At 37.4% G+C, this 57,671-nt stretch carries 42 protein-coding genes (2 of these 42 only partly in view); 13 read left to right on the top strand and 29 right to left on the bottom strand.

The window, feature by feature from the left end:
• The 3 genes from ACQ334_RS09345 to ACQ334_RS09335 form a co-directional block, all read right to left on the bottom strand.
• Positions 1–1,758, bottom strand: partial view of a SusC/RagA family TonB-linked outer membrane protein gene (locus tag ACQ334_RS09345; RefSeq protein WP_430987931.1) — the 5' portion only. 1,653 nt of this gene lie to the left of the window's left edge; 1,758 of the gene's 3,411 nt are visible here — the first part of the coding sequence; the start codon lies at positions 1,756–1,758; its stop codon lies off the left edge, out of view.
• 159 nt (positions 1,759–1,917) lie between these two features.
• A complete protein-coding gene (locus tag ACQ334_RS09340) occupies positions 1,918–2,802 on the bottom strand; it encodes a hypothetical protein (protein WP_430987930.1) in 885 nt (294 codons plus the stop codon).
• 93 nt (positions 2,803–2,895) lie between these two features.
• Entirely contained in the window at positions 2,896–4,200 is a 1,305-nt protein-coding gene (locus ACQ334_RS09335) for a YdcF family protein (RefSeq protein WP_430987929.1), read from the bottom strand.
• 176 nt (positions 4,201–4,376) lie between these two features.
• On the opposite strand from ACQ334_RS09335, the gene ACQ334_RS09330 reads away from it, so the two are divergent.
• Positions 4,377–5,207, top strand: coding sequence for a glycerophosphodiester phosphodiesterase family protein (locus ACQ334_RS09330; protein WP_430987928.1), 831 nt, complete (start codon positions 4,377–4,379; stop codon positions 5,205–5,207).
• A 41-nt stretch (positions 5,208–5,248) separates the two neighbouring features.
• On the opposite strand, the gene ACQ334_RS09325 is transcribed toward ACQ334_RS09330, so the two are convergent.
• The 7 genes from ACQ334_RS09325 to ACQ334_RS09295 all read right to left on the bottom strand — a co-directional run bounded on the left by ACQ334_RS09325 (position 5,249) and on the right by ACQ334_RS09295 (position 17,830).
• On the bottom strand, positions 5,249–6,589 hold the full coding sequence (locus tag ACQ334_RS09325; protein WP_430987927.1) for a histidine-type phosphatase: 1,341 nt from the start codon (positions 6,587–6,589) through the stop codon (positions 5,249–5,251).
• Positions 6,590–6,621: 32 nt separating this feature from the next.
• Positions 6,622–8,061, bottom strand: a complete 1,440-nt coding sequence (locus tag ACQ334_RS09320; protein WP_430987926.1) for a hypothetical protein — start codon at positions 8,059–8,061, stop codon at positions 6,622–6,624.
• 40 nt (positions 8,062–8,101) lie between these two features.
• Positions 8,102–10,927, bottom strand: a complete 2,826-nt coding sequence (locus ACQ334_RS09315; protein ID WP_430987925.1) for a TonB-dependent receptor domain-containing protein — start codon at positions 10,925–10,927, stop codon at positions 8,102–8,104.
• A gap of 142 nt (positions 10,928–11,069) precedes the next feature.
• A complete protein-coding gene (locus ACQ334_RS09310) occupies positions 11,070–12,053 on the bottom strand; it encodes a YncE family protein (protein ID WP_430987924.1) in 984 nt (327 codons plus the stop codon).
• Positions 12,054–12,086: 33 nt separating this feature from the next.
• The gene (locus tag ACQ334_RS09305; RefSeq protein WP_430987923.1) at positions 12,087–13,508 is read right to left on the bottom strand and encodes a metallophosphoesterase; all 1,422 of its coding nucleotides are present in this window, start codon (positions 13,506–13,508) and stop codon (positions 12,087–12,089) included.
• A gap of 88 nt (positions 13,509–13,596) precedes the next feature.
• Positions 13,597–15,015, bottom strand: a complete 1,419-nt coding sequence (locus ACQ334_RS09300) for a hypothetical protein (RefSeq protein ID WP_430987922.1) — start codon at positions 15,013–15,015, stop codon at positions 13,597–13,599.
• A 28-nt stretch (positions 15,016–15,043) separates the two neighbouring features.
• Positions 15,044–17,830 carry a TonB-dependent receptor domain-containing protein gene (locus ACQ334_RS09295; protein ID WP_430987921.1) on the bottom strand — a complete coding sequence of 929 codons (2,787 nt, stop codon included), beginning with the start codon at positions 17,828–17,830 and terminating at the stop codon, positions 15,044–15,046.
• 348 nt (positions 17,831–18,178) lie between these two features.
• Here ACQ334_RS09295 and ACQ334_RS09290 point away from each other — a divergent pair, with 348 nt between their 5' ends.
• The 6 genes from ACQ334_RS09290 to ACQ334_RS09265 all read left to right on the top strand — a co-directional run bounded on the left by ACQ334_RS09290 (position 18,179) and on the right by ACQ334_RS09265 (position 26,228).
• Positions 18,179–18,856, top strand: a complete 678-nt coding sequence (locus ACQ334_RS09290; protein WP_430987920.1) for a response regulator transcription factor — start codon at positions 18,179–18,181, stop codon at positions 18,854–18,856.
• A gap of 9 nt (positions 18,857–18,865) precedes the next feature.
• Entirely contained in the window at positions 18,866–20,119 is a 1,254-nt protein-coding gene (locus ACQ334_RS09285) for a sensor histidine kinase (protein ID WP_430987919.1), read from the top strand.
• A gap of 74 nt (positions 20,120–20,193) precedes the next feature.
• Positions 20,194–22,674, top strand: a complete 2,481-nt coding sequence (locus ACQ334_RS09280) for an outer membrane beta-barrel protein (RefSeq protein WP_430987918.1) — start codon at positions 20,194–20,196, stop codon at positions 22,672–22,674.
• 217 nt (positions 22,675–22,891) lie between these two features.
• Positions 22,892–23,743: a UDP-2,3-diacylglucosamine diphosphatase gene (locus tag ACQ334_RS09275; protein ID WP_430987917.1), complete on the top strand. Its 852-nt coding sequence runs from the start codon at positions 22,892–22,894 to the stop codon at positions 23,741–23,743.
• On the top strand, positions 23,743–24,831 hold the full coding sequence (locus ACQ334_RS09270; protein ID WP_430987916.1) for a glycosyltransferase family protein: 1,089 nt from the start codon (positions 23,743–23,745) through the stop codon (positions 24,829–24,831). The genes ACQ334_RS09275 and ACQ334_RS09270 overlap by 1 nt, the downstream gene beginning before the upstream one ends.
• Before the next feature lie 5 nt (positions 24,832–24,836).
• Positions 24,837–26,228, top strand: coding sequence for a GH1 family beta-glucosidase (locus tag ACQ334_RS09265; RefSeq protein WP_430987915.1), 1,392 nt, complete (start codon positions 24,837–24,839; stop codon positions 26,226–26,228).
• Between the two features lie 126 nt (positions 26,229–26,354).
• On the opposite strand, the gene ACQ334_RS09260 is transcribed toward ACQ334_RS09265, so the two are convergent.
• From ACQ334_RS09260 to ACQ334_RS09250, 3 genes are read right to left on the bottom strand one after another with little or no spacing between them, the layout of a single operon-like run.
• Complete coding sequence (locus ACQ334_RS09260) at positions 26,355–27,875, bottom strand: ArnT family glycosyltransferase (protein ID WP_430987914.1); 1,521 nt, start codon at positions 27,873–27,875, stop codon at positions 26,355–26,357.
• A gap of 26 nt (positions 27,876–27,901) precedes the next feature.
• Positions 27,902–28,285 carry a GtrA family protein gene (locus tag ACQ334_RS09255; protein WP_430987913.1) on the bottom strand — a complete coding sequence of 128 codons (384 nt, stop codon included), beginning with the start codon at positions 28,283–28,285 and terminating at the stop codon, positions 27,902–27,904.
• Positions 28,282–28,974, bottom strand: a complete 693-nt coding sequence (locus ACQ334_RS09250) for a phosphatase PAP2 family protein (protein WP_430987912.1) — start codon at positions 28,972–28,974, stop codon at positions 28,282–28,284. The genes ACQ334_RS09255 and ACQ334_RS09250 overlap by 4 nt, the downstream gene beginning before the upstream one ends.
• A gap of 166 nt (positions 28,975–29,140) precedes the next feature.
• Here ACQ334_RS09250 and ACQ334_RS09245 point away from each other — a divergent pair, with 166 nt between their 5' ends.
• Both ACQ334_RS09245 and ACQ334_RS09240 read left to right on the top strand, forming a co-directional pair.
• Entirely contained in the window at positions 29,141–29,311 is a 171-nt protein-coding gene (locus ACQ334_RS09245) for a FeoB-associated Cys-rich membrane protein (protein ID WP_430987911.1), read from the top strand.
• A gap of 127 nt (positions 29,312–29,438) precedes the next feature.
• Positions 29,439–29,714 carry a hypothetical protein gene (locus ACQ334_RS09240; RefSeq protein ID WP_430987910.1) on the top strand — a complete coding sequence of 92 codons (276 nt, stop codon included), beginning with the start codon at positions 29,439–29,441 and terminating at the stop codon, positions 29,712–29,714.
• 36 nt (positions 29,715–29,750) lie between these two features.
• On the opposite strand, the gene ACQ334_RS09235 is transcribed toward ACQ334_RS09240, so the two are convergent.
• The 6 genes from ACQ334_RS09235 to ACQ334_RS09210 all read right to left on the bottom strand — a co-directional run bounded on the left by ACQ334_RS09235 (position 29,751) and on the right by ACQ334_RS09210 (position 39,956).
• Positions 29,751–30,842: an alkaline phosphatase family protein gene (locus ACQ334_RS09235; protein WP_430987909.1), complete on the bottom strand. Its 1,092-nt coding sequence runs from the start codon at positions 30,840–30,842 to the stop codon at positions 29,751–29,753.
• Positions 30,843–30,918: 76 nt separating this feature from the next.
• Positions 30,919–31,407 carry a hypothetical protein gene (locus tag ACQ334_RS09230; protein ID WP_430987908.1) on the bottom strand — a complete coding sequence of 163 codons (489 nt, stop codon included), beginning with the start codon at positions 31,405–31,407 and terminating at the stop codon, positions 30,919–30,921.
• Between the two features lie 289 nt (positions 31,408–31,696).
• Entirely contained in the window at positions 31,697–34,999 is a 3,303-nt protein-coding gene (locus ACQ334_RS09225) for a carboxypeptidase regulatory-like domain-containing protein (protein ID WP_430987907.1), read from the bottom strand.
• Positions 35,000–35,103: 104 nt separating this feature from the next.
• Positions 35,104–35,616: a toxin-antitoxin system YwqK family antitoxin gene (locus ACQ334_RS09220; protein ID WP_430987906.1), complete on the bottom strand. Its 513-nt coding sequence runs from the start codon at positions 35,614–35,616 to the stop codon at positions 35,104–35,106.
• Positions 35,617–35,691: 75 nt separating this feature from the next.
• Positions 35,692–37,152, bottom strand: coding sequence for a hypothetical protein (locus tag ACQ334_RS09215; RefSeq protein WP_430987905.1), 1,461 nt, complete (start codon positions 37,150–37,152; stop codon positions 35,692–35,694).
• A 26-nt stretch (positions 37,153–37,178) separates the two neighbouring features.
• Positions 37,179–39,956: a TonB-dependent receptor domain-containing protein gene (locus ACQ334_RS09210; protein WP_430987904.1), complete on the bottom strand. Its 2,778-nt coding sequence runs from the start codon at positions 39,954–39,956 to the stop codon at positions 37,179–37,181.
• A 117-nt stretch (positions 39,957–40,073) separates the two neighbouring features.
• On the opposite strand from ACQ334_RS09210, the gene ACQ334_RS09205 reads away from it, so the two are divergent.
• A complete protein-coding gene (locus tag ACQ334_RS09205) occupies positions 40,074–40,394 on the top strand; it encodes a cupin domain-containing protein (protein ID WP_430987903.1) in 321 nt (106 codons plus the stop codon).
• A 165-nt stretch (positions 40,395–40,559) separates the two neighbouring features.
• Here the strand turns inward: ACQ334_RS09205 and cydB are convergent, their stop codons facing one another.
• From cydB to ACQ334_RS09155, 10 genes are all read right to left on the bottom strand, one after another.
• A complete protein-coding gene (gene cydB / locus ACQ334_RS09200; protein ID WP_430987902.1) occupies positions 40,560–41,594 on the bottom strand; it encodes a cytochrome d ubiquinol oxidase subunit II in 1,035 nt (344 codons plus the stop codon).
• A 172-nt stretch (positions 41,595–41,766) separates the two neighbouring features.
• On the bottom strand, positions 41,767–43,155 hold the full coding sequence (locus ACQ334_RS09195) for a cytochrome ubiquinol oxidase subunit I (RefSeq protein WP_430987901.1): 1,389 nt from the start codon (positions 43,153–43,155) through the stop codon (positions 41,767–41,769).
• Positions 43,156–43,319: 164 nt separating this feature from the next.
• The gene (locus tag ACQ334_RS09190; RefSeq protein WP_430987900.1) at positions 43,320–44,462 is read right to left on the bottom strand and encodes a TIGR03364 family FAD-dependent oxidoreductase; all 1,143 of its coding nucleotides are present in this window, start codon (positions 44,460–44,462) and stop codon (positions 43,320–43,322) included.
• Complete coding sequence (locus tag ACQ334_RS09185) at positions 44,438–45,751, bottom strand: DUF5690 family protein (RefSeq protein WP_430987899.1); 1,314 nt, start codon at positions 45,749–45,751, stop codon at positions 44,438–44,440. Before ACQ334_RS09185 ends, ACQ334_RS09190 begins: the two co-directional genes overlap by 25 nt.
• A gap of 10 nt (positions 45,752–45,761) precedes the next feature.
• Positions 45,762–46,430, bottom strand: coding sequence for a phosphonatase-like hydrolase (locus ACQ334_RS09180; protein ID WP_430987898.1), 669 nt, complete (start codon positions 46,428–46,430; stop codon positions 45,762–45,764).
• Positions 46,431–46,440: 10 nt separating this feature from the next.
• Entirely contained in the window at positions 46,441–47,028 is a 588-nt protein-coding gene (locus tag ACQ334_RS09175) for an HD domain-containing protein (protein WP_430987897.1), read from the bottom strand.
• 4 nt (positions 47,029–47,032) lie between these two features.
• Positions 47,033–48,118, bottom strand: coding sequence for an alkaline phosphatase family protein (locus ACQ334_RS09170; RefSeq protein WP_430987896.1), 1,086 nt, complete (start codon positions 48,116–48,118; stop codon positions 47,033–47,035).
• A gap of 85 nt (positions 48,119–48,203) precedes the next feature.
• The gene (locus ACQ334_RS09165) at positions 48,204–49,781 is read right to left on the bottom strand and encodes a SusD/RagB family nutrient-binding outer membrane lipoprotein (protein ID WP_430987895.1); all 1,578 of its coding nucleotides are present in this window, start codon (positions 49,779–49,781) and stop codon (positions 48,204–48,206) included.
• Between the two features lie 25 nt (positions 49,782–49,806).
• Entirely contained in the window at positions 49,807–53,064 is a 3,258-nt protein-coding gene (locus tag ACQ334_RS09160; protein WP_430987894.1) for a SusC/RagA family TonB-linked outer membrane protein, read from the bottom strand.
• A 425-nt stretch (positions 53,065–53,489) separates the two neighbouring features.
• The gene (locus ACQ334_RS09155) at positions 53,490–54,794 is read right to left on the bottom strand and encodes a porin (protein ID WP_430987893.1); all 1,305 of its coding nucleotides are present in this window, start codon (positions 54,792–54,794) and stop codon (positions 53,490–53,492) included.
• A 124-nt stretch (positions 54,795–54,918) separates the two neighbouring features.
• On the opposite strand from ACQ334_RS09155, the gene ACQ334_RS09150 reads away from it, so the two are divergent.
• The 3 genes from ACQ334_RS09150 to galE all read left to right on the top strand — a co-directional run.
• Complete coding sequence (locus tag ACQ334_RS09150; RefSeq protein WP_430987892.1) at positions 54,919–55,569, top strand: DUF47 domain-containing protein; 651 nt, start codon at positions 54,919–54,921, stop codon at positions 55,567–55,569.
• Positions 55,570–55,609: 40 nt separating this feature from the next.
• Entirely contained in the window at positions 55,610–56,761 is a 1,152-nt protein-coding gene (locus tag ACQ334_RS09145) for an inorganic phosphate transporter (protein WP_430987891.1), read from the top strand.
• A gap of 67 nt (positions 56,762–56,828) precedes the next feature.
• On the top strand, positions 56,829–57,671 hold the 5' portion of the coding sequence (gene galE, locus ACQ334_RS09140) for a UDP-glucose 4-epimerase GalE (protein ID WP_430987890.1). Its footprint extends 213 nt past the window's final position; the window shows 843 of its 1,056 coding nt (coding positions 1–843); it begins with the start codon at positions 56,829–56,831; its stop codon lies beyond the right edge, outside the window.

Genomic DNA, 57,671 nt, shown 5'->3' with positions numbered 1-57,671 from the left:
TAAAGTAAACTCTCCCAATATATCCTGGATAGTCATAAACTGTGCAGAGGCATTTGCTGCAAGAACAGATTGTGACGAGCCGGCAGGATTAATACCATTGCTTAAATTTGTTGGATAATAATACTCATATTTTTCAGTATACGTTTCGCCTCCTAAATTTACTTTAGCCGAAAAGTTTTTTACGATTTCATACGTGGCATTCACGTTATAGGTAGCCCTTGTTCCTTTCCTGGTAATTTTTACCCGCTGTGCTAAAGCTAAAGGATTTTCTATACCCTGGAAAGCGTATGCAAAACCATCTGTTTGTGCACCGGCACCTACATTGGCCAATGCTAAACTACCATCGGGATTGTAAGCAGGAAAAATGGGCATATAAACTAACGCACCTAAAATAGGACCCTGGTTAAAGCGGCCTTCCTGCACTTCCCGGTTATTAGTATTGGTAACAAAAATACTTGACGATGCTTTTAATTTTTTAGAAAGATCGGCATCAATATTTGCTCTCAGGTTTATTCTTTTTTGATAGGTACTGTTTAAAATACCGGGCTGATCTAAATACCCGCCACTAATAAGATACTTTGTACCTGCAGTGCCGCCGGAGAATGAAAGATTATGTCTTTGTACCAAAGCATTATCATACAATACATCCTGCCAGTCGGTATTATACTTAGGGGCAATTATTTTTTGAGATGCAAAATCATAAAGGTCTTTAATAATACTTACCGAACTGGCAGTTGCAGTTTGCCCTGCTTTTAAATTACGTGTGGCGTTGTCATCAGAATAAAATGCATCATTCCAAACAATACCTTTAGAAATAAGGATGTCTTTATAATTCGCATTTCTGCCATTTACAAAAAGGTCAGTAAATTGTGTAGCGTCTAATAATTTTACTTTATTAGCCAGTTGCTGACTGCTTAACTGGTAATCATAAGTTAGTTTTCCTTTACCTTGTTTACCACGTTTAGTTGTAATTAGAACTACTCCGGCTGATGCCCTGGAACCATAAATGGCAGCAGATGCAGCATCCTTTAAAATTTCAATAGATTCAATATCATCCGGATTAATAAAAATATCGTTGCCAGATGTGGCAGGGTTGTAACCGCCAGTGGCATTACCACCATTACCCTGTCCCTGGCTTATATTACCTCCCACAGCATAGCCATCTATTACATACAAAGGTTCTGAACTGGCATTGATAGAGCCAATGCCACGTACACGTATTTTGGCACCTGAATATGGTGCACCACTAACCTGCGCTACCTGAACACCGGCTACTTTACCTACCAATGCCTGGCTTAAAGTTGGTGCAGAAAGATTTAATTCTTTTGCCTTAACACTCGATAGAGAACCAGTAACATCGCTTTTGCGTAACCGCTGGTAGCCGATTGAAACTTCATCCAGCAGTTTAATGTCTTCCTTTAATTTAATGTTGATAAAAGACCTGCCGGCTTTTACTTCCTGTTGCACATAACCTGCTGAAGAAATAATCAGTGCAGCTCCTTCATTTACTTCTATTGTAAACTTACCATCTGCATCAGTTAACACTACTGCTTTACTGTTTTTTACAGATACGTTTACCCCCGGAATGGGTTTATTATTTTCATCTGTAATGATACCGCTGATTGTAATCGTTTGCGTTTTGTTTTCATTGCCTGCTTTTATATTACCGGGCAAAATGGTAAAGAGGCCAATTGCAAATACCAGGCTTAGTATTTGCCCTAACTTCCTTAAATTTTTAAAGAAAATTAAGTGTAACATTTTTTCTTGCATACTAGTTTTGATTTTATGTATTAAAAATGATTTTGGTAAAAATTATTTTCATCAGCAAGCAAGCCAAAGCAATATTTTTTTAGATGTGAATAATAAATCTTTATACCTGATTTAAACCAGGCAGATAAAATGCTCATTGATCATTACTCACCAATTTATGTTTATCATATTCACATTGTTTTTTCTTGAAGAAGTTACCGCAATGCCTGAAGTATATTTGTTATTCAAAAATGTGAAGCCCTCGAGTTCATCACTCCTGTCTATGTCAATTACCTTAATAACAGACTGTTTTCCTTCAGCAATAGATTTTTCCAGGTCCACATAAGTGAACCGCCATTTTCTACCTTCTATTTGATTTTGAATAAGTACAAGAATTCCTTTGTCTGCCATCCAGTACAGGTTTTGTACCCAGGGAGTACAGGTAAATTTTTTATACAAGACCCCTTTTTCAGAAGTCTTTTTTGCTTTTTTTAAGAGAGAAGGGTCATAGAGCCGAACTTCATTTGCTTTATCACCATAATCAGCTGTAGCAACATACCATTTCTTTTTATATTGTACATATTCTGGCCTTGTACCCTGTATGCAGGTATCATCATCAATAGTATTTAACAGATTGCCATCTAATGTGCCTGTACGTTGTAAACCTTGCCAATCAATACAATAAATAACTGCTCTCCATAAAGTACCTTCTTTGTTTAAACGAATACTATTACCGAGAAAAACCGGGTTGTTATCGTGGTAAGCAATACCGGTAGGGTGGTTAATGACATCAGTATCGTTAAGCGTTAGTTTCATTTCTTTATTATTGTACAGCAAACTATCGCCTTCCATTTTATATTCTCTTATCATACCAACCTCCCTGTCGCCATACATGAATATTTTACCATTTTGATTAGAAACTCCCTGGCAGGCACCCAACGAATCAATATTGTAAGATTGAGAAATTGTCATCCCCGGTTCATTCGTAAATGAAGGCAATAAAATGGTTAATAGTATTATGGTCAAAATAATTCCCAACTCTGTTATTTTCATAAGTGTTGATTGTAGTTTTATTTTTTTAATCGCTATTATTAAGAGGAAGACTAACATTACTTTACCAGTTTATTTAGATCAACCATTTTTATATCAGGGGTCTATTGGTTCCATTGGGTTAATATGCAGTGCTTCAATCATTGGAAAAAATTCTACCTCTGTTTCACTTAAGCGGATACCATTTTTATAAGGCGCTTCGTTTAATTCTTTTAAACAACGGGCAATTAGAGTATTGCTGATCATATTGCTTTGCCCTTTTGTAGTGCAGGTAATAGCGGGTTTGTCAAAAGGCATTCCATAGTGGTATATCATTCTTACAGTGTTACGCATATTGGTGGTGGTATGCCGGGCATGCGGATCAATCAAAATTGCATTGGCTGGAATGCCCAGTTTTTCTATCAAATACTTTTTCATCTCGGTAGCTTCGCAAAATTTAGTTTTGTAAGGATGTACTTTGCCACCAGATGTTACAATAAATGGAGCTAATCCTTTTTTATATTGAATAGCAGCAAGCCTGCATCGTAGCATACCTTCGGCACTTAATGCAACCTGGGCATCTTCAGGGCCGGCACCCGGAATCATTATCAGTGAGTATTTATAATCATTCCATTTTATATTCTTTATTCTATCAACAGCTAATTTATTTTCGCCTTTTTCCATCGGCTCAAAATCAGCGGCCTGTTCCCTCTCATTCATTTCCAAAAAGCGCAGTGCGCAGGTAAGCGATGGATAAAAAAATAAATTATTTTCCTTGCTTTCTAATGCAACTAAAGAGGAGGTGTTATATAACAAACTCACATAGTTATACAAGTAAGTGTTGTTATTGCGGGGATCTTTTGTATTAAAGCTTATAGAATCAATTAATGGATAGTTAGGCTTATTACCTCCTGCATATACCCCAATGCAAAAATTAATACCGTTGGCATCCTGTTCCCATGCTTTTGCCAGCATTTCTTTGCCAGGGAGGTTTTGAAATAGCACGTAAGTGCCCGAAGGAATTAAATGATTTTGCACCAGTTTACCTAATGCATTCTGTGGTTCGTATAAAATGGCCAGTCTTTCACTAATTGCTTTTATTTCAGCATCAGTAAATTTCATTCTGTCGATAAAGCAACTGCCATCCCTGCCACAATTAATAAGTGACGATGATAAGGAATCAGTTTTGGCCTTTGCAATTGAAGACAGTATATCATCATTGCCGAGTAATTTTTTTACATCAGGCAATTGCTGAAAAAGAGTGAGCAGGTAATAATTTTTTGATTGCACGAAATCATTGCCCTGCAATAATTGATACCTGGGGTTTGGGGTGTTTTTTTGGGCAAACGCAGCTGTAATAAATAAAAAAAATATTACTTGCAGAAAGATAAACAGTTTACTGGTATTTGTTTTGGAAAACATATATCAACGAAATTTTGGAAATGCAAACCTATGCTTATGCAAATGATGAAAGTTAGCATTGAAAATTGTTAATTATTTTTTGTTACAATGGTAATAATTACATAAAAATTTCAACATGATTTTATAACATGTGATGGATACTTTGAGTGTAATTTTTACACTGATTATATTTTATTATGCTACAGAAAAATAAGGCTGTTATTCTACTGGTATTCTTTTTTAATATTTCATTTTGCATCCTTGCACAAAACATTACACTCCCAGTTTGCAAAAACAGGTTTATTGTAATAGCACATAGAGGAGACCATACAAATGCAGCGGAAAATACATTGACAGCTTATCAAAATGCTATTGATGCCGGCGCAGATTTTGTAGAGATTGACTTACGTACTACCAAAGATAGCCAGCTGGTAATTATGCATAATTCTACTATTAATTATATGACTGAAGCTAAAGGAAATGTGAGTGACTATATGTTTGATTCACTAAGAAAGATACCAGTTCATGACCCACAGCATCCTGAATGGGGAAAATATACCATACCTACTTTTAAAGAAGTACTGCAGTTATGTAAAGGAAAGATCAATATCTACCTGGATTTTAAAAATGCTTCTGTAAAAAGTGCATACCATGAAATTGTAAATGCAGGAATGGAAAGAAATGTTATAGTGTATATAAACGAAGTGCATCAGTTTGCAGAATGGAGAAACATAGCCCCTGCAATGCCATTAATGATAAGTTTGCCATCCCAAATAAAAACAAAGCACGAAATGTATGCATTATTAGATTCCCTGCAGATTGATATACTGGATGGTAATTTTGATGAATACAATATAGCAACCGTGTTGGCCGCTAAAGAAAAAAATATACCTATCTGGGCCGATATTCAATCTAAGGACGAAAATGCCGAACGATGGGATAGAGCCCTGGTACTGGGCTTAGCAGGATTACAAACCGATCATCCCGCTGCCTTAATCGGGTACTTGAAATTAAAAGGCATGAGATAGTTTAAACCGTTTTTAGATGCGGATAAAATTAATGCAGCTATTTATTTTATCTCGTTTAAATATTTTACAAATTCAGTATTGATACCGGCATTAAAGTTTTCCATCTTTTTGATATAAAACGATCTTACGTCATTCCAGTTGTAATACGGAAATGTTTTTGTGAGTAATCCTTTTACCGCTACTTCTTTTTCGTTCAGTAAAAATTTAACCAGGTAATTTTCACTGCCTTGTTTTTTATACAGTATCCATTGTATGTTGGAACTTAAAGGGATTACTTTATCAGCATTCCATATTCGATTGATGGAGCTTACACTTCTTGTAGCTGTTGCTGCAGTAGTTAATCCTAATAAAGTTGCATAAGGTGAAATGGTTTCTGCATGGCTGAAACGCAATTGTGCATTTACCGTTTTTGTTTTAACATACTCATCTGTGGTAATGATGAAATCGGCCAGCAAAGGCAACGCAATTTTTACCTGTATGCCGTTAACATCTGCACCGGGGCCTTTTACAAAAAAATCTTCTGCATTATCAATTTTACCTAAAGTGAATAATTGTGTGCAGGTTAAAAAGGATTGCATATCTACATCGGCAATTGTATATCCGGCATCTTCAATTTCTTTTTGTACAGAATAAAAAATGGTAATGAAGCCATACAGGTCTGCGGTAAACTTATCCTGGTCTTTTGCTGCTATATTTTTAAAGTAAGAAGGGGTGAAAAATTGTGCTGTTATTTTGGTTGCCAGCTGGTTGTATTTTTCTGCTGCTTTTAATTGTTGCAGGTATTGTAACCAGTTACCATTTTCTTTATAAGCATCATATGCAGGCGACATATCATAAAACCGCAGTGTTGTATCGTTTAATTGCTTCGCAATTTCCGGTTCGTTTATTCTGGTTTTTAATGCAGTTACAAAAGCATCGCTGGTTTGCAGGGTCCTTATTTCTTTGGTATAAGATATATGCAAAACCGGTTTTGTGTTATTGAACACATTGCTGTAATTAGCATACATCCTGTCTGCAAGGCCTTGCTGTTCTGTTTTTCCACGAAAGGAAATAGATTTAAAATTTTTCTTCTCTGCTTTTTCTAAACGAACTATTTTTTCTTTCAGCAATTTTCCTGCTGCACTTAATCCGTTAGCACTATCCGCCTGGAAAAGCAATTGATAGATAAAGGAACTGTTTACATCTTTTGTCAGGTGCCTTGCGCCATGCCGGCCCACATGATTGATGAATACAGGAGCATAACCCTTTGGCGGCGCACTGTATTTTTGTTGCTGGCTTTGATACAATGTTTTTGAACCTAAAAAAGGCTCTTTACAATTTTGGCCATTAGAAACTAATGGAACAAAACTGTAAAGGCAAATGGATATAATTATTCTCTTCATCGTTTCACTATTCCGGTATTATTTCAATCGGATTAATAATGCAGATTTCCGCTTCCGTTAATCTGGTAACAACCAATATCGGCACCGGGTTGTGTATAATCTGTAACACCATATTTTTCATCTGTAGGAATTAACTGCAAAGGTTGAAAGCCTTTGTAACCTTTGCCAATACAGGGAGAACCCGGTTGCAAAGTAAATTTAAAATTTCCAATGGCATTAATATCCTGCAAACGATAACCACCAATAACAGGTAATGGATAATTGAAGAATAATGGATTGCCTACCTGTACTGCATTGGCAGCAGTTGCAGCATAGCCGGTATTGCTTAAATAATTAAATGTAGCAGGTAAAAAACTGGTTGGGTTAGGGAAGTCGGTGGATTGTGGTTTGGTAATATAAGTGGTGGGATAAATTTCGCTGGCTACACTTAAACTATCAGCCCAATAATAATTGTAGCCATAATGGCCATTGTATAAATAAGCTGTATCTGCAGCCACATTCGACAATATGCGTAAACCAAACCTGCAGTTTACAATAAGATTATTAAAAGCCATTCCTCTTGCGCCTTCTTCAAAATTGATTGAACCGCCACGGCCGGTTTTGGTTTGCCTGAATCCTCCGTTGATAATGGTATTGTTATACATTCTTACATTACATTTTGTAATACCCGGCCCGCTGCCTTTATCAGATGCTTTTAATCCATTGGTAGCATCGCCGATAAAAAGATTGTAGGCCATATCGCCTGTACCACCACTTTTTATATTTAAAACATCACCACCATTTTTTCCGCATCTTTCAAAAGTGCTTCTTAAAATAGCAAACTTACCACCGGCACCGGATACACGTATGGCGTCGTCAACAGTGCCATATATCCACGAATCTTCAAAAACTAAATTACCCGTAGGGTTAGAAAAATAAATAGCATAAGAAGGATCAGTAGCGGTTAAACCTAAAACAGTATAAGCAGTAGAACCACCTGCGTTTAATGTAGCGCCGCAATATTCTAAATGCGTCCATTTAAAAACCATGTAGGGACTGGTAGCATCACCCAGTACACCTTTCCATTTGCCATTAAAAGCAGAATCATTACCTGCTTTAAAATTTACTTTAGGTTGATCCGTTTTAGTTTGTCCGGCAACAGTAAGCCAGATGGGTTCATCTTTTGTGCCTAATGAAAAGAAAGAACCTTTAACAATGATACCTGCACCATTATTAAAATTTACTCTTACGCCAGGCTGAATAATTAAAGTGTCGTTAGGCTGTACATAGATATCGCAATTTACAGTGTAAGTTTTTCCACTTAACATTGTGCCGGTAACGTTACCGCACAACGGCGTTGCATCGCTGATAGGCTTTGCAGGCGTGGGTACGTATACGTAAAGGTCTCTTTTGTCTTCTGAAAGTTTTTTACAACTGCTGAAGATAAATGCAGCAAGCAGAAGAGCTACTGCACTGAATATTATTTTTTTCATGATGATAAGTTTAGTGTATTGAAATGGTAAACTGTATTATTTAGAATTTATACTTTAAGCCAAACAGGTAACTGATCTTATAAAAATCACTTTGTACAAAAATGTGTTTGAAATCATCCTGGCCTGCTAACTGGCTGGGAGTGCCGTCATACAAATAGGCTTGTTTGATGATGGATTTTGTTTTTGAACTGGTAAGGTTATTGATCTTACCATAAAATGTAAAATGCTTAATGATCTTTTGTTCAAATGAAAAGTCTAATTGATTATAAGGTTGTTGCCAAACATCTAAGCCGTAATAAGGGGATACCTGTGTAAGCCTTTCGCCGGTGTATACAAAAGCTAATTGTATATCCAATCCTATTTTACCATTTTTATACAATAAGGAAATGTTGCCCACATTATCCGACTGCCCCTGCATTGGCCTGGTTTGAGAAAGTTTTGAAGTGGTATCCTGTCCGCTGTTATTGTTGTAATAGCGATACAACTTATTAGTAGTAATTTTTGATTTAGTATAAGTGTAGTTTGCATTTACACCAAACTTGCCAATGAATTTGGTTAACACAAATTCAAAACCATAGTTGGTAGCATTACCAAAATTATACGGCATTAAAGTAACTGCTGCATGTGGGTTCACCCTGTCTGGTAAACCTAACTCAATCGGATCTTTAATTTTTTTATAGAATACGCCCGCTAAAACCTGGTCGGCACCTTCTGGAAAATATTCATAACGCAGATCAAAATTATCAGCCTGTGTATGGTTTAAATCCGGATTACCTTTTTCATCATAATATTCGCCGTGTACCTGGTAAGGTGTGATTTCAAAAAAGCCGGGACGGCTGATGCTTTTAAAATAAGAAGCTCTCAGGTTTTGTTTATTGTTGATAAGGTATTTAAAATGCAGGCTGGGTAAAACATCAGTATACCAGATATGCCCGTAAATATCATCAATAGAACCCGGAGGGATAGCCGTGGTATAATGCTGGTCAGTATTCTCTACTCTTACACCACCTAATACCTGAAGTTTTTTTGTAGCCATTAATTTAGCTTGCACATAACCTGCTGCAATATTTTCAGAGCTATTATAACAATTGGGATTGATTGGATTTCCCTTCGCTTTTTCTGCTTTTGAAAAATCATATGCGGCACTATAAATATCAGTAAAGGTTTGTACGCCCGACCCTTTAGAGCTTAATTCATATTCATTATAATAATTGTCTCTTTCTTTATGGCGGTATAATCCACCGGCGCTCAATTCAACTTTTGTTTTTGCAAGGGTTGGGGTATAAATAAAATTAGCATACCCGGAAAGGTCTTTATCACTGTTGTTGCGCCAGATCCTCGTCATACCTGCAACAGAATAGCCCGGAGGATTTTGTACAATACCATTCTTTACTTCATTGTCTACTTCATACTCTGCCTGGTCGGGTACATTTTGTTTAGCTAACGAATACACTGCACTCCAGTTGAATTTTAATTTGCCGGATAAATTATGTTCACCTTGTAATGTGCTGTTATAAATACTTTGTATCTGCCACCTGCTTCTGTTGTATACAGCTACATTACCTGAGCCTGGCCCGGTGCGTTGTGTGGTTAATGAAGAATCTACACTGTAACGGGATTGAAATTCATCCATGTGAATGTAGAGATTGTACAGGGAAATTTTATTGTTCTCATTGATAGTGTAATCCCATTTATTATTAAAACCTAAGCGGCGTTGCTGTGTAGAATACTCACGGGTAAAGCCATCATTAAATGTAGCCACGTTATCATAACGGGTGCCGTTTTGTACAAAAGTTTGTGATTGCGGATTCTGGCGGTTAAAAATATTATCAGAGCCACGGTACATGTTTTGATAACTTCCACCCAATACCACACCTAATTTTTTATTAAGAAAACGATTGCCAATGGTAAAACCTAATTGCCCGTTGATAGGATTAGCTAATTTTTTTAAATCAAGATTGGCTCTTGCAAAATCATTACTGGTGGCAAAATAATCAGGCCCGTTTAATGTTGCAGGATCTTTTTTATTAATTACCGAATGATCGAAAGTTTTAAAATCTCTTTGATTGAATAAAGTATTAAAACCACCTGCTGCATAAATATTCAGTTTAAATTTATCAGGTGCATTCTTCATTACTAAATTCATGGTGCCGCCTACAGCATCGGCTTCCATAGAAGGTGTAAGGCTTTTGATCACTTCCAGTCTTTCCAACAGATCACTCGGAAAAAGGTCCATCGGTACATAACGGAATTTATCATCGGGGCTGGGGATTTTAATACCATTTACCAATGTGCTGTTGTAACGCTGGTCCATACCACGAATGATGGCATAGCGGCCTTCACCACTGCTGCTGCGTTCGATGCTGATACCACTGATGCGTTGTAATGAATTGGCCACCGTAACATCCGGTGATAATTCAATGGCTTTTTGAGAAAGATTATTTACTACTACATCAGCATTTTTTTCCAATGACCTTGCTGCTTTATCGCTCTCCACATTTTTTGTTGATTTAACTACAACACCACTTAATTCCTTCAACTCTGTTTTCAATTGAAAGTTGATGCCTTTGGTGTCTTGTCCGGCTTTTACTTCTACATCTTTTTGTTTAGCTTTTTCATAACCCGAATATTTTACTTTGATCTCGTATTTACCGGCAGGAATATTTTTTAAAACATACGTACCATCAAGGTTTACGATGGCGGAAAATTTAGTGTCTTCCAGACTTACAGTAGCACCTACCAAAGGTTCGCCGGTAACAGCATCGGTAACTTTACCCCTGATGGTTTGTGCACTTGCCATATTAACAATGGCTGCAAATAAAATAGAAAGAAAACTCTTAAAAATAAGTTTGTTGTTAGTGCGCATATAAGCAGTTTTTGATAATTGCTGCAAAACTTGCCCAATAACTTCAGAATCTCTTCAGAATTCACAAACTTTACATTTTCTTAAACTTGCGGTAACATTCACCTAATGATAAGTTAACATTGCATAACGCTGTCCATAAAAACTACCTGAAAATCAATATTTCAAAACTCCCTGGTAATATTTTCTTTGTATCGCCTTCATACTTTGCCGCCGGCAAATAGATCTTTTTTGTTTTACTATCCAGCATCATCGTTTTACAACCTTTTTGTGTTGTAAGTGTTTGAACAATTTTGTAAGAAGAAATGCTTTGTTGTTTTATAATAGTAACATTTCCTTCGCCATTAGAACTGTAAATGAGTTTTGACTGCGGGTCAAAAACTACTGCATCTACACGGCCGCCTATTGGTATAGAATCAATCACCTTTTCTTTTTTTATATCAAAAACAATTAGTTCTTTATTAGAACAAACACTGAATAATAAATTGTTGGCTCTGTCAATGGCAAGGCCCGAGGGTTCGTCCCCGGGAGCAACAGTCCATGTTTTTAACACGGTTAATGTTACGGCGTCAATTTGTACCAGTTCGCTTTTGTCTTCGATATTCACATAGATTTTCCCCTTCAGATCGGTAACACCAAACTCAGGTTTGCCGGGTAATGTAATAGAAGCTACAATTTTTAAACTGGCGGCATCTATTACAGTAACGTTATTGGTTTTACCATTAAAGGCAAACACCTTTTTGCTGTATTCATCATAAAGTATTGCATCCGGATTTATACCATTTACTGCTATAGTGTCAATCACAGCAAAAGTTTTTAAATTAAAAACAGTAACACTATTTGCTTTGCCATTGCTGATAAAACCTTTATTTAATTCATTGTCGATAGCAATGCCATGCACACCAAATGTTTTTGGTATTTCACCAACCAGAGAATCATTGTCCATTGATGCCACCAGTGTTTTTGTTGCATGGGAGAAATAAATATTCCTGTTTAATTCATCGGCCGCCACATAATCCCAACCGGATTGATCGCCTACAGCAATGGTTTTATAATAAGTATAATCTTTTTGTTGAGCTGTTGCAGTTATTGATAAAAAAGTAAATGCAGCAATAATAATTTTTTTCATTGTTTGTTTTTAGCTGTAAAGAAATATAGCTGCTTATTTAGTGATGTCAATTGCATCAACTTCATTGCCATTAACATCAACCTGGCGCAGCTTTAAATTTTTGCCATTAATATCCACCATGGTAAAAGAATGAATGGTAGAGATAAACTTATCTGTAAATTTTTGCCAGGTATCAGGTTGCGATTGTTGCTCGGGGTTGTATAATGTTTGCCCACCGGCACCCGATACAATGTAAATAACACCATTAGGTTTAGTATTGGTTTTGCCATCAAAAGTTTTATCTAAAGTCCAGGTGCCATTTACTACTCTGCCTCTTACGGTTTTATTATCTTTTCCACCTACCATTAATGTTCCTTTATTGTCAGGTTTAAAATGCAAGGGAAAAGAGCGCTGGTAATTATGTACATGGCCATTAAAAACAATATCTACATTTCCTTTTTCAAATACAGGAGCCAGTAAACGCATTTGTTGTTGTTCAAAATGTTCTCTTGAAGAGCTAAAACCTGGATGATGATATAAAACAAAATGCCAGGTAATATCTTTTGAATTAGCTAAATCATCAGCCACCCATGCTCTTAAAGTAGAATCTGTCCAGTCAACATAAGTATCTGCATCAATCACCGTCCAGTGTGCATTGCCATAATTAAAAGAGAAATTAGCCATTCGTGGATACTTATCACCTGCAGCATCTGTAAATGCTTTTCTGTTGGCATCACTTGCTTTTAATACAGGTACAAAAGCACCACCTGCCTGTCCAACGGGTCCGTTCAACGGTTGATCCCAAAAAAGATAATAGGCCAATGCATCGGGATATTTATCCAGGTCTTTTGTATCTACATCATGATTGCCAACAGCACCAACAAAAGGTATTGACTGCATTAAAGGCACACCTGTTTCATTTACTTTATCAGCATTGTAGATAGGCCAGAATTTTGTTTTGTACTCAGACATCAAACCATAATCATAAACAAGATCGCCGGCAAAGGCAACAAAATCAGGATTGGCTTTATAAATACCATTGGCAATTTGTTTAGCTTCTTTTGTACCTGCCCCCATATCTCCACTGGCTATAAAGCGAAAAGATTGTGTAGCAGATTTTGGCGCTTTTGCTTCGACACTAAAAACTACTTTACTGTTTTTTGAGATCCTGTACATAAACGAACTACCCGGTATCAACGATTTAAATGATGCAGTATAAATAATGAATGGCTCCATGCCGGCAGTGCTGATTGGTGTAGTGGTTTGCGCTTCAGCCTTCATCCATTTACCGGATGTGGTTTTATATTCTGCCAGCCATACTGCATCCGTTTTGGATGCATGCCAGAGTACCTGCAAAGATTGTGGTGTTGGTGTACTGCCAATTTGCAAATAAGGGGTTACAATAAAATCCGGATTGTTTTGTGCGGTTGCAGAAAATGAAAGCAATGCAATAAAAGAAATGAATAAAAATTTCATTGTGTATTTTTTGACTTTCTCAATAGTTATGAAAAAAGGTATCACCAGAAATTAACACAGTGATACCTTTTATTGTTGAAGAATATTTTTAGTGTTGATTGCCTCTGCCTGTGCTTTGAAAACAACCAATATCTTTACCCGGAGGTGTTATTTCAGAAGCGCCGTACCTGTAGTCAACAGGAACATCAGCCCTTGGAGAAAATCCGGTAAATCCTGCACCAATACACGGAGATGTAGGTTTTAATCCAAAGTTGTAACTACCTACAACAGCAATATCTGCAAGTTTATATCCTGCAGGCATAGGTACGGGCCCGTTGATAAACTGGGGGTTATTAATACCTAAAACAGAACTTGGTGCAGTATATACATCGCCAGTTTTCCATCCGGCAGGTAAATAAGTTGAGGGTTTTGGAAAATCAGTTTCCTGTGGCTGGCTGATAGCAGTGCTTACAGACAGGGAAGGAATAAACTGGCTGGCTACAGACAAAGAATCTGCATAATACCAATTATAACCATAACGAATGTTCGCAGTATCTGCAATTGGATTGTTTACAATGCGCAACCCAAATTTGCAATTCACAATTAAATTATTGTAAGCCATGCCGCCGGCACCTTCTTCAAAATTAATAGAACCGCCACGGCCTGCAGCTGCCCTTCTGTACCCACAGTTAATGATAGTGTTATTATACATCCTTACATTAGAACCCGGAGCACCAAGCGTAACATTAATATTAGATAATTTAGGGCCATTGGTTGCCATGCCTATAATTAAATTATAAGCAAAATCGCCGATAGTACCTGCTTTAGCGTTCATCGCTTCGCCACCGGTATAGCCACATTTTTCAAAAGTATTTCTCATGGCAGATATTTTACCGCCATTGATACGCCATGGATCATCAACACTACCATACACCCAGGAATCTTCCAGCACGAAAATGCCGTTGGGATTAGCAAAGTAAAGAGGATAAGGGCTTGAACCTCCTGTAAAGGTTTTCATGGCTGCACTCATGGCAGCGCCACCAAATTCAACATGCGTCCATTTAAGTACCATAAATTTTGCATTGGCGCCACCGATGATTCCTGTCCATTTACCTTTTAAAGCAGGATCAGTATTAGGGTCGGCACCTAACTGGTCAGTTTTAGTAACACCGGGATAAGTGATCCAGATAGGAAAATCTTTTGAACCTAAACAAAATAGAGACCCCTGAACACCAAGGCCGCATGGGGCATTAGTGCCACTTGCAGTATTTAAACCAAAATTCAATTTAACACCTTCCTGTATGGTAAGGGTATCGCCTGCATTTACAAAAATATCGCCGCAAACAGTATAGGTTTTGCCTGCCAGCATGGTGCCTTTAATAGCGCCAGATAAACATGAAGCATCACTGATGGGAGATGCAACCTGTACTACTCTTGCGGAGAGATCTTTATTATCTGCTACTTTCTTACATGCAGACATTAATAGTACTATTGAAAGACTGCACAGCAATAAAATATTCTTTTTCATTTTTTTATTTTTTGTTTGGTATGGTCAGTTAGAGTTTATAACGAAGGCCAAATAAGTAAGAAGTTTTATAAAAATCTTTTTGGATAATAATCTTCTTGTCAGGATCTGATTGTAATGCCAATGCCCTGGCACCACTTGTTTTTAAATATTCGTTGTAAGATTGATGCAGCGATAATTCGTAAGGAGCATTCGTAAGATTATTTATTTTGCCATAAAAAGTTAATTTTTTTACGATCCTTTTCTCAAAAGAAAAATCTAGTTGTGTAGTAGGAGACTGCCAGTAGTTTAAACCAAGAAAGGGACTGAGGAATGAAATTCTTTCTCCGGTATACACCATTGCAGCTTGTATATCTAAACCGATTTTTGGATTTTTATAGATCAATGATAAATTACCTACATGATTTGATTGTCCTTGCAAAGGCCTTGTTTCTGATACCAATGAGGAAACAATTTGTCCTGAAGAATTTCTTGAAGAATAAAACAGGTTATTATTTGTAATGCTTGATTTGGTATAAGTATAGTTTGCAGAAACACCAAACACACCGAAATATTTTGTAACCACTGCTTCAAAACCATAGTTGGTAGCAGTACCAATATTTACCGGTATTAATACCAGCGAATTGGAAATAGGCAAGTTATTGCCTAAGCCTGGTTTTACTAAGCTGATCTCAATCGGATCCTGGATGTTTTTATAAAAAACGCCTAACAACACCTGTCCTGCACCGGGCATATACAATTCATAACGCAGGTCTAAATTATCAGCAAGTGTATGTTCCAGGCCAACAGGATTTCCTAATTCTTTAAAAAATTCTCCTTGTGGTCCGTCAGGTACTAATTCGGCAAAGCCCGGCCTTGCTAATGCTCTGTAATAAGCAAAGCGTAAATTCTGATTCTTTTTCAATGCATACTTAAATTGTATGCTGGGCAATACATCTGTATAATTGATTTTTCCTATGCTGGCATCAACATCTTTACCCAATTCTGTAACATAACTCTGATCAGTATGCTCAACTCTTACACCACCTAAAGCCTCTAGTTTTTTTGTGAGCTGCCATTTTCCCTGCACATAACCGGAACTTATTTTTTCTTTAAAGGTGTAATCGTTGCCATCCTTAGAACCTACACCGGCACTGGTAGGATTAAAGATAAACACTGCATTGTTGATATTGGTATATACCTCACCAAGTGTTGGATCCAGGCTATAGCTGTTGTAATAATTACTTCTGTTTTTCTCACGTAATAAGCCACCAGCTTTTAATTCGAAGGATCTTTTCAGCAAATCAAAGTTTTTGGTAACATTCAGGTAGCCTGCATAATCTTTATCGCTGTTGTGCGACCAGCGACGTGTCATACCCTGAATTTTATCCGCTGTAAGTGAAGTAGCAACTATCGCATATTGATGAGAAAATTCTGATTGATCAGGTATATGATTATTAGCAATTGAATACACCAGGTTCCAGTCTAATTTTAATGAAGCGTTCAGTTTATGATTACCAGATAAAGTAGAATTATAAATAGATTGATATTGCCAGGTACTTCTTTGCGAAGCAGTTACAAGTGAGTTTAAAGCAACAGTATCATAAATGGTACGTGACTGAAAATCATTCAGCCTTACAAAAGTATTGGCCAATGTAATTTTGTTGTTTTTATTCACTGCATAATCAAGTTTGCCATTTAACCCGATACGCTGGCTTTGTACTGAATATTTGCGAAACTGCAGATCCGAAAAAAGCGGAATATTATTTAAACCCGGTTGTGAATTGGGTAAGAAGAAATTAGATGTGGTACCACGAAAAATATTCTGGTAACTTCCTGATGCTATAAAGCCGAATTTTTTATCTTTACCAAACCTGTTCCCGAACGTTATACCAAAAGTGGAATTAACCGGAAAACTTTTACTGGTATAATTAAGATGACCTACAGAAAAGTCACCGGGCACCGCCACATAATTACTGCCGTTTCTTTCACCAGGCGATTGTTTGTTCATACTACCATTGTCAAATTTCTGGTAGGTTTGGTCGCTTAAAATAGCGTTGTAACCTAACGAAGCATTTACCTGGAATAGTTTATCCTGTGGAGCATCTTTCATCACTAGGTTAATGGTACCACCAATAGCATCACCTTCCATTGAAGGCGTTAGGCTTTTACTTACTTCTAATCGCTCCAGCAATTCTGATGGAAATAAATCCAAAGGGATAAATCGATTTTTATTATCCGGGCTGGGTATCTTAATACCATTTACTAAAGTGTTAATGTATCTTTTTTCCATGCCACGTATAATAGGGTAACGGGCTTCACCACTTCCGCTCTTTTCAATTGTTACACCACTTACACGTTGTAAAGCATTAGCAACAGTAATATCAGGTAGCAATTGAATTGTTTTTGCAGATAGAACATTTAATATTGGGTCGGCAGATTTTTCAAGCCTTCTTGCACCTTTATCACTTCCTCCGGCAGAACTTATAGTTACCGATTCCAGTTCGGTGGAAGAGGGTTCCAGGGAAATGCTTATCGTTTTAATTTCGTTGGCAGCAACTGTTATTACTGCTTCTTCGGCTGGCCTTTTATAACCTGCATGAGTGATGATCACTTTGTAAGTACCTGCAGGAATTTTGCTGAAACTGAATGTGCCATCCAGTTTTACAAGTGTGATGTATTTGGTGCCGTCTAACTTTACTGATGCACCAACTAACGGCTCGCCGGTATTGGTATCCAGTACCTTTCCTTTAATAACCTGGCTTTTAGCACCCAGGCTTACCAGCAGAAATAAAAAACACATTGCAAAAAAAGCAGCATAAGATTTTGGTAGAAACATGTACAATTAATTTTAGGCTGCAAATATTTTTTTATTCTGCCTCTAAACAATCACACTAAATCACATTTATCAATTTGGTGACCTTTTGATAATACTGATATAACAATAATTCCAGAATGTTTTCAGAATTGGCTGTGGTATAATGATTTTTTAAATGCTGACTTCTTTTTAAACAGAAAAGCGTTGTAATATTCAATTGAACTAATAAAAAAAAGGACTAGCTGAATTAATAATTGCGTAACAATAAAATAACGTAAGCTTAATCACCGGTTAACTGTTGTACACTAATCAGGGCTTAATATTACCAATTGAAAAAATGCACTCATATTCATCTAAATCGTTGATATTTTGAACCTGCTTATTGTTGAGGATGAACCTGAACTATCTCATAGTATTGCAACTTATCTTTTACAGAATAAGTTTACTTGTGATACTGCATTAGATTTTCCGTCAGCTAATTCCAAGATCAGCTCAGGGGAATATTCCTGTATTATTCTTGATCTTAATTTACCCGGTGGCAGCGGTCTTGAATTATTGAGGAGGCTAAAAAAAATAAATAAAACGGAGGGGGTTTTAATTATATCCGCAAAAAATTCGCTGGATGATAAAATTGAAGGACTTGAGTTAGGCGCTGATGATTATCTTACCAAACCGTTTCACCTGGCAGAGTTGTCGGCCAGGGTAAATGCCATTATACGCCGCAAATCTTTTGATGGCAATAATACTGTGGTACTCGATAAACTTATCATTAACATTGCAGATAAAAATGTGATGACAGAAAATGGTATTATAGAACTTACAAGAAAAGAATACGAACTGCTCCTGTATTTTGCCAGCAATAAAAACCGGGTGCTTACAAAAGAATCTATCATAGATCACTTGTGGGGTAACCATGCCAATATGAGCGATACTTACGACATTATTTATTCGCACATAAAAAACCTGCGTAAAAAATTGATGGAATCCGGCTGTCCTGATTATATAAAAGCCGTTTATGGCATGGGCTATAAGTTTACTATTGCTTAATGTTTACCAATGAAGCTTATTACAAAGTATAACCGTTTCCTGTTTCCGGTACTGGTGTTTTTATTTATTGTCTCTACAATCAGCAGTTATTACCTTATTAAGGAGGTACTGCAAAATGAGCTGGATGAAATTTTGTTACGTTCCAAAGGACGTATTGAAAATTATGTAGCGGAATATCATGCAGTACCGGTAATTAATTCTTTTGATGACCAGAAAGCAATCTTTGAAAAAATTAACGGGCCTTTAAAAGATAGCGGTTTTCAGTCTGCCACACAATTTATTCCTGAGCAAAATAAAGAACATCTTTCACGCAAGCTGGTATTTCCATTACAAGTAGGTAAAGAAATGTATAAAGTTACTATCAGTGAACCATTGGAAGGAACCAGGCACCTGACAAAAGTGATAGTAAAGATTGCGATCGTCACTATTTTTATTACCTTATTGTTATTCATTCTCATTAACCGGAGTTTATTAACTAAAATCTGGCAACCATTTTATCAGTCACTTACTGCTATAAAATCATTTGATATTAATGCAAAGGATAAACTTAAATTTCCTGCTACTGCAATAAATGAATTTAACCTGATGAACAGCCATTTTAATATGGCTACAGAAAATGCTGTAAGAGACTATAAAAACCTTAAAGAATTCAGTGAAAATGCATCCCATGAAATTCAAACCCCGCTGGCTATTATTCATTCAAAACTGGATCTGATGGTGCAGCAGGAAAACCTTTCCGAAAAGCAAAGTGAATTGCTGAGGTCTGTATATTCATCTGTAAACAAGTTATCAAAACTGCAGCAATCTCTGTTATTGCTTACTAAAATTGATAATCGCCAGTTTCAGAATAATGCGGCTGTTGAATTAAGCGGGGAAATAAAAAATAAAATAATACAATTCCAGGAGTTGTGGCAAAACAGGGCGATAACTTATAACATCGAGGTAAGGGAAACTATATTGCATATTAATAAGGAACTGCTGGATATTTTACTCGATAATCTTTTTGGTAATGCTACCAGGCATAATATTCCTGGTGGCACAATAAATATCATGCTTAAGGATACAATGCTGCAAATAAGTAATACCGGTGCCAACCAATCACTTGACCCGGAACGTGTTTTTAAACGCTTTTATAAAAGTATACCGAATGGCGAAAATAACGGGCTGGGATTATCTATTGTTAAGGAGATATGTGAAGTGTCTGCTATCCATATAAATTATTTTTACCAGAATGAAAAACATTATTTTGAGCTAAGTTGGTAACACTATTCTAACAGTAACTTCAGAAAGATTCCAGAATCAGCAGATAGCTTTGCGAAAAATAATTACTGCCTGTAATGAAGTATACTGTAGTTTTTTTAATTTTTTTGGTTCTTAACCTTAGCGCTAATGCCCAATTAAATTCCCCGACAACAAAAATTTCTTTTTCAGGATATGTAAAAGATTCTCTTTCGGATTTGCCTTTGCAAAAAGTAACAGTATATTGTAAAAATAATAATCAATCTGCACCAGGCTTTTCAACTATTACAGATAACACCGGCTTTTTTATTTTTAAAAATTTACCAGCAGGAAAATATAATCTCTCTGTATCTGGCACAGGCTACCAGGCTTTTTCTAAAAATTATTTTGTCACTGACTCCTTGATAAACAATGAATATACGGTAGCCATTAAAATGTTCCCACTTACAAAGAGTTTAAAAGGAGTAGTAATTATTGCTAACAAAAGTGTCATTGAAAATAAACCCGACCGGATAATTTATAATGTTGATAAAGACATTACTTCGCAGGGAGGCGTGGCAACTGATATACTAAAAAAAATTCCACAGGTTACAGTTGATATTAATGGTAACGTGGAATTGCTGGGCAATCCATCAGTACGTTTTTTAATTAATGGAAAACCTTCCACCGTTTTTGGTAATAGTATTGCAGATGCCTTGCAATCGATACCTGCCTCTCAAATACAAAGTATTGAAGTAATGAGTAATCCGGGTGCTAAGTATGATGCATCAGGTACCGGCGGCATTATTAATATTATCCTTAAGAAAAGTAAATTAAAAGGCTTCAGCGGAATTATAAATGCTACTACTGGTACAAGATTGGAAAACGGGGCACTTAACCTGAACTATAAAAAAAATAATATTGGAATTACAGGGTATTACAGTGGCAGCTCGCAATTAAAAACAGCAACCCTTACATCATCCGATAGAAATTCATTTGATACTTCAGCAAAGCACAGTTACTATCTAAAACAGGAGGGTAACAGTGATTTTACAAGATTTGGGTACCGTTCGGGTTTGGGTATTGATTGGGATATAGCCGCAAGGGACAACCTCTCTTTTTCCTTCAGCAACTTTCGTTTTGGAAATACCAGTACAGGATTTTCGGATCAGTATAATACAGAAAAAGATAAAGATGGTAATACCCTGTTCATGGAAAATAGTATCCGCAATGCAGATAATCGTTTTGATAACGACACTTATGAAGCAGGAGTTGATTACAGGAGAAAATTAAAAAAAGAAAAACAGGAATTGTCTGTTGCCTATAACTATAGCGTATCTCACAATAGCAGCGCTTATTACCAATCACGCAGGTATGTATTTAATGATTCAATTTTTGGCGGATCTGATAGTAAAAATCCCGGTAAAGATTATGTACATACAATTTCCGTGGACTATACTACTATGGCAACAAAAAAATTGCTGCTTGAAGTGGGTGCAAAAACTGAAATTGAAAAACTCGTAAGCAATTCGGATGTATTTACATTTAACCCGGCGCAGTATAAATATTTGTATGATGCTAAACAATCTTACACTTCAGCATTTAACAGGCAGGTTATTGCAGGGTATGTTTCCGGGAGTTTTAAAATATTAAAATCAACAGATATTATTGCAGGGGCAAGGCTGGAGCATACTTTTAACAAAGCGGCTTACAGTAAAAACCAGGGTATAAAAATTCCTGACTATAATAATTTTGGCCCGGCATTAACTGTTTCACATACTTTTAAAAATCAGCAAACTTTAAAATTCAGTTATGCCTATCGGCTGGAAAGGCCAGAATATCGTGATATCAATCCCTTTGTAAATTTAAGTGACCCACATAATATCGGTACCGGCAATCCTTATATGATTCCGGAAATTGGTAATAATTTTCAATTGGGTTACAACCAATCATTTGGTAAAGATAATAACCTGAACATAGTATTGGTATATACTTATAACAGCCCCGATATAAAATCATATACTACTTTTTATCCGGCCTATAAAGTGGGAGACTCGGTTTATACTGATGTGAATGTAACTATGAGAGGTAATATAGCAGCTGAAAAAAGGCGTGGCGTTAATATAGCAGGAAGCTTCAACGCTATACCAAAATTAAATATCAGGATTGATATGCAGTTGTACGATCGCACTACAAAAAATATTTATTCCGTTCCCATTGTAGTCAGCGGTTTTGAATATCGGGGCAATTTGAATGTTAATTATCAATTTAATAAGGGGCTTGTTGCAGAAGCATTTGGTAATTATAATTCCGGCTTGCGCTGGCAAGGCAGAAGGGCTGCTTTTTCATCGTATACAATTGCATTGCGTAAGCAGGTTTTAAAAAGCAAAGGAAGTATAGGCTTTACAGCAGTGAATGCCTTTGGTAAATACCTCTCTCAAAAATCAACTCAGATCGGCACTGGTTTTACAGGAAGCAGTGTATTAAAAATTCCTTACCGTTCTTTTGGTATCAGCTTTATGTATAAGTTTGGAAAGATGAAGATCAGCAAACCTAAGGAAGAAGAAAATTATCTCACCAAACCTCCGGTTGAAAACTAAGCTCCCGAAGTAGCTGCCACAAAGCGTTACATAACATTTACATAACATTAGCGTAAACATTTGGTTAAAATAATAGCGTCACTTTGCTGGTATTACTAAACCCAATTTCTTACGTTATGAAAAATATCAATTATTTTTTTCTGACACTTTCTGTAAGAATCTGTTTGATCTTTTTTACAGTGTTATATCCTGTGCTGAAATTTTATAAGATCCATTAATGGATAAAGTAAAGCGGCGTAAACTGGATATACTGGTACTTTCTGATGTACACCTTGGCACTTACGGTTGCCATGCTAAAGAGCTACTGCATTATCTTAAAAGCATCAAACCAAAAACAGTAATACTGAATGGGGATATTATTGATATCTGGCAGTTCAGCAAACGCTACTGGCCCAAAGCGCACATGAAAGTGATCAAGCATTTAATGGGCTGGATGAGCAAAGGGGTTAAGATCTACTACATCACCGGTAACCATGATGAAATGCTGAGGAAATTTGTAGGGTTTAAAATGGGATCGCTGCGGATCGTAAATAAAGTAATTCTTGATTTAGACAATGATAAAAAAGCCTGGTTCTTTCACGGCGATGTTTTTGATGTAACCATGCAGCATAGTAAATGGTTGGCAAAGCTCGGTGCTGTTGGTTATGATACTTTGATCTTAATTAATCGCTTAGCTAATTTTATTTCAGAAAAAATATTTAAGAAAGGTAAACTCTCTTTATCAAAAAAAATAAAGAACAGTGTAAAAAGTGCAGTGAAGTTCATTAATAGTTTTGAGCAGACGGCAGCAGACATTGCCATTAGTAATCACTACGATTATGTAGTGTGTGGACATATACACCAGCCCGAAATGCGGGAGATAGCAAATGAACACGGTAAAGTAATGTACCTGAACAGCGGCGACTGGATTGAAAATTTAACCGCATTGGAATACATAGATGGCGAATGGAAAATTTATAAGTTTGATGAAGCCGATATAATGCATATGAATGAACATGACGAAGAGGAATTAGATAATTCGCAGTTATTTGATAATATGGTGGAAGAATTTAACCTGCTGAAACAATAATGAAAATACTTTACGCAATACAAGGCACAGGCAACGGGCACTTAAGCAGGGCAAGAGATATCATTCCCATACTGCAGCAAAAAGGTGAGCTGGATATTTTAGTGAGTGGCATACAGGCTGATGTGGAATTGCCTTATCCGGTAAAATATAAATTTAAAGGACTCAGTTTTATTTTTGGGAAGAATGGTGGCATTGATGTAATTGCTACCTACAAGAAGAGTAATTTAAAACAACTGTATAAAGAAATTAAAAGCCTGCCGGTTGAAGAATACGATTTAGTGATCAACGATTTTGAACCTGTAAGTGCATGGGCATGCAAAATGAAACATGCGGCATGTATCGGCTTAAGCCACCAGGCAGCCGTGATCAATAAAAAATCTCCCAAACCCAAAAAGAAAGATATAGTAGGTAAAGCGGTGCTGCATAATTATGCACCCGTTACTGCTGCTTATGGTTTTCATTTTGGTGCTTACGATAAAAATATTTTTACGCCGGTAATAAGAAGCCAGGTGCGTAATGCAAAACCTGAAAATAAAGATCACTACACAGTGTATCTGCCAGCGTACAGCGATGAAAAAATCATTAAAGTATTGGGCGAAATAAAAAATACCAACTGGCAGGTGTTCAGCAAACATTCTAAAAAAGAATACAAAGAAAAAAATGTGCACATCAGGCCCATTAACAATGATGATTTTATTGAAAGCCTGATTAACTGTACCGGTATTTTATGTGGTGCCGGTTTTGAAACACCTGCAGAAGCCCTGTATTTAAAAAAGAAACTGATGGCCATACCCATGAAGGGACAGTATGAACAACAATGCAATGCGGCCGCTTTAAAAACAATGGGGGTTCCGGTAATTAAAAGTTTAAAGAAAAAACACCTGGATAAAATAAAAGCATGGGTAGAAGGCAAACAATTCATAGCAGTGAATTACAGCAACAGCACAGAAAGGATCATCAACATGATCATTAAAAAATATGGCGATAGCAAAGCCAAACAAAATGTGGAATTAGGTGATGCCATTCACTCCGTAAAAAAATTAAAAGATAAAAGCCTGGGAAAAATATTAAATCAAATTGCAGAATAAATGTTATGCTCTTTACTAAAAATGATTTTGGAGAAGGTTTTAAATGGGGCGTATCTACTGCAGCTCACCAGGTAGAAGGGGCACATAATATTGATGGAAAGGGTTTATCTATCTGGGATACGTTTGCCGAAAAGAAGAATAAAATATTCAACAACGATAATGCCAATACTGCCTGCGATTTTTATACGCATTATGCAGATGACATTGCGCTGATCTACAAATTAAATATCCCTAACTATCGCTTCTCTATTTCCTGGAGCCGCATTTTACCACATGGTGTTGGTGCTATAAATCATAAGGGCATTGATTTTTATAATCGTGTAATTGATTTTTGTTTAGAGTTAGGTATTGAACCATGGATCACTTTGTATCATTGGGATCTTCCGCACGACCTGCAACAAAAAGGCGGCTGGACAAACCGTGAAGTGATACACTGGTTCAGTTATTTTGTGGATTGCTGTTTAAAAAATTTTGGCGACCGGGTGAAGCATTGGATGGTATTGAATGAACCGATGGTGTTTACCGGTGCCGGGTATTTTTTAGGGGTGCATGCACCGGGCAAAAAAGGATTGAGTAGTTTTTTAGCTGCTGCACATCACGCTGCATTATGCCAGGCAGAAGGTGGAAGAATGATACGATCGCTGCGGCATGATTGTAAAGTAGGTACCACTTTTTCTTATTCTCATATTGAACCCTACCGGGCCGATAATGAAAAAGATATCAGGGCTGCTGTTAAAGCCGATGCATTATTGAATCGTTTGTTTATCGAACCTTTACTCGGCCTTGGTTATCCAACTAAAGATGTAAAGATCATCGAACGTATTGAACGCTTCATGTATCCGCATGATGAACAAAAGCTGGCATTTGATATGGATTTTATCGGCCTGCAGAATTATACCAGGGAGTTAATAGCTCATGCACCACTCATTCCTTTTGTGCATGCAAAAATTATTAAGGCCAGTAAAAGAAATGTACCACATACATTAATGGATTGGGAAATTCATCCCCCAAGTATTTACCATGCTTTAAAGCGATACAATAATTACAAAGGCATAAAAGAAATTATTGTAACAGAAAACGGCGCAGCTTTTCCTGATGTTCATGAAGAAGGAAAGGTAAATGATTTTGAAAGAGTGAAATACCTGCAGGATCATATTGCCCAGGTGCTTAAGGCTAAGCAGGAAGGTGTAAAAGTGAATGGCTATTTTGTTTGGACATTGATGGACAATTTTGAATGGGCAGAAGGATATTTTCCAAGATTTGGTTTGGTGTACGTTGATTTTACAACGCAACAACGTGTGGTAAAAAACTCAGGCAGGTGGTACAGCCAGTTTTTAAAAAATACGGTTACAGCCTCAATGGAAGTATGGGAAAAGAATGGCAGCAAAATGATATAATAATTGCTTAACGCTCACTTTACAGCAGTATGAAATGCTACTGTTACTTTTAGGGTACATAAAGTATAGCTCCGTATTGTAAGTTTGGGTTAGTAAACAAGCCCCCTTTTATAGAAGAAGGGGGCTTTATTTTGTAATAAAATTTTTTAAACGCCATACATAAATATAGCGGCAAAGGGTACCATTTCTTTTTTGTTCAATTATTTGTGGTGGTAATATTACACTAAAGGATTTGCCATAAACTGCTTTTACATCAATCTCATAATTGGAAGGTACAATGCAGTAAGCATCATCGCCCTGTTGCATCATTTTTCTTTTGGTATTTATCCAGGCATATTGATGTATGTCATTAGTATCACCAATAGCAACAACATCTTTTTCTAAAGGCATGGCAACATAAAAATCAACATGCGATAAAGGGAACCATTTGTTGCTGATAATAACGGCATCCTTTTTCATCACACCATTTTTTATATCCGTATCAACTATCTTTTTGACATTTTTTTTTATCGTATTCCATCCATACATATCCAAAGTAAAATCGCCTTCTCCAAAAATGGCAGCATCTCTTTTACCTAATGTACCCGGAAAAAAGTTGACTAATAACACACCGCCTGTTATTACCACTGCCAGTAATGCATTGGCAAATAATAAAGGCCCGGGCATTAGTTTCTTTTCAAAATTGTTTCTTTCTTTTTCTTTGGAAAAATAGCAAGCCGTTAATAAAATCAGGCCACTGTATGCCGGCCCCGTCCAGTGTGGCAGCACATCTTTGAATAATGAAATAACTGTAGCCATAATAATCAATGGTAAACTACAGAACAGTAATAGTTTTTTTTGTGAAGATAAAACAGGCAGCTCATCCTTAAATGCAGCAATAACAGCTGCTACGATAAAAAAGAAAATGATGGGGTTATAATAAAATACCTGGCCCCCTGCAAAAGTTAAAAACGAATTGATATTAAAATCCCCTTCTGATACATTTACCCTGTTACTATGATAAAGATAAGTCACAAAATGATTGTCGATATTCCATTGTATCACCGGGTAAAAAAATAATAAAGTAATTATACCCGAGCAATAAAGTACAGGTTCTTTTAACCATTGCCGGTTGTAAAAAATGAGGTACAATAAAAATCCCAGCCATAAAAATGAAGTATGAATTTTGCAGAGCATCCCCAGTCCGCACACAATGCCAAACAATAATACCTTTCTTTTTTTTATCCTGTTTACGGTGGTATATTTTGAAATGTCAATCAGTAAATACAAAGCAGCTGCCCAGCAAACCATTTGCGGCGAATCGGGTAAAATAAATGTGCCGGCAATAATGCTGCCATAAATTGTAGCAGTATAAATGGCTGCCGCTAAATAACCTGCATAGGCATTCGTTAATTTTTGGCCACATAAAAAAAGTAACCAGGTGGTGATTGCTGCCGATGCAATGGCACCAAAACGAATGAACAATTCATGATCAAAAAAAAGATTGATGGTTGTAAAACGTACCAGCCAGCCCACCATTGGTGGATGATCAAAATAATTCCATTGCAGGTATTGTGCATACATCCTGTAATACACTTCATCGTTGCCCAGCTCTATACAACCGGCAATAATGCAACGAACCAATGTAGCAATGACAATCAATAGCAAGGTTTTCTTTTTATAATTCAAGTGGCTTAATTAAACGTAAAAAGAAAATTGATAAAATAGTTCCAGGAAAAAACAAGGCCGGTTACAATAAGTTTAATAAGGTAAAAATTAGTCTTGATATATTTCGACAAAAAGTACAGCATTCCGTTATTGATCAATAAACCTGTAAGCGATACTAAAATAAATATTGCCAGTTGCGAAGCAAAAGGATGGCCTGTACTTTCAAAAGTCCAGTACCGGTTCAATAAAAAATTATTAATAACAGCACAACAAAATCCTAATGAATTAGAAAGGTATTTATTCAGTTTGATTTTTTCTTTACACAACCACGTAACACCAAAATCAATTACCATTCCACCGATACCTACGATACCGAATTTTAAAAGATGAGCATCAACCATTGTTTTCATACAGGTTGCACTGCTGAAGGTGAGGGAGGAGTGCCGGGGGAGATGCGGTGCATTTTTTTGATCGATCTTTTAATACCCTTTATATTTTTTGCTAAATAAACAGCCAGTATTCCGGAAGCACTGCCAATTAAAGCACCGATCATTACATCCAGTAAAAAATGTTGTGCTAAATAAATCCGGGAATAACCTACCAGTATTGCTGCAATTAAAATGAGCAACTGCCAGCTTTTATCTTTCATCATTAATGCCATTACGGTGGCAATGGCAAATGCAGTAGCAGTATGGCCCGATGGAAAACTGGAATTATTGGCCAGGCTAACACCATCAATGAAATTTAAATACTGCCCGGCTTCAAAAAACAACCTGGGCCTGGGAGAATCAACAAGGTTCTTTATTAGCTGTACAATTAACCCTGAAATTAAAAAGGAATACAGTAATGCCAAACCTTGTTGCTTTCTCTTATAATAAAATAATATGGCGGCAATTAAACAGAGGGCAAATATACCATCACCTATAAAAGTATAGTTGATGAAAAATACGTTCAGTATAAAAGGATGATAGGCATTAAGCGAAATAAATGTTGCCGACTTACCATTGAATAGTAAAAATAATGCTCCTGATAATAAGATTAATAATAGTCCGGCAAAATAAATTTTGTGTTGGCGAAATACAGAGGGATTAGTTTGCATCAGCAGAATTTTGATTGGCAAATTAGCGGCCTGTTTTTACTTAAATATTAAGCTACTATTAAGCCTGTGTTATTAACCTTAAGGGCGGCATTATTTTACCATTACTTTTAAGTGCTGCTATGTACCGCTAATAATTCGTTCTACCTTTGCTGAAAATTATAAATGTATGAACTGGCCCGTAATTACTGTAGTAGGTATTGCACTCATTGGTTTAGTCATATTCCTGGTAAGGCGCAATATTAAGGACGAAAAAGACCTGGAGCAACAACTTAAAAATGATTACACCAAACCTGAAGACGATCAGGCAGATGTGGACAGTGAAGAAGTAATTAAATAACAGGTGATTCTTTTATAAAATGATACGATCTTGCTGTGAAGAGATGATTAACATCGGTTTGCGGCAAAACTTAACATTGGAAATCCAACCCTTATATTAAATTTGCGTTATCATTTAACAATATAAGATGTCAAAAGAAAAAAAAGCGATCACAAAAAATGTTGCCGCCGGTGCAACAATACTGCACACTGTTACTGAACAACTCAATACTTCTTTACAATCGCTGGTAGCGGTTTTAGGAGAGAAGAAGTATAAAAAAAGAATAAAGAAAGCTGCTAAATTACTGGTAGAAGGAATAAAAGAAGCTACAGAAAAAAAAGCGCCGGTAAAAAAAGTGAAGAAAGTAATACCGGTAAAAAAGAAAGCAGCTAAGAAAGCTTCAAAAAAAGTAAAAGCCAAATAAAAGAACTGCAAGGTTTGCAATAGCAGCAAGTTTCCCTTAAGGATTTTTAATTGATGCATTTAAACTGATGGCATCCGCAACAGGATGGTTGGCAATAAAATCGTAGCCCAGTAAATGCGCAATGGTTTGCGCAATTTGCTCCGAGTAAATAGCATCATCTGTTTTAACTTCTCCTTTATTTTCAAATTGCCTGCCCAGCGTCATCAGCCAGGTATTTTTGCTGCCTGCGGTAAACATATCATGCCTTACCCAGGTATTGCTTTTTTGCCCACGCCCATGATCTGTGGTGATGATAAAGCTGGTATTGTTTCTATAAAAGGGGTCTTTATTAACCAGGTACCAAAGCTGGGCAAGGTATTCATCAAACATATGGGCACTTTGCAGGTACTCATCATACTTGCCGCTATGGGCATATTCGTCAGTTTCACCAAAACTGATATACACTACTTTCGGGTGTTTTGTTTGTATGTATTCTTTTGCCGTTACAAAAGTGAGCATATCATTTCTTGTTGGCGCTGCATTATTAACAGATTGTTCCTGTATGCCATTGGCAAGTATTTCTGTAGCAGTAAGAGAATCATGCTCTATATTCCGGTATCCGCTGTTAAGGTAAAAATCACTTCCGGGTTTATTAAAAATATAATCGAATAAATTCCAGCTGGCAAAAGCTGCCACTTTATTTTTATACATTTCCTGTTCATTTAAAAACTGCAATACATTGTCATTGCGGTTCCATTTTTTACGATTGGCAATTACAGCAGGATCGGCATAGCCGGTAAAAATTTCATTGTAGCCGGCATAAGAAAAACGATAGGGGTTGGATACCAACACTTTGTTATCAAAATCCCGGTTGCCATAAATGGAACCTTGTTTGGCTAAGGTTTTCCATATAAAAGGCATCAGCATCCTTCGCCTTTCATCTACATTGCTATCCCAGAATAATTGTTTTAATAAAGCAGTATCCTTTACATACAAGGGATTGCTGAGAATGATGGAATCGGCACCATTAAAAATTTCCTGCGAGCGAAAGCCATCAGTAGTAATAATAAATACATTGGGTGATTTGTCTTGCTGTGCAAAAACAGGCTTTACACAAACACAAATGGCTAAGAGGATAATAATTTTCATTTACAGATGTTTTACAAAGAAACACCTGTAGTATAAACAGAATATTAAGAGGGTATTATTACAACATTAACTCTTGCTATGCAGCAATATCTGCAGCAGTAGTGGCACTATGTGGCTGAAAAGCATACCAGCAAAGTACCATCAGTAAACTGGGAAATTTAGAATCCAGCAATGATTTGGTTTTATTAAATCCTGTGGTAAGCGTATTAAAGCTACAGTGAAGCAGGCTTTTTTGCATCGATTCATCATACAATTCAAGTTCGCCACTATTATTTTGATTGTATACAAAATAGTATTTTCTTCCATCTACTTCTACAAAACCTTTTCCGGCACCGGCCTTTAATTCTTCTACATTACCCATTTTAATGCCGTACTCGTTTTTAATAATGGCCTTACGGGAAAACCAACCTCTTTTTTCAAAAAAGAAAAGCCGCTTGGTAAGGTTGCTTACAAACCTGGCAATACGTGTACTTTTACTAAAGGAGATGTTTGCAAGCTTCGTGTCATCATTCCACAATTCAAAATTCTCTTCTGAAGTACCATTGTTTACGCTAACCCATTTCATAAACTATAGTTTTTTGTGTTTAGAGGATGTGAATATAATTTCAAAATCTGTGATTTAAAAGCTGTGGAAAAGAATGTGATTTAAATGTGCATAGTAACAATTTGGTAACATTGGCCTGGCTAAGAATAAAAGAAAAAACCACCCAGATAAGACTAACGGGTGGTTACAAGCATGAGAATATTTGCTTATTGCTTAAGAAATTAAACTAAACTAGGTTGCTATACGTTTCCGGCTGCAAGATGCGCCAGTAGTATTACTAAATGATTACTCAAAAATTATCTAAATGTTATTAAAAATTATATTTGATACCCATCTGTCCCTGCCAGCGGCTGTTAATAGGGTCAAGGGTATAATAATGGTTGTTGATACCGGTTGGTTTTACATAGTTAAATGTTGGGTTGTAGCCTGTAGAAGGAGCACCGGGTGACTTGCCCGAAGCGTCTTTTACAAATTGTAAAAAGTTAACCGTATAGTTATTCAAATTGGTTACAAAGTTTACATGGCCCCAACTGTTGTTCAATAAATTAAGCACATTAAAAACATCAAAGCTGATCTGCAGTGATTGTGATTTATTGGTTTTGCTCAGTTTAAACTCATGCATCAGTTTCAAATCCAGGTCCTGATTCCATGGTGTGCGTAAACCATTTCTTTCTGCATACTGCCCTTTCCTTGTTTTAAGATAAGTGTCGCCCTCAATTAAATTGCTAAGGTCTGTCCATTGCTGTAAGGCAGAATAAATTACATTGCCATTACCATCTTTCTTATCAATCAGGTTTGCATCAGCCTGGTTTTTAGGTATGTACGGAAGTGCCGCATTTGTTCCCGAACCAAAAGGAGCAGACTGGTATACTAAACTATATGGGCTACCCGAAGTTCCTGCATAAAAGAATGATAATGAAGTGATATTTTTTTCATTCCATAAAAAGTTGCCGCTTAAAGTACCTACAATTCTATGGCGAAGATCAAAATTAGAATATGCTAAGGAAGAATTACTTGGTGTAATAGCCGGGTTTACATTGTAACTGCTTTCCCATGAGTTACGGATACCATTGGTAATATCTTTACTCATACCATAAGTATAAGCAGCACTCCAGTTCATATTTAATTTATGCTTGCCAACACTGATGTTATTGGTAAATTTAGAAAGTTGCGCTGTAAGGTTATAGCGGTAACCTTCGCTGGTATTGGTAAGATAGTATACGTTAGAGTAATTACTGTTATACTTTCCGCCAATATAAACCGGTGTTTGTGTTGGGCCTGAAGTATAGTACGCAACAGAATCTTTAAGGTTGATCTGCTCATACTTAACATCATGTATGGTTTTGGTAAACAATACATCACCGGTAAATTTATAACCGTTGCCAAATTTATAATCCACTGCAATATTGCTGCGCCAAACTGTGGGCAGTTTAAAATTATTATCAAACACGTCAATCTCACGTGTGGCACTTCTTGAAGCGCCGCCGTATTTGGTTACGGTATCTTTTAACCCTTGTGGGTTAATGGCCAGGGGAACTGTTAGGCCGGCTGCCGGGCCATTCCAATCGATATTGCCATAAGTACCACCATTTAAAGTGTAAGCATAGCCATACCATGCAAAGGGAACTTTACCAGTGAAAATACCAGTACCTCCACGAAGTATAACTTTTTGGTTACCATTTACGTCATAAGTAAAACCCAAACGTGGCGAAACAGCTACCCTGTTTGGTAATTTGCCGGTTAAATCTTTAAAAGCTGTATTAGAATAAGTTGGGTTTGCAGATACATAGTTTGGCTGGCCGGTTACTGCATTTGTATTGGTTGAATTTAAAGATGAATCAAGATAAGGCTGGCTGCCGGCAAATGAATAATCAAATCGTATGCCCGGAGATACTTTTAGTTTTTTGCTGATAGAAATATCATCTTGTGCATAGGCACTGGTTAAAGCAATTGTAAAAGGATTGGGCGGATTATTATAAATACTGTTTCTGTCAGAAGCCAGTTTAGGATTGGTAATGAATGCACCTCTTATACGGCTTGGGTTATCCGCTAAAAAACTTGATAACCCTCTGGAGTATTCCCACCTGCCATTGTAAGAATTGATGAAGCCATAAGTAAGATCATAAAACTCATTGTGCGTACCAAAAGTAAATTTATTAATACCCCTGGTTAAAGTAAGGTTATCACTAAACTCAATGGTTTGTTGTTTTAAATTATAGATAGAGGCTTCTCTCCAGGTACCTAATGTTATACGGCCGTTATCAATATCAATATAAGGTGCAATAGAGCCTGGAAAATCCCTGTATTCATGCACATGGATATAACTAACATTAAGCTGGTTGTTTAAAACAGAACTGAATTTTGTTTTTAATTCAGCAGTAAGGTTTATGTTTTTAGTATACTGTGTAAAATCTGTTGAACCAAATTGAAAATTGGTAGAAGACCTTTCTAAATTATTGCCCTTTCCTTCTGTATAAATAGCACGGAGGGTTAAATTATTTTTGTTGTCTAATTTAAAATCCAGGCGGCCAAATAATTTATCACTCTTGGTAAATATCTTGTAAGTACCTAAATAACTGCCGGGATCGTACCCGTATTTTGTTTTTAACTGGTTTACTATTTGCAAACCCTCAGCCGCAGTCATCGCTGCTCCGGGGTCGCCAACGTTATAAGAAGAAGGCTCCTGCCTGTCAGTATGTTCGTAGTTTACAATAAAGAAAGCTTTATTTTTTACAATAGGGCCGCTAAGGGTAGCGCCATATTGGTAGTCGTAAAAATCGCCGCCTATTTTTGTTTTTAATCCATCTACACTTTTGCCCATTAAACTCTGGTTACGACCATAGCCATATATTGAACCGTGTACCGTGTTGGTACCACTTTTAGTAACGGCATTTACACTACCGCCGGTAAAGTTGCCTAGTTTAACATCGTATGGAGCTATCTGTACCTGTACCTCCTGTATCACATCAATACTGTAGGGGTTGGTACGTGTGCCCGAACCTGCAGCCCCTGATTGGCCACCACCGCTAGTACCACCGGCAGAGTTACTAAAACCAAATGCATCATTATTAATGGCACCATCAATAGTTAAATTATTGTAGCGGAAGTTGGTTCCTGCAAAAGAGTTATTATTTGATTGTGGTGTAAGGCGGGTAAAATCGCTAAGGCTTCTGCCGATAGTAGGCAGGGTATTCATTTGTGCCCTTCCAATACCTGTACCCCCGGATGCAGATTTTCTGCCACCACTTACTACTACTTCGGTAAGGCTTTGTGAATTTTGTTTTAAACTAATATTCAAATCAGGATTATTGCCAAGGGTTAAATTGATATTGTCTAAGGTTTGTTCACTAAATCCTACAAAAGAAACTTTAATAGTGTAGGGCCCGCCTGGCTTAAGGTTAGGTAGTACAAAAAGGCCTTTTTTATTAGTTTGAGAAGCTGATTTAGCTCCTGTAGGTTCGTGTAAAACAGATACCGTGGCGCCTGAAACCGGGTTTCCTTTATCATCGGTAACTAAACCGCTTAATGTGGCTGCGGTTTCCTGTGCTATGCTTTTACTTATAAAAAGAAACGTAAAAGCAAATAAACTGAGGAGTAATTTTTTAGAGATCATGCTGCTAATTTTTTGCAAAGAGCAGCTTTTAATGTTAAGCTAATGTTTCGGGGTAGTTAAACAGATGTTACGGGAGTTTTTTATGAGGTATTTAATATTACACTTTAATTATTAGTTTTCGTTGTTTTGATAAGTTGCCCGTTCTGGCCATAATCTTCAACAGATACAAGCTTGCCTTTATCATCATAATTTTCCCATGCTCCTTTTTTAAAACCGTGATTGTAAAAGCCATTACTTTCAATGGCGCCGCTTTGATAATAATACGTGGCATCGCCATGGTATTGCCCAAATTCATCAAGTGGCAACCATGCTGTCAATTGTCCATTGGCATAATACTGGCCAAAAAAAGTACGTACATTTTTTGTGACAATAATAACCTGGCGGATAAGGCCTGCAGAATCTTTCATTAACTGGCAGGTGGAAGAATCTTTGTTATTAATGTAATAGGTTGCCGTTACAAAATCGGTTCTGAAATAAGGCTTTGTGTAACTGGTATCACTGTTCTTGGTAATAGTATCCAGCCAGGCTTTGTCAAGTTTAGTAGGATGGTTTTTTTTTGTAGCGCAGCTAAAAATAAAAAAGGTTAAAATAACCAGGGATAAATAATGTTTCATCATAAGGGGTAAAAATATGCAATTAAAAAAAGCATCCGGTAACTACCGGATGCTTTTTTATAATTAATTAAAAGTAAATTAGAATCTTGACCATCCTTTCCACCAGCTTGCAAGCACACCTGCAGGAGCTATACCACCACGGAAAGTAACTGTTTTATCAAAGAAAGTATCGCCTGTAAATTTAGCATCCAGGAAATCACCACCTGAATTTATTTTCAGGTTACCATTAGCACCTGCAAATGGAGTTGGATCTGGTGCAGCATAATTATAAGGCTGAATCAGCTTGGCATCAGAAACATTGGCAAGTACATCGTTATTGTAGAACGAATTGGTAAACCATGTAGTAAGTGTAGCATCAGAATTAATAGTTGCCCCTGTGGTACCTGCAAATTTCAGGTTCACGGCATTACCTGCTAACGTTACATTTCTTAAACGTAAAGTACTGTCTTCAATATTTAATGCTGTTGAAGTACCTGTAGTAGCATCAATATAAATACCTAATGGCCATCCTACAATGATCGAATTAAAAATAGAGATACCGGAGTTTCTCCTGATCTGTGCGCCTGCAAGGAATAAAGAGTTACCAGTATTAGCTAAAGTAGCTTTTGGCCCGATGGCAGTGATATTACTGAAGATAGCTTTTGTCTTTGGTGTACCTGTAGTTCCTGTTGCATTATTATCACTTTCAAATGCTTCTGATTTTGAAATGTCTGCAATCAGTGAATCACGGATGATCAAACCAAACTGTACTTTACCACTAAAACCATTGTCTGTATCAAAATCATCATCCTGAGTTTTGTAAGCAATAAGGTATTTACAATTTACGCTGCCACCAAACCATTCAAAAGCATCATCTTTAGCATAAATAGTTTGTACGTGATCAATTGTAGTACCGCTACCAACACATGCTAATGTAAGACTGTTGATTTCCTTATCTGGCTGATAAGCATAACCTGCATATTCAATACGAACATATTGTAGTGTACCTGAATTATCGTTATCAACTACTGTTGGAGCTACCGCATCACCAGAGCCTGCAAGTCCGTCTCCGTTGGCATTGTCAATACCACCTTCTACCTGGAACAAACCATTAATGCCATTGTAACTTAAATTGTATCCGGCTTTACCGCAAAGTACAATACCTCCCCAATCGCCTGATTGCGGGTTAGGAGATGCAGAAGTAAATACAACAGGTTCAGTTGGTGTACCTATTGCAACTAATTTTGAACCACGTGTAATGATCAATGCTGCAACATCAGATCCGCTGAATGAACCTTTTACTGTAGTACCGGCTTCTACCGTCATGGTGTGATTGCCTACCATATACACCAGTCCTTTTAAAATATAAGTATTTGCTTTACGCAACACTGTATCTGCATTAATGCGGCCTTGTAATGTAATGGTTTGGCCTGTTGGGGTACCACCACCGCCACCATTTACTACAACTACCTGTATTTCTCCGTCTGTCTCAATTTTACGACAGCTGGTAATTGCTAAAGCTGAAATAGCTGTTATTGATAATAAAATGTACTTTTTCATTGCGCTGTTTTTATTTTTTAAAATTTTTATAATGAGTAATTGAATGTTAAGCTGTAATTAGTACCACTCTTCCTGGTAAACCTGTAAGCATCGCTGCTTTTTTGAAAAGATAATTTGCTGCTGGTATTCTGGTAGAAATATTGGGTTTGATTAAGGATGTCAGCAATATTTAATCTTAATTCCCCTTTGTTCTTAATTATTTTTTTAGCCAGTTGCAGATCAAGTACCGGCCTAGGTGCTTCGTAAATATCCGGTGCACCGCCTTGTATATCTCCCACCAGGTAAATTCTTTCACCGATCTGGTTGAAAAGAACAGTGGCATTGAAACCAGACTTTTCGTGGTCATACAATAATCCAAAATTCAAGAGGTAAGGCGATTGTCCCTGTAAAGATCTGTCCAAGCTTAATGAAGCATCTTTTACATTACTTTTAATGTAAGAAGCATTTGCCTGGAAAGTGAAATTCTTTAAGGCATGTGCAAAATCAAGTTTTTTGCGCAACTCAGCTTCAATACCATAAGAAGTTGCTTTTTTAGCATTCAGGTAAGTAAAGCTGCTGGCACCACCACCAGAGCCATTGAAATATTGTTCGATAGCGTTTTCAAAGTTTTTATAAAAAATACCTGCAGTAAATACTTCACCGGCCCTTGGATATAATTCGTAACGCAGATCAAAATTGGTAACCTTGGTTCTTTTCAATTCAGGATTACCGGATACAGAAGCATTCAATTCAAAATCGTATAAGTTAAGTGATGATAATTCTCTTAACTCTGGGCGGATGATCGTTTGCGAACCAGACAACCTCAGGTTGCTTTTGGTATCCAGTTTTAATGTTGCATTTACACCGGGTAAAAAATCGGTTACTTTTGAATAAGAATGGCGTGGGTCCCATTTCTTTACGCTCCCTACCAGCTGGTCATAATTTTCTACTCTTACACCCCATACTACTCTTAATGATTTGGTCAGTTGATTATCCAGTTGTATAAAACCTGCATTTAAAATAGTGTTGGCAAGATAACGGAAGGTATTGCCCTTGATAGCATCAAATGCTATTTTATTATCGGTACCGTTACCAAAATTTGCTGCTGCAAATACCTGGTCTGCCGGTAATGCTCTTAAAGCAGGATTATCTGTTGGTAAATAATTTGCAAAAAGTTGCGCATCATAAAGACGGTCCTTTATCTGCAACATGTAACCACCTTTAAGGGTTTGATTTTGTTTCAACCATTTGAAATTATAAGCCAGGTCACCACCGGCTGTATAAATATAATCACTCAGACTCTGGTAGATCCTGCTGCCACTTTGTTGCGATAATGAGTTGGATAATACCAGGCTGTAAGGATTTTGTGTATTCAATGTTTTGGAATACAGTATCCTGCGCTGGTCAGGAATATAACCATCAAGAATATTAAATGCACCGTACCATTTAAATTTAAGTGGTGTACTGATGCTGTGCTCACCGGCTAACTGGCCTGTAAAAAATGTATTTTCTTTAAAAGTAAATTCCGAACCTTTTAATTGATCACCTCTTGAATAATCTACGCCATTACGCAGAGATACAGATTGTGGTGAATTTACATTTACAATGGCCTTGGCAGAGATTTTATTTTTCTGGTTCAGCAATAAACTCACACTCCCTAATGCGCCTACACTAACATCCTGCTGGTATTTATCATCATTATAATCGGTAACCACACTTACCACATTGGTAATAGCATCAATAGCATTATAACGGTTTAATAATTTAAGGTACTTATTGGTTTTGCTGTAGGTAATGCCGAAGATGCCACCCAGTTTTTTGCCGGCAACTTTAGTGGTAAAACCTCCATTAGCCTGGAAGGAAGCATTCAATGGCGCATTGATTGATGTAGGGCTCCATGCATTACGCATTTGCTTGCCGATAGCGGTTTTTTCTGCCGGGGATAAAATATCAAATTCTGCTTTTCTTGTGTAGGAAGAAGGCAGGTTTCTTGTACCATCATCAAAACCTAACCAATCCGTTTTTCCACCCTGGTCTTTATAAAAAGTTTTTCCAACCGTCTGGGAATTAAATCCTGTTCCGATCTGTACATTAAAGAAATTTTTTGCAGGAATATCTTTTGTATTTACCTGTATTAAACCACCTGCCCATTCGCCGGGATATTCCGGTACAAATGCTTTATTGATCACAATATTATCAATCATTGATGCAGGAATAAGGTCGAAAGAAAAAGTTTTTCTGTCGGGCTCTGTACTGGTCAATAAAATACCATTCAGCATGGCCTGGTTGTAACGATCAGCCAATCCTCTAACTACAATAAATTTACCATCCTGTAAGCTGGCACCTGGTGTACGTTTCAATACTTCACCGGTATTTTTATCGGGGCTTCTCCTGATGGCTTCGGCAGAAATAACTGAAGCAACTGTATTGGTATTTTTTTGAAAACTGATCAGGGCATTAGTACTTTCTTTCCTGGCCGAACTGGAGCGTACTATCACTTCTTCGCCGGTTTTTGTTTTTGCAGTTAATGCTATATCAATATGAGCAATGCCATCACTGCCGGTTTCTACATCAGTGATTTCTTTGCTTTCATAATTGGTAGAACTGATGGTAAGGGTATATTTTTTTCCGGGTTCTGCATTAAATACAAACCTGCCGTCGATATCTGTTGCAATACCTTTTCCTGTTTCTTTCACTACCACCGAAATACCGGATATAGGATTTCCTGATTTTGAATCAGTGATCTTCCCTTCGATTTTCCCTTTTTGTGCAAGTGCGGTAAAAGACAGGCTGATGAATGCAAGTACTGCAATGAAGCTTCTCATAACTTTAATTTTCATGCCGCAAAGAGAGTTAACATAAGTTAACCCCTTGTTAACCGAATGTTACCAAATTGTTACCATGCCAAAGCATTATCTTGCAACTCTTAATCATTTTTACCTATGCAGTCTGTTATTATTGATACTATTACAACCAAAGAAATTGTGCCCGGCTTTACCGGAAAATACTATCATGCCGACAATTTAAGTATTGGCTGGTTAGATGCTAAGGCTGGCCACACCGTACCGCTACACTCTCATGTACACGAGCAGGTAAGTTATGTAGAAGAAGGAAAAATGCTTTTTATAATTGAGGGCGAAGAATTTATTTTAGAAGCCGGCATGGCTATAACGGTGGCACCCAATTTAAAACACGGCGCTACTGCTATTACCGATTGTAAATTGATTGATGTGTTTAACCCGGTGAGGGAAGATTATAAATAAAGAAAGCTGCAAGGGGAAGAGAAAAGCTTCAAGGGGAGTAGCTGCAAGGGGGTAAGTCTCCAATTCAAAGTTTTTTCAATTTTATTGAACACTATAAGTTATAATGCTTATCCCTTGTAGCTTGCAACTTGCAGCTTGTAACTTGCAGCTTGCAGCTTGCTTGCATCAATAGCTCGTTTCATCCAGCTTCACTTTTCCTTTAAAGGTCCAGAAAACAAAAACAGTGTACACGCCAACTAAAGGTGTACCGATGGCTGCTATCAGTAAAAGTGTTTTCATTGTTTTTACCGAAGAAGCGCCATTGGCAATGGTAATGCTGTTATGTACATCGTTAGTGGCAAATAATAAATAAGGAAAAACTTCCAGGGCTACCATCGCCAGCAATGAAGCAATGGTAACGGATGAACTGATAAATGCATAACGCCATTTCCCTTTATTTAACTGCCTCGGAATATTGGCAATAGATAAAAACATAATTAATGGTAAAATAAAATATCCGGGATTGCTTCTTATTGTATCACTCATATGAGGAACGTATAATAAAGTATACAGCGTAGTAATGCCAAAAGCTACTAAAAAGAAAATGGTGAAACTCTTGGCTAATAAAGATAGTTTGGTGTACAGCCTGTTCTCTGTTTTCATAGCTAAATAAATAGCACCATGTAACATAAACAATGCAAGTGTGGTTACCGCCACCATGATGCTGAAAGGGTTAAAAAAGGATAACCAGTTACCCGCAAATTCATGATCGGCATTAAGTGGTAAGCCCAATGCAACATTGCCTAACATCAGCCCTAGTGATAAAGCAATTACAATGCAGGCGAAAGAATAAATAAAATCCCAGATCAATCGCCACTTTACACCCGGTTCCTTACTTCTGAATTCTATGGCAACAGCACGCCATATCAATCCGATCATAAAAATCATAAAGGGTACATAAAAGGCAGAGAAGATAGCAGCATATGCCACAGGAAAACCGGCAAATAATGCGCCACCACCAATTACAAGCCATACTTCATTGCCATCCCACACAGGGCCAATGGCGTTGAGCGCAATCCTGCGGCTGGTTTCTTTTTTTAAGAATAAATGTAGAGCACCGGCACCCAGGTCAAAGCCATCCAATACTGCATAGCCGGTAATCACTGCACCAAAAACCAGGAACCACCAAACATTATAATCCAATCCTAAAAATGTTTCCATAAAAAATGATTAATCAAAAATAATGCACACGGATTTTTTATTCTGCAAAGCAGAATCATCTGTGATAATCCAATTGTAGAGTAGTTATTTAATTCCATAAACTCCCGAACTAAAATAATCTATATAAAATCCTTCTAAATCCGTCTAATCCGTGTCATCCGTGTTCCTGTATTTAATCTTCCTCCCTGCTCAGTAATGGATTATCTCTTTTACTGCCTTCCTCAATGTGTTCTTTTACATCTTCGTAATAAGGGCCGTGTTGTATTTTTTTATTCAGCAGGTAAATAAATAAAACAAACAGTGTGGTATACACTACAGTAAAAAGGATCAATGAAAAAATAACCTGGTTGGCCGAAACAGATTTGGATAAGGCATCAGAAGTTCTTAATAAACCATACACCACCCAGGGTTGGCGGCCCATTTCTGCAGTAAACCACCCCACCTGGTTACCGATCTGCGGTAACAATACCGACCATACCAACACCATCAGCAACCATTTTGTATCAAATAATTTCCCTCTCTTCCATTGCCAGCAGGAGTACAAAGTCAGCAGTATTAAACCAATGCCAATGGCGATCATTATATGGTACACCTGGAAAATAGCATTCACCTGTGTGGGCCTGTCCTCGGTCTTAAATGCATTTAATCCGGTAACAGGCGTTTTAAAATCATTATGAATTAAAAAGCTGAGGCCGCCGGGTATTTTAACGCCGGTTGTAGTTTGGGTTTTATTATTCACCCAGCCAAACAAATACATATCGGCTACAGCACTGCTATCGTAATGCCCTTCCATGGCCGCCAGTTTTGCCGGTTGATTTTTTGCCACACCATCTGCACTTTTACTGCCGGTGAATAATTGCGCTAAAGAAAAAAATGTGGCCACCACCAATGCAATTTTAAAAGCAGGTTTTGCAATCTCCAGGTGTTTCTTTTTTAAAATATAATACGCATTAACGCTGATCACTAAAAATGCACCGGCTAAAAAAGCACCGATCCATGCATGGGTCAACCTGTCTACACTTGAAGGATTAAAAACCATGGCCCAGAAATCGGTGATCTCTGCTCTTGCATGCAATCCTTCGCCAACAATATGAAAACCTGCAGGGGTTTGTTGCCAGCTGTTAGCCACAACAATCCATACCGCACTAAATAATGAACCTAAAAAAACCATTATGGTTGAGAAGAAATGTACTTTGGGGCCAACCCTGTTCCAGCCAAATAATAGAATGCCAAGGAAGCCGCTTTCTAATGCAAATGCAAAAATGCCCTCCGCTGCTAATGCGCTGCCAAAAATATCGCCAACATATTTTGAATAGGTAGCCCAGTTGGTACCGAATTCAAATTCCATAATGATGCCGGTAGCAACCCCAATACCAAAAATGAGCGCAAAGATCTTGATCCAGAACCTGGTCATCTGCTCATACAGCTTATTGCCGGTTTTAAGGTACATGCCCTCCATGATAACTAAGATCAAACCGAGGCCAATACTTAACGGGGGATAGATATAATGAAAAGCGATAGTGAAAGCAAATTGTATCCTTGCTAATATTTCCGTGTCCATGGTATAACTATTTTCAGTGTATAGTTTCCATGTGTAAAATTAGTTCTTCTCTGCTTTGCAGCACTATTTGTTTTGCAAAAAGCAGAAAATAATTTCAGGCTTTTTGCAAAACAGTCGCTTTGTTTCATTGGTTGATTGGGGGGATAAAAACGGGCCGGATATTTTTAAGCATGTACGGTGAGTTGCTCTACTACCTCCTCGGCCAGGCCGAAAGATAATGTCATACCTGCACCACCAACGCCATTAAGAATATATACGCCGGGATCGGGTGAAAAAAATATTTCGGTATCGCCATTGGTTAATTTAGGATACACACCATGCCAGGTTTCTGCAATAGCATTACCATTGATCTTTAAAAAAGTTTTTAAATAATCCAGTATCATTTTATTGATATAAGCCCTGTCAAATGGGTCTACCTGCAATCCATATTCATGAGAATCGCCAATGGTAATTTCTCCTTTGCCATTTTGTGCTGCCATCACATGAATGCCCAGGTCGAGATACTCTTTCATTTCTGTGGCCATTTTCTTTTGTAGCAAGGGCAGGGAAGGAGCGGCTTTAAAACTATTGTAATGCAGTAAAGACAAACCACCGCAAATAGCCGTCTTAATGCGGAATTTCTCAGGCATGGGAATAGTGCGTTGCATTTGCAGTTTGCATTTGGTCAATGGTAATTTAGAAAACTCTTCCGGGTACAAGGTTTCAAAATCAGCACCGCTGCATACAAAAATAATATCCGCTTCATGCTCTTCTTCGTTACCAACATAAACAGTTTGGTCGGCAACATAGCTTACGCATTTGTTCCAGTTGAATTGCACGCTGTATTTTTCCTGCAGGTATTCGGGTAAAGTTGCCAATGCTTCACGGGGATCTACCAGCATTTCATCGGCACTGTACAAGCCGCCCAACAAATTTTCTGCATTTACATGTTCGTATTTTTCCAGTATTTTATTTTTATCTAAAAGAGTAACATTTCTTTTTTCTTTTTTAAAAACAAATTCCAACTCTCTTAAAACCTGCCATTCTTCTGCATTATAAGCAAGGTGAAGGCTGCCGGTTTCTTCGTGCCAGATGCCGGCTTCTGCTGCAACAGATTTCCATATTTGCCTGCTACGCATAGCACGATGATATAAAGTACCCGATGGTTGCCCGATAGGCCATACCATACCAAAATTTCTTACCGATGCACCGGATGCCTGTGCATTACGGTCAAATACTTTTACGGCAAACCCTTTTTCACTAAGCGCTCTTGCAGTGGCCAGGCCTACAATGCCGGCACCAATTACGATGGCAGATTTTTGTTGCATATACTTTTATATAATTTACTGTGTGTACTTAAACTGACTATAATTAAAACAACGCCTATAGCCCCTGCTGTGTAAAATAGAAAAGAGAAAAAATTTATCCAGCTGTATTTAATGGAAATGAATTCTTTTATCAACAATACAGCTACCGTTCCCAGGTACCCGAAAGCATCAGCGATGTACATTACAAAACCAATATTGCCCTTTACTTTGTAAGTGGCCAGCATTCTTTCAAAATATAAACAGTTGAATGGGAGGTAAGCTAAATACAAGCCTGTAGTGGATAGTAACATCCACATAAATGGTGTGATGAGATGAATATGAAAACAAAAAGTTGCTATTGCAGATAGTAATACCCCTGCCATTACTAAAAAATGACTAACCCTGAAAGCTTTGTAATTATTTTTTATCAGGAAGGAGCCACCAACAATTCCTAAAACGATCAATGAAATAATGGTACTGGTCTGTGCAAAAATACCGGCATTGTTCTGATAGCCGGTCTCTATCCATAATTCGTTGGCAAAGTCTTCGCAAAAATCTCTTACAATTGTAAATATGGCGTAAGCAAAAACAACAGGTACCAATGCCATTCCAAATTTGAGGATAAATGCTTTTCTTTCGGCGGCCGTCATCGGGTTACGGATAGTGCGATGGGCAATATCATCAGCTGAGGGTGCAGGAGCCTGTTGCAACAATTTTACGCCGATGCATAGAGGAATAATAAAAATTGCTCCCGATGCAAAAGGCATCCACCATTCTGTAAATTTAAAATCCAGCAATAACCATTTACCAACTGTTTTTGCAAGGCCCGACGCAAAAATAAAACTGGTGGCTAATACTGCACCAATAAGTTCAGTCGTTCTTCTGCCTTCAATAAAACCAAATACCAAACCCCACACCATGCCAAGTGGAAGGCCGTTTATAAACATACAGATAATATTATAAGGCGATGGAATAATGGCGAATAATAATAGCGATGCCCAGGCAATACCAATGCATAAAAGAATGTAGTTAGCTCTTCGTTCCGGCTTCATACCCGAAATAAATCTGATACCATAAAACTTACTGCACATATAACCCAGCACCTGTGCAATTACTAAACAAACCTTATAAGAAATACCCAGGAAAAAAATATTGCTGTAGGTAGCCACCGTATAAGGTTTTCTGAAACCATACATGCAACTATAAATTACAAATGCATACAATGAAATACAAAGTACCATTACTGCCGGCGACTTGTGTAGCAAATTGCGGCTGCTGTTGGTATTGGGTAATGAAATTGTTGCTGGCATAAATGTATGATTAGAGCAATGGCAACAACTCTGATAAATGATTGATGATATGATGAGGATTGGCCGATGCTAATTGTTCATAACTATGAGCACCTGATGTAATACCGATACTTAAATGGCAGCCAGCATTTTTTCCTTCTTCAATATCAATGATGGAGTCGCCCACTTTTATTACTTCATTGCCATCTGTAATATCAAACTGCTGCATGGCCAGTAATATCATATCAGGCTTAGGGCGGTTCTTGCTAACATCACTTGCTGTAATTAAGGCATCAATATGCACACCAACTTTCCAGCCTAATTTTTCTAAAATTGAACCGGCAGTAATTTCATTATACCCGGTATTTAATACCACGAGAATATTTTTTTTCTTTAACTCGTTAAACAGGGTTTCTGCACCCGGCTGTGGTTGCAGTTCAAACTTGTCATACGCTGCTGCAAGCTCAGTAGTAAATGCACTGTATATTTTATTGGTTAATTGCTCTAGCGGTATAGCGCCCGATAGTGCAATGATATCTTTGATGGCGGTTAATTTTTCTTTACCTGCACCCGTTGCTAAAACCTGCTCTAAAGAAAAATCATAACCTGCATCGTTAATGGTTTTCAACAATGTTTTGTACACAATATTATCTTCATCAACAGTTGTGCCTGCCATATCAAATACCACCATCTTTATCATGTGCTTATTTTTAATCGTTTTGTATTGCTAAATGTTCAATCATCATTTGCTTGTAATGAAATAATGCCGGTAAAGACTGTTGTGTTTTTTTAGCAAGATCATCCCAGCGACGGATAGCAATGTACTGGTCAAACAAATCATCTTCTTCAAAAGCTATTGCTTCATCTGCGGTCATAATACCGCCCTGGAATTCCAATGTTTTTTTACTGGCTTCAGATAATTGATTGTAGTATTCAGGATAATGGTAAGTGAGGTATCTTTTTGCAGCCACATGGCTTTTTACCAAACGTGCAATTTTTTCAGAGAAACCAAGACTCAATAAATAGGCAGCACCAAGATTTTCATGATCTACCACACCTACATTATCCATATGCTGGATTTTTTTTTCTGGATAAGCAAATTCACACAAGTGGCCAATGTCGTGAAAAAATGCGGCCAGTATCACATCATCATCTGCACCCGCTGCTTCTGCTAACTGTGCACACTGGCACATATGTTCAATCTGCGATACCGGTTCACCAATATAATCTTCGGTGCCGTAACGTTCATAAAGGAACATGATCTCATTTACTGCTTCTAAAATAGTAGTGGTAACCATTGTATTAGTTTTTGTAAATACTTTCAATAGGATCTGCTATAGGATGTGCTGCGGTAAAATTGAATCCTAATAATTTTGCAAATGTTGCCGCCAGTTGTTTTTGATATAAAGTGTTGGCTGTTTTTACTTCACCTAGTGATTTAGTGTCGGGGCCAATTGCAGCAATCCATATCTGCCCGGCATCTTCAATATTACTGCCATGATGCCTCCAGTTATCTTTTAGTTTATCGCCACGGCCATGATCGCAGGTAATAATTAATGTGGTTTTGTTTTTGTATTGCGGGGATGATTGAATGTAATTCCACAGGTCAGCAATCATCGCATCTTCAGCATGAGCGCTTTTTAAATATTGATCGTATTCGCCACCATGTGCAAAATCATCCGTTTCATCAAAAGCAATGTATAAGGCTTTGGGTTGATACGCTTTCATGTATTCTCTTGCAGCAAAATAAGTAAACACATCAGGCCTTACGCCAATGGGCCTGGTAGTTAAGAACTGCATATCATTAATTACCTGCAATGTTGGCGATGAAAAATGTAATGAATCCACATCCGCATTTACATACAGGCCGCTTCTTTGTGTATTGAGTATATAAGGAAAAACATCCCAGGTAGAAAACGCAGCTACTTTGCCTGTGTATTTTTTTTGTTGATTAATAAACTCCAGTACATTGGTGTTTTTATTCCATATTTTATCATTGCTGTTTACGGCAGTATCAGGGTAACCGGTAAATATTTCATTGTAACCCGGGTAAGAGAACCAGTAGGGATTCGCATTGTTTACATTATTACCTGCCCAACGGTTACCATATAATTGCCCCTGGGCAGCAACAGTACTCCATAAAAAAGGGAATAATTTTTTTCTTCTTTCTGATGCGTCATCCATCCAGAAGTCTTTGCTGGTACCACTGCTGTCCTTGGTATATTTTTTGTTTTTTAAAATGGCAGAATCTGCGCCACTGAAAACTTCCTGCCAGCGCATACCATCTAATGTCACAATTACAATATTTTCTGTTTTTAATTGTGCCGTAACGCTGATTGTAATTGTAAGCAACAACAATAGCATTGAAATATATTTACCCATTTTCATAATGATGTTTTTAAAATAGTGGCTGGAGTTTAAATAAACTCCAGCACTTTGTATTGATGAGTGATTGCAACGAAACAAGTAAAGGCTATTGAATGATCCACATTTTTGAATTGATATTGTCATTGCCGCTGTATTGGCTTTGAACGGCCTTAGTGTAATTATCTTTATTGGTAGATAATTCTGATGACGGGTACTGCCAGCGCAAAGGAATAACACCACTGTTCCCAATACCAGGTCCGGTTAAAAATGCCGGAACCCCGGTTCTTCGCCATTGATAATAAGCCTCAAAGCCCGAGTTACGGCCATACGCTAAATATTTTTGCAGTAATATTTGATTTAAACCAGCAGTATTATTACCGGCATACTTTACAGCCGGCTGACTAAAATAATCAGTGTAACTAAAGTTGATGTTGTAGTTTATATAATCACCCGGGGCCGCTGTTTTTAAAAAACTTACTGTATTGCTGCCATCAGCAATGCCGTAAAAACCAAACATGGCTTTAATACCTTTCTGATACCAGTCTTCTGCATTACCGGTTGCCCAGCCACGGTTAATACCTTCAGCAATATTGAAACACATTTCAGGATAGCTGATAATAAAAGTATTTTCGGCAGTATAACCATCATAATATCTTTTGCGCCCTATAGGAGAGTATAAACCTGCAACCACTTTTCCACCCATTGTACCTACATCTTCTCCGTTACTGGCTCCTACAAACGATTTAAAAGAAGTATCAGAAAAACCAAGCCCTCTTGCAGGGTCGGCTACTTTCATTGCCCTTAAGTCATTTAATGCCGATAAATTATTTAACCAGGTAGCAGCAACGCATAAACGTAAAGCGTCGTTACCATAGTTATCTTTATTGTTGGGGTATTTATTATAAGCAACATTGTACACATATTCTAAATTGTCGTTCATGTCGTTCATGAGCGGATATTTAGCAGGATTGCTTATAGTTTCACTGAACTTTTGTTTGATATTCAGATCAGCATCAGTTTCTTTTTTACTTAAATGTATCAGCAATCTTAACTTATAGGTATTCACTACTTTCTGCCATTGTCTTAATGTTTGTAAACCATCTTTAGGATTAGCTGTATTTTCTTTGTAAAAAAAATCACCCAGTATAGAATTATTAGCCGCAGAAATTAATGCTGCCATTTGTGTATTGGCATCTTCCAGCAATTGTAGGCTTTGTTTAAAGATGTCCTTTTGTGTATCGTATTTTGGTGTTTGATTGTCTAATCCTTTCAATGCCTCACTCATAGGAAGGTCGCCTACCTTTAAACTCATTTGTGTAAAGAAATAAGCTTTAAAAAACTTGGCGATTGCACTGTAAGGATTATTGGCTCCGGATGCTTTTGCAGCTTCGTTTTCCATGGCCACAACATTTCTTAAAGTGCCGTAATTTAAACCTGCTGCACCCGTCCAGTATTCGTTAGTGCCATAGTAAGTGTAAGATGAAAGTGTGAACTGGCAAAATTTATCGGCATCGCCACCAGGTAATACCGGCAGGTCATTTTCTACTTGTCTCAATAATAAATAAGCCGGCACGCTTTGTGGGTTATTGGGGTTGGTGGCATACTCGTCAAACTTTTTTTTGCAGCCTGTATTAATTACAGCAATTGTAACTGCTATAAGAATAATGTATGATAACTTTTTCATTGTATTTGTTTTAGTAATTGATCAGTTAAAAAACGATATTAAGATTAACACCATAGCTTCTTGTAGTAGGTGTTTGTAAATTAGGTTCACGGCTGTTGCTTTCATATATATTTCTTCCGCTGTATTGATCTACATCAATATCATGAAAACGGGAAGGGAAAAAATACAAGAGGTTTCTGCCTACTAACGATACATCTATTTTGCTGATAAAACTTTTTTTGCCTAATACGCTGGTTGGTATAGAATAAGTAAGTACTACTTCTCTTAGTTTAGCATAGGTTTTAGCTACTGAAGTATGTTCAAAATTATTGAAGAAGCTGTTTACATAATCTTGTATCCATTTTGCTTTGGAAGTATTGGTTGCAAATTGTAAAGCAGACATGTTGGTGATAACACCGGTTACAGGATCATATTGAATGGTAGTACCATTAGATACCTGCACACCTTCACCAATATACGAACCGGCAAAGCCTGCATCTTTATAATGACGGAATTCGTATTCTCTTGCAGCACCAACTGCACCCTCGGCAGTTTCTATATTACTACCTCCTTCAGTTGATTTTCTTTTCACATAATCCTGCACAATACCACCTACTTTTCCATCAAACTGGAAAGAAAGGCTGAAAGTTTTATACGATATTTTATTGTTTATCGCCCAGCTCCATTTTACATCACCATTTCCAACATATTGTTGTTTAGGAAGATAAACCGGGTATCCTGCACTGTTATTAATTACCTGTCCATCGGGTGTTCTTGCCACAACAGAAGCAAATAGTTTATCCACCCTGTCTCCCTGGTGAAACTGGTAGCTTTCAAATTGGGCAGGCAAATCTTTGTACACTTCTTTATAGGTAGACCAGTTTACCAACACATCCCATCTTAAACCATTTTGTTTTTGAATCGGTGTGCCGCTCAATGATAATTCAACACCCGATAATTTAGTTTTAATAGCATTGGTGGTTAAACCGGTAAGGCCCGATGTTTGCGATATTGGAAGTGACCTGATATTTGGCCCTTTAATATTCGAATAGTAAGTAGCATTGAAACTCAAACGGTTTTTTAAGAATTTAATATCCATACCATATTCTGTACTGGTAAGCTCTGATGATTTTACATCCGGGTCTAATTTATTGCCCGGAGCATAAGCACCTGTTTGGTTGTTATATACAGTACCAATAGTGTAGGCAGGATCAGACAAACTATAAGCAGGTCCGCCAAAAACAGTAACGTATGGGGCACCATATCCAAGCGGGTAAGCTGCCGGGCCAATGTATTGTGTAACATCAGGAGATTTTGCAGAAGCATAACTGGCCCTGAATTTTAAGAAGCTGATAGCATTGGGTAATTTTACATAATCTGATACAGCAGTAGCTAATGAAATTGACGGGTAGAAATATTTATTGTTGTTAGTTCTTAATGTGGAATGTTTATCCACCCTGCCCGTTGTAGTTAACGAAAGATAATTTTTGTAATCCAATGTTGCAGAATAATAAGCACTCAACACCAGCATACTTGCTGTATAGCTATAGGCTTTAATGGGGTTTAAAGAATTGGAAAAGGAATACAAATTCGGTACGTTCAGGTAGTCTGTGGTAGTATAGCTGGAGTTATAAGAAAAGTTTCTTGCATTAACACCGGCAATAGCATTGATAGTGAGTTGATCTTTTACTTTGCCATTGTATTTAACTAATCCTTCCACATTGTTATCAATTAAAGAACGCCTGTCTTCCCTGTAATCACCACGGTTACCTTCTCTGCCATAAGGGTGAGCAGAGTAGGGCAGTTTTTCAGTTCTCAATACATCGTTAGTACTGATATTACCTCTTACGAGTGCTTCTATATTTTTATTGGCTTTATAAGTGAGGCCAAAATTTCCGTACACATCTGTTTTATAATGGCCACGTAACCATTCATAACTCATAAACCAAGGGTTATGGTAACGCTGGTATTCAGCAAAGTTCGATTGAATACCTTCTTTACCCGGCTGCCAGTAATTTCTGATATCAGGAGCATTAACATCCCAGTCAGCACCTGTCCAGATGGTCATATTGTAGATCACACTATTAGGTCCGTATTGTACATCGGGAATATTGGGTGTTGCCTGGCGGTTATAATTTAAACCACCCTCAATTTTTATTTTACTGCTCAGTTCGTAACTGGTATTTAAATTAAAATTGTAAATATTCAGCTTGGTATTGGGTACAATACCTCTCTGGTAGCTGTTGCTCAGCGACATCCTGATATTGGCACGGTCAGTAGCAGCAGAAAAGCTAAGGTTATTGGTAGTTAATATACCAGCCTGTATAAAATTTTTCAGGTTATCTTTTCCTCTTTGAATGTAGGGCGTAGGTTTTCTTAAACCCGTAGCCGGGTCAATCGGGCTGTCAAATTGCGCAATCAGCTGGCCTTCAAATTTTGGTCCCCATACATCATAGTCGCCATCATTTAACCCACCGCCTTTACCATCAACAAAAGAATATTGCGAATTATCTCCGCCGCCATACAAAGCTTGTGTTTTAGGCAATGCAATAAATCCTTTATCTATCTGTGTACTGGAGTTGATTTCGATCGTATAACCCTTGGTGTTCTTTTTTCCTTTTTTAGTAGTAATTAAAATAGCACCATTTTGTGCACGACTGCCATACAATGCAGTAGCTGCCAGCCCTTTTAAAATAGTGTAAGATTCAATATCATCAGGGCTGATATTCCAGGTATCCGAAGTAATCGGCATACCATCTACCACATACAAAGAAATATTACCCCCTCTCAACGATACTGCAGGAGCAGCAAGCATTTCCCTGGATATCGCTACATCAAGGCCAGCCACCTTACCCACTAATCCATTAATTGGGTTGGGTTCCCTGGCTTTTACTAAGTCAGCTCCTTTTATTTCCTGTACAGCATAGCCTAGTCGTTTGCTTTCTTTTTTAATACCTAAAGCAGTTACCACTACATCTTCTAATTGTTTGGCAACAGGTGTAAGCCGTATCGTTATAAAATTCTCTGTCGCATTTACTACCTGTGTCTGGTAGCCGCTGAAAGAGAAAGTCAGTTTTTCTCCTTTCAATACACCAATTTTAAAATCACCTTGCTTATCGGTGGAGGTACCGTAAGAGGAATTTTTTAAAGTGATACTTACCCCTTCAAGAGGCTTATCGGTGGTGGCATCTGTTACTCTCCCCTTTACCTGCACATTTTGTTGTGCCAGTAAACAAAAGGGAGCATACAGTAATGTAATAACCAGCAGCAGGGTTCTGGTTAGATTGTACTTTGTTGGCTTCATAAACAATGATTTAAGTTTTGAGCGCCAAAAGTATCAGCGCAGTGTTACCAAATAATTGTCCGTGCGTTAAGGAAAAACAAACAAAATGTTAAGAAAAGAAAACATGAAATTGATAACAATTTTCTAATGATCAGGAAAGATTTGTTTTGTAAAGGAGGTGATAAAATTTCAAATGATCAGTAAAATAAAAAAGCAGAACCTTTCAAAGGTTCTGCTAAACGCAACATGAGAAAGACGCTATGTATTATACCAAAACTAACTGCAGTTATAACTCGGGTAAAGTTAAAAACATATAAAAATATGCTATTGTGGTGCAGTATCTTTATGCAAAGCAAAGATGCAGCAGTTGCTGTTAACAGCAGACAAATACAGTGTTACCTAATCTGCAATAAATTGTTAAGTAAATATTACAGCAGCAATTTTTATTAAAACCGGAATTGCAGCCTGCAGGTAAACACATCATCTTTTACATCGGAGGTAAAACCAGGCAGTGATGTTTTTTCATTGGTTACTTTTTCATACCACAAAAGCAATTTTACATTATCATTGATATAATGGATATACCCAAATCCAAGGGTACTGTATTTTATATTTGCCGAATTTAAATTAGTGCCTGTTTTCCCAATATCATTTCCTTTTACTTCTGCGTTAGGATCATACCAGTCGTATTTAATTCCAATTTGATGATGCCTGGAAAAGATGTTATGCAGAAGATAAAAATAGGTACCATTAAATTTTCTGATGTAATAACCATCATTGCCTGCCAGTAAAGCTGCCGGTGTTTCTGATGTTACAGAGGTACCGGTTTGTTGACCAAACATTAACTCAGCCCTCAGCTCTGTATAGCCGGCTTTTGTTTTAAATTTCAGTTGCATATCTGCACCATAATATTTTCTTGGTGCAATTTTCCCTGTATTATTAACGGAAGAATCAGCAATAAAAGTTTTACCAAAATTATTACTGCCGGTTCTGTACAGGTATTGTGTATTCTGAAGCATGCCTCCGTTTAAGTAAGATACTGCAGCACTTAATTGTAGTTTGTTTGAAACAGGCAGAGGCTTTAATGCCATTCGGCAGATAAAATCTTTATGGCTGTCAAAATCTGCTGTAGCTGCAAGGCCTTGGCCATTAAAAAGCCCTGCATCAATTTTTAAATAATAAAGGGGGTGGTTTTTTACTCTTGGCTCAAAGCTTACCATAGCGCCAAGATCTCTTTCCGTTTTCATTAAAAGCTGGCTCATCCTTCCCCTTTCAGGGCTTTCCCTGTCACTGCTGGATAGGTTGAGCTCGTAACTGAATGGCCTGGCAAACATACCACCGGTAAATGCAAATACTTTATATTTATTTTCAAATACCCTTCCCCAGAAATCCCTGATAAAAACACCTCTTTCGGTACCATCAAACTGAAATACAAACTGAATTGAGGGACCCTTTTGTTCGGCAAAGTGCACATACTCAAAACGTATCCTGCCACGCCTTAGCATAAAACGATTGCTTGCATTGGTGGCAAAATCGCCACCATCAAAACTTTTTTCCCCTTTTGTTTGTGCCAGCTGAAATTCAGGCTGTATATACCCTCCAATTCTAACGTTATCAAATTTTTTATATATCGAAAGCATGCCTTTTCCTATGTCTTTTGTAGTATCCACCATATCCATCAAAAATTGAGCATGAAGGAGTTGGCAAAACGATGCAACTACTACTGTTAAAAGCAGTTTTTTCTTAAGCATAAACAAAATTTGCCCCAAAGGAATAATAATTTAATGTTACCTCTATGTTAACAAATTATTACCAATTTAAAAGAGTTTTATTTTTTTACGCTAATAAGTAACCTTTGCCGCAAAATATATAACTATGGCTGGCATAAATTCAATTTTAAAGATTTTTTTACCTAAAGACAGGGTGTTTTTTCAACTATTTGAAAACGTTGTGGTTGTATTAGTTAAAATGGGTGAAAAGTTAAAAGAAGTGGTTAACGAACCTGATTTTGACGAAAGGGCAAAGCTTATTAAAGAAGTGGAGGATATGGAGCATATAAATGACGATTATACACACCAGATATTCACTGAATTAGGAAAGAACTTTATTACTCCGTTTGATAGAGAAGATATTCACTACCTGGCTTCTGCCTTGGATGATATTGCTGATTACATTCAGGCTTCTGCTAAAAAAATAAATTTTTACAGGGTAAACCCTAATGATATGGGGATACAGAAGATGGCCGATATTATTGCACAAGGTTGTGTGGCCGTTCATAACGCCGTAAAAGAATTGCGCAATATGAAAAATATGCGCCAGATTACTGATGCATTGGTGGCCATTAACAGTATAGAAAACCAGGGCGATGATATTTTTGATATGAGTATTGAAAAATTATTTGCTGAAGAAATGGACGCAAAAGAAGTAATTAAAAAAAGGGAGATTTATCAGGTAATGGAAATTGTAACTGATAAATGTGAGGATGCTGCTAATGTGATAGAATCTATTATTGTTAAGTATGCTTAATAGTGAGAAGCAGATTTTGCAGTACAACCAAAATTAATTTATGTCAACTTTACTCATAGTTATCATTTTTCTTGCAATAGTTTTTGATTTTATCAATGGATTTCATGATGCAGCTAACTCCATTGCTACTATCGTTTCTACAAAAGTACTTACCCCTTACCAGGCTGTGGTATGGGCTGCATTTTTTAATTTTTTAGCATTTTTTATTTTTAAAGAGCACGCTATTGCTAATACCGTTGCTAAAACAGTACATAGCGAAGTTATTGTTGGTAATACGGGCTTGATAATAATTTTATCCGGGTTGATAGCCGCTATTTTCTGGAACCTGCTTACCTGGTGGTATGGTATCCCGTCTTCTTCATCACATACTTTAATTGGAGGTTTTGCCGGTGCAGCAATTGCCAGTGCAGGTTTTGGTAGTATTGATAGTGCCATGATCTTAAAAACAGTTTTCTTCATCGTACTGGCACCATTGATTGGTATGGTTATCGCAATTTTTATTACACTGATTACAGTACAAAGAAGCTTTTGGTTAAAATTATCTGTTATAGTTATCCTGGTAGGAGTATGTGCTGTTTTTGTACCGTTTAAAGGTGCCAAGGGGGAAATCGAAAGATGGATGCTGATTGGTTTAGGTGTAGTTTTTTCAATAGCCTATTTTATTAATTATCTCAGAGGTGAAAATGCTTATCGTACCCAGAATATGTACAAAAAATTACAATTGGTATCTTCAGCAGCATTCAGTTTGGGGCATGGTGGTTCCGATGCTCAAAAAGTAATGGGTATCATCACAGCGGCATTAGTAGCTACTGGCTATATTCACAAGTTTGAGGAAATGCCCAATTGGGTGCCATTGGTTTGTTACTCTGCAATTGCATTGGGTACTATGAGCGGTGGCTGGAAGATTGTAAAAACAATGGGTACAAAAATTACAAAAGTTACTCCTCTTGAAGGTGTAATGGCAGAAACTGCAGGTGCAATTACATTATTTACTGCTGCTAACCTTGGAGCCCCCGTAAGTACTACACATACCATCACTGGTTCTATTATCGGCGTGGGTGCAACAAAAAGGTTGAGTGCAGTACGTTGGGGCGTAACAATAAACCTTATCTGGGCCTGGATATTAACCATTCCGGTAAGTGGTGCTTTGGCTGCTCTTGTGTATTACATCATTTCTTTTTTTACCAAATAGTTTTAAAATAACTCAATTATAAAAAATCACTCACGCAATTGAGTGATTTTTTTATTTTCTTTGTAGCATGGACAAAATACTGGTAACCGGTGGCTGCGGCTTTATAGGCTCTCACACCATAGTTGATCTGGTTCAAAATGGCTTTGATGTTATTTGTGCGGATAACAACTCCCGCAGTAACGAAGGCATACTGAACGGGGTAGAAAAGATCATCAATAAAAGAATAAAAAATTATAAAGTAGACCTTTGTATTTATGATGATACCTACGCCATTTTCCAGGAAAATCCCGGTATCAAAGGGATCATTCACTTTGCAGCTTACAAAGCAGTAGGAGAGTCGGTTGAAAAGCCTTTGATGTATTTTGACAATAACCTGAATTCCCTCATCAATATTTTAAAATGCGCTGAAGAGTTTAATGTGCCGCATTTTGTTTTTTCTTCATCCTGTACGGTATACGGCAACCCTGATAGCATGATAGTTACAGAAGACACGCCGCAAAAACCAGCCGAATCACCTTACGGAGCCACCAAACAAATGGGCGAACAAATAATAAGGGATACCATAAAAAGTAACTCGGTAAACGCTATTTTGTTACGGTATTTTAATCCCGTTGGAGCTCATCCTTCTATCAATATTGGTGAATTACCTATTGGCAAGCCTGCCAATCTCGTTCCGGCAATAACCCAAACTGCTATTGGTAAAATACCCCTGATGAATGTATTTGGTACCGATTACGATACCAGGGATGGCAGTTGCGTAAGGGATTATATACACGTGTGTGATATTGCGCATGCACATACCCTGGCTTTAAATTACCTTATAGGCAATAAAAATACCTCTAACTGCGAAGTCTTCAACCTGGGCACCGGCAATGGCTATACCGTACTGGAAGTAATTGCAGCTTTCGAA

The organism is Ferruginibacter sp. SUN106, assembly GCF_050611765.1.
Lineage (GTDB): Bacteria > Bacteroidota > Bacteroidia > Chitinophagales > Chitinophagaceae > Ferruginibacter.
The sequence above is the reverse complement of the archived record's forward strand: the minus strand, read 5'-3'. Positions and strand labels throughout refer to the sequence as shown.

Bases quoted from the DNA above. Each gene is read 5' to 3' on its own strand.
- ACQ334_RS09340 (WP_430987930.1), bottom strand. From the start codon at position 2,802: ATGAAAATAACAGAGTTGGGAATTATTTTGACCATAATACTATTAACC.
- ACQ334_RS09335 (WP_430987929.1), bottom strand. From the start codon at position 4,200: ATGTTTTCCAAAACAAATACCAGTAAACTGTTTATCTTTCTGCAAGTA.
- ACQ334_RS09330 (WP_430987928.1), top strand. From the start codon at position 4,377: ATGCTACAGAAAAATAAGGCTGTTATTCTACTGGTATTCTTTTTTAAT.
- ACQ334_RS09325 (WP_430987927.1), bottom strand. From the start codon at position 6,589: ATGAAGAGAATAATTATATCCATTTGCCTTTACAGTTTTGTTCCATTA.
- ACQ334_RS09320 (WP_430987926.1), bottom strand. From the start codon at position 8,061: ATGAAAAAAATAATATTCAGTGCAGTAGCTCTTCTGCTTGCTGCATTT.
- ACQ334_RS09315 (WP_430987925.1), bottom strand. From the start codon at position 10,927: ATGCGCACTAACAACAAACTTATTTTTAAGAGTTTTCTTTCTATTTTA.
- ACQ334_RS09310 (WP_430987924.1), bottom strand. From the start codon at position 12,053: ATGAAAAAAATTATTATTGCTGCATTTACTTTTTTATCAATAACTGCA.
- ACQ334_RS09305 (WP_430987923.1), bottom strand. From the start codon at position 13,508: ATGAAATTTTTATTCATTTCTTTTATTGCATTGCTTTCATTTTCTGCA.
- ACQ334_RS09300 (WP_430987922.1), bottom strand. From the start codon at position 15,015: ATGAAAAAGAATATTTTATTGCTGTGCAGTCTTTCAATAGTACTATTA.
- ACQ334_RS09295 (WP_430987921.1), bottom strand. From the start codon at position 17,830: ATGTTTCTACCAAAATCTTATGCTGCTTTTTTTGCAATGTGTTTTTTA.
- ACQ334_RS09285 (WP_430987919.1), top strand. From the start codon at position 18,866: ATGAAGCTTATTACAAAGTATAACCGTTTCCTGTTTCCGGTACTGGTG.
- ACQ334_RS09280 (WP_430987918.1), top strand. From the start codon at position 20,194: ATGAAGTATACTGTAGTTTTTTTAATTTTTTTGGTTCTTAACCTTAGC.
- ACQ334_RS09275 (WP_430987917.1), top strand. From the start codon at position 22,892: ATGGATAAAGTAAAGCGGCGTAAACTGGATATACTGGTACTTTCTGAT.
- ACQ334_RS09270 (WP_430987916.1), top strand. From the start codon at position 23,743: ATGAAAATACTTTACGCAATACAAGGCACAGGCAACGGGCACTTAAGC.
- ACQ334_RS09265 (WP_430987915.1), top strand. From the start codon at position 24,837: ATGCTCTTTACTAAAAATGATTTTGGAGAAGGTTTTAAATGGGGCGTA.
- ACQ334_RS09255 (WP_430987913.1), bottom strand. From the start codon at position 28,285: ATGAAAACAATGGTTGATGCTCATCTTTTAAAATTCGGTATCGTAGGT.
- ACQ334_RS09250 (WP_430987912.1), bottom strand. From the start codon at position 28,974: ATGCAAACTAATCCCTCTGTATTTCGCCAACACAAAATTTATTTTGCC.
- ACQ334_RS09245 (WP_430987911.1), top strand. From the start codon at position 29,141: ATGAACTGGCCCGTAATTACTGTAGTAGGTATTGCACTCATTGGTTTA.
- ACQ334_RS09240 (WP_430987910.1), top strand. From the start codon at position 29,439: ATGTCAAAAGAAAAAAAAGCGATCACAAAAAATGTTGCCGCCGGTGCA.
- ACQ334_RS09235 (WP_430987909.1), bottom strand. From the start codon at position 30,842: ATGAAAATTATTATCCTCTTAGCCATTTGTGTTTGTGTAAAGCCTGTT.
- ACQ334_RS09230 (WP_430987908.1), bottom strand. From the start codon at position 31,407: ATGAAATGGGTTAGCGTAAACAATGGTACTTCAGAAGAGAATTTTGAA.
- ACQ334_RS09225 (WP_430987907.1), bottom strand. From the start codon at position 34,999: ATGATCTCTAAAAAATTACTCCTCAGTTTATTTGCTTTTACGTTTCTT.
- ACQ334_RS09220 (WP_430987906.1), bottom strand. From the start codon at position 35,616: ATGATGAAACATTATTTATCCCTGGTTATTTTAACCTTTTTTATTTTT.
- ACQ334_RS09215 (WP_430987905.1), bottom strand. From the start codon at position 37,152: ATGAAAAAGTACATTTTATTATCAATAACAGCTATTTCAGCTTTAGCA.
- ACQ334_RS09210 (WP_430987904.1), bottom strand. From the start codon at position 39,956: ATGAGAAGCTTCATTGCAGTACTTGCATTCATCAGCCTGTCTTTTACC.
- ACQ334_RS09205 (WP_430987903.1), top strand. From the start codon at position 40,074: ATGCAGTCTGTTATTATTGATACTATTACAACCAAAGAAATTGTGCCC.
- cydB (WP_430987902.1), bottom strand. From the start codon at position 41,594: ATGGAAACATTTTTAGGATTGGATTATAATGTTTGGTGGTTCCTGGTT.
- ACQ334_RS09195 (WP_430987901.1), bottom strand. From the start codon at position 43,155: ATGGACACGGAAATATTAGCAAGGATACAATTTGCTTTCACTATCGCT.
- ACQ334_RS09190 (WP_430987900.1), bottom strand. From the start codon at position 44,462: ATGCAACAAAAATCTGCCATCGTAATTGGTGCCGGCATTGTAGGCCTG.
- ACQ334_RS09185 (WP_430987899.1), bottom strand. From the start codon at position 45,751: ATGCCAGCAACAATTTCATTACCCAATACCAACAGCAGCCGCAATTTG.
- ACQ334_RS09180 (WP_430987898.1), bottom strand. From the start codon at position 46,430: ATGATAAAGATGGTGGTATTTGATATGGCAGGCACAACTGTTGATGAA.
- ACQ334_RS09175 (WP_430987897.1), bottom strand. From the start codon at position 47,028: ATGGTTACCACTACTATTTTAGAAGCAGTAAATGAGATCATGTTCCTT.
- ACQ334_RS09170 (WP_430987896.1), bottom strand. From the start codon at position 48,118: ATGAAAATGGGTAAATATATTTCAATGCTATTGTTGTTGCTTACAATT.
- ACQ334_RS09165 (WP_430987895.1), bottom strand. From the start codon at position 49,781: ATGAAAAAGTTATCATACATTATTCTTATAGCAGTTACAATTGCTGTA.
- ACQ334_RS09160 (WP_430987894.1), bottom strand. From the start codon at position 53,064: ATGAAGCCAACAAAGTACAATCTAACCAGAACCCTGCTGCTGGTTATT.
- ACQ334_RS09155 (WP_430987893.1), bottom strand. From the start codon at position 54,794: ATGCTTAAGAAAAAACTGCTTTTAACAGTAGTAGTTGCATCGTTTTGC.
- ACQ334_RS09150 (WP_430987892.1), top strand. From the start codon at position 54,919: ATGGCTGGCATAAATTCAATTTTAAAGATTTTTTTACCTAAAGACAGG.
- ACQ334_RS09145 (WP_430987891.1), top strand. From the start codon at position 55,610: ATGTCAACTTTACTCATAGTTATCATTTTTCTTGCAATAGTTTTTGAT.